Origin of the sequence: Pseudomonas sp. NFACC08-1 (assembly GCF_900106735.1) — a bacterium.
GTDB classification, from domain to species: Bacteria; Pseudomonadota; Gammaproteobacteria; order Pseudomonadales; family Pseudomonadaceae; genus Aquipseudomonas; species Aquipseudomonas fluorescens_Q.
In genome coordinates this window covers 55,302-111,176 of sequence record NZ_FNNL01000017.1, presented here as the reverse complement: position 1 = coordinate 111,176, position 55,875 = coordinate 55,302, and the positions used below count along the sequence as shown (strand labels likewise).

Sequence of the window (55,875 nt, the reverse complement as noted above, 5' to 3'; positions counted from 1 at the left end):
GACCTTCGACCAGCTTCACGCCGCTGCCCAGATTATCCAGCAAGCCGACCGTCACCCGCGCCGGATCGATCTGCAGGCTCGCACCGTCCGGCACTTCACGCAAAGCGCCGGCGGCTTCGCTGTAATCGCGTAGGGTCACGCCGTCCTGTTCAAGAACGGCACGCAGCGCTGCGTCAACCTTGTCCAGGGCCACGAACAGCGTCGCCTGTTGCTGGCCGATCAAGGCAAAGGAGACGAATACCGGGTTGAACGACACATCCGCGCCGCGCAGGTTGAACAACCAGGCGATGTCATCCAGCGTGGCGATGAAATGCCAGTCGGCACCACGCTCCTTGAGGGATTCGCGCAGCTTGGTGAGTTTCTCGACCCGGCTGACGGTCGCCTGGGGCGGTAAATGGGCATAGACCGGCTGATCCGGCAAGCTTGGGCGATCGCTCCAGGCCTCCTTGAGCAGATCGATGTCGGTACGCAACCGCGCGCCACGCTCCGCAAGTTTGCCCCCCAGGGTTCGGGCCGATGCCACGGCCATGACCGCACCGTCGACGGCGACCACCCCATCCTCAGGCGTTTGTTCCGCCAGCCAGTCCAAGGGGCCGGGTTGGCCGGGAATGAGCTTGACCAGTTCGATACCACTGCCCTCCAGTTCCTTGGTGGCCTGCTCCCAATAACGGCTATCGGCCCAGACGCCAGCGAAACTGCCCGTCACGATCAAGGTACCCACCGAGCCATGGAAGCCCGACAACCATTGCCGCCCCTGCCAATAGCCCGGCAGATATTCGGACAGATGCGGGTCGGCCGATGGCACCAGAAGCGCATGAATGCCCTCTCGGCTCATCAGTTGGCGGATTTTGGCCAGGCGCTGGGGAACCAGTCCACGGGACAAAGGCTCGGTGCTCATTGTTTCTCCTGCTCATTGATATTGTTGTTCGATGCCGAAAACGGCTTATGGGGTCGTGGCCCAGAACGCCGGCGCAGTCGCGCACGCCGCCTGGATCAGCCGCACCGCCTCGTCGATATCCTGTTCAGTGGTAAAGCGGCCCAGGCTCAGGCGAATGGTTCGCCCGGCCGCGCGCGCATCGTGCCCCAGGGCCAGCAGCACGTGGGACGGGCTGTTCTGCGCCGAATTGCAGGCCGAGGTGGCGGAAAATGCAATCGATGCGCTCAACGCCGCCGGGTTGAACTCACCTTCGTTGAAGGTCAGGCTCAGCGTGTGGGGAATCCGGCGGCTCGCACTGCCGTTTATACGCACACCGGGCAAGGCCCGCAGCGGCTCGAGCAAACGATTGCGCAACCGGGCGATTTTAGCGAGTTCTTCCTCGAATGCCTCGGCCGCGAGTTCGAATGCGGCGCCCATGGCTGCGATCTGGTGGGTCGCCAGGGTCCCGGAGCGCAAACCACCTTCATGCCCACCGCCGTGAATCTGTGCCGACAGCCGTGGCCGGGCACGCTCGCCGACGTAGAGCGCACCGATGCCCTTGGGGCCGTAGATCTTGTGCGCGGAAAAAGACATCAGGTCCACCGGCCAACGAGACAGGTCGATCTGCACCTTCCCGGCGCCCTGGGCTGCGTCCACATGAAACAGCGCACCGTGCGCGCGAACGATCTCGCCGATGGCGATGACGTCGTTGACGGTGCCCAACTCGTTGTTCACCAGCATCAGCGACACCAGGAACGTGTCTTCGCGTAACGCCTCGCGAACCGCTTGCGGGCTGATCAGGCCCTCGGCGTCCGGCGCCAGCCAGGTCACCGCGACGCCGCTCTCTTCAAGCTGGCGCGCCGTATCGAGAATCGCCTTGTGTTCGATCAGACTGGTGATGACATGGCCGGCGGAACCACCGCGCGCCTGGGCCACCCCCTTGAGGGCCAGATTATTGGACTCGGTAGCGCCGGACGTCCAGACGATCTGTTCGGGCTGAGCCCCGACCAGTTGCGCCACCTGCTGGCGGGCACGCTCTACGGAGCGCCGAGCCTCCTGGCCGAAGGCATGGGAACTGGAAGCCGGGTTGCCAAAGTTGCCGTCAAAGCCCAGACACTCGACCATGACCCGGATGACCCGCTCATCCACCGGCGTGGTGGCGGCGTAGTCGAAATACAAAGGACGTTTATTCATAGGAAACTCGCAGAGCCTGCTCCGGGATCAGGCGCCCTCGTTGGGTTCGAGACTAGCAATACCTGATCAAAGACCTTAAAGAAGTCGGACTTCGTTTAAAAGTGCGTAGGAACGCTCCTGAACAGCGAGCTTAGCAGGCATCGCGGCGAAGCTCAGCCCTCAACTGATGCTTTCGAGCAACAATGGATACAGCGAAGCGACCAACAGCAGCGCCATGCCCCAGTTGAACAGGCGCAACCAGCGACGATCACGCAACAGGTTGCGCAACAGGCTGCCGCACACCACCCACAGACTCACGCTTGGCAGGTTGATCAGGGCAAACACCGCCGCGATCACCAACACGTTAAAGAAATAACCCTGAAGTGGCGTGTACGTACTGATGGCACCGATGGCCATGATCCAGGCCTTGGGATTGACCCATTGGAACGCCGCCGCGCCCCAGTAGCTGATCGGCGTATTGTCTCCCGGCTGGCTTTCCGAAACCGGACCGGAGTGGGCGATTTTCCACGCCAGGTACAACAGATACGCCGCGCCGATGTAGCGCAGCGCGGTATAAAGCAGTGGATAAGTCTGGAACACCGCGCCCAGGCCAAGGCCCACCGCCAGCACCAGGGAAAAGAAGCCGCAGGTAATACCCAGCATGTGAGGAATGGTGCGGTTGAAACCGAAATTGACACCCGAGGCCAACAACATGGTGTTGTTAGGGCCAGGCGTGATCGAGGTCACCAGGGCAAACAGGGCGAAGCCCAGCAGCAGGTCAGGCGAAAGGGTCATTTCAAGGCAGTCCATCAGGGCGATCAGTCAAGTCACGACCCTACCCCACGCCTTGGCGCAAACCCACGGACAGTTGGGCAAAACTTTAAGCGGTACAGTCCCTCAACTTGACCGGCCTGGCTGTTGCACGACCCGCTCGGCACTCATCTGGCCCTGATCGTCGAAACCCACGTTTTTCTGCGACGAACCGAGTAACTCGGCTTTTTTCGCGTGGTATTCATCGAACGAGAGGCCGCGGCGATTCAGGGCCTCAAGCGCCAGTTCGCGGGTCTCGTCGGCGGTGTAGGGGCGCAGCTCCGGGGAAGAACTGGCGCAACCGCCCAGGAGGGTGGCGGTCAACAGCAGCAAAACAGCAAGGGTACGGTTCATGGCAAGTGTCCGGTGTTCTGGAGTTGGGCGATGAACAAAGGCTACCCGCCAGCCCTGCGCGGCAGAAATCAACCCTCTCGATAGTGGCTATTGCCTTTGCGGATCAGCCGCTGCACTCAGTCGACCAACTGGCAATGCAACGCGTTGTCCAGACTGCGCTCGATGTTGTGCAGCACTTGGAACGAGCCAAACGTCACGGCTTTGGCTCGATGAGCCTGGATCAGCCACCAGAAATCCCGCTCGCCCGTTTCGAAGCTTTGAAGCGCCGCCTCGCCTGCCTCGCGGGTTTGCCACTGCAAATAGTTGAGCACCCGCCGACCATCCTCGCTGGCCTGGATACTGGCACTCAGGAACCCCGAGTGGTCCCGAGCCAGGCGCTCGGTTTGTTCCGACAAGGCGGTTACCAGCGCCTGCTGCCATTGCGGTTCGATATCGAATTCCATCAACTGGGTGAAACTGCGGTTGTTCCTTGGTGATTGCATGAAAGGTCCCCTCTGCACGTAAGGCGGATCTTGCGACCCGAACGCGTGCAGGGTAAAACCTAAAGTTAACTTTAGGTCAAGCAGCGAATCGAAGCGATGACGCAGATCGATATCCACAAGGAACTCACCGTCGGCCAGGTGGCCGCCCGCAGCGGCGTGGCGGTCACGGCCCTGCACTTCTATGAATCCAAGGGGCTGATCAAAAGCACGCGCAACCAGGGCAACCAACGTCGCTACTCACGGGCAGTATTGCGCCGCGTGGCGCTGATCAAGGTTGCCCAGCGCCTGGGCATTCCTTTGGCGGAAATCGGCGAGGCGTTGAAAAGCCTGCCGGACAACCGTGCGCCAACGGCCGCCGACTGGCAGACCTTGTCGGCGCAGTGGAGCCGGGACCTGGACGAGCGCATCAACCAATTGGTGGCGCTGCGTGATCGACTCAACGGCTGCATCGGCTGCGGATGCCTGTCGATGGAGGCTTGCCCGCTGCGCAATCAGGGCGACGTGCTGGGCAAACACGGGCCAGGGGCTCACCTGCTGGAGCAGCCGTGAAGCGTTCGTCGGGACATGAGCCCGTCCACGGCGGCTGACCTATAGTGGATGGGCGCAAAACCGACGAAGACTCTCTTCGCCCCCCCCCCATAACAACAAGGAGAACCGTCATGGGTGTCAAAGCCATTCCCGAAGGTTTCCATAACATCACGCCCTACCTGGGCATTCAAAAAGCTGCCGAAGCCATCGACTTCTACAAAAAAGCCTTCAATGCCACCGAGGTCATGCGCTTGGCCATGCCCGACGGAGGCATCGGGCATGCCGAACTGCGGATCAACGGGTTTGCGATCATGCTCGGCACGCCTTGCGACCAAGGCCCACTGAGCAACCCGGACAAATCGCCATCGGTCGGCCTGCATTTATATGTCGAGGACGTGGACAGCGCATTTGCTCAGGCCATTGCGGCTGGTGGCACAGTGATTTCAGAGGTCAAGGACCAGTTTTACGGCGATCGTACCGGCACCTTGAAAGATCCCTATGGGCATCTGTGGTTCCTGGCGACGCACAAGGAAGATCTGAGCCAGGAACAGATCGAGCAACGGGCCAGGGAGATGTTCCAACAACAAGGCTGACGTGTTCTAAGGCCAACCGACTGTGGCGAGGAAGCCTGCTCCTTCGCCACACGTCGTGAACATTTGAACGCGAAACATTTTCTTTCATCTTCTCCTTCAGGATTTCACTCGCTCGTTCGTCTTAATTAGATGCAGCAGGCCGCGTCGGCAAAAGCCACGGCCGGCCTTTCAGGGTTCAGGGGTATTGCGAAGCCCGTAATACCGAGCCTTTCATCGAATCAAGACGTTCAATCATGTCGAAGAAGTCCCGCTCCAAACTCTGGTTCCTGGTTCATAGCTGGCTGGCCCTGCCCATCTGGTTTTTCGTGCTCATCGTTTGCGTGACCGGCACCCTCGCGGTGGTCAGCCAGGAGATCGTCTGGTTGGTCAACCCCGACATGCGCGCCAGCAAGCCCTCGGACGATGCCCCGCTGCTCAGCTATGACCAGGTGATCGCTGCGATCAAGCACGCCCAGCCGCAGACCCAGGTGCAAAGCATCGCGCGTCCGGACGAGTCACATTTTGCACTGGAGGCCAAGGTAACCTATCCCGACGGGCGCCCCGACACGGTCTACGTCAATCCGTACAGCGGCGTCATCCAGGGCTCGGCACCGGCGTTCAATTTCAGGGGCTTCACCCGCGCGCTGCACGGATGGTGGTTGGTGCCGTTCACCAACGGCTACAGCTGGGGCTGGTACCTGGTGTCGCTCCTGGGGCTACCGTTGCTGGCGTCCCTGGTGACCGGGCTGGTGGTCTACAAGCGCTTCTGGAAAGGCTTTTTCCGTCCAACCTTGCGTATCCGCCACGGTGCCCGCATTTTCTGGGGCGACTTCCACCGGCTCAGCGGTATCTGGTCGATCTGGTTCATCGCGGTCATCTCCGTCACCGGCACCTGGTTCCTGATCGAAGCCTTGCTGTCCGACAACCAGATTTCCATCTCCAGCGCCCCGGTCATCCCGGTCGTCGCCCGGGAAAGCGTGCCGCTGTCCGTCGATGGCGTTGCGCCGCCGCAACTGAATCTGGACCGGGCCATCGAGATCGCCCGGCAGCGCATCCCGGGCTTGGAAGCGAGCTTTGTCAGCCTGCCCGGCAACGCCTACAGCCATCTGGAAGTCGGCGGCCGTGGTTGGTACCCGCTGATGTACCAGACCGCCACCATCAATCCCTACAACGGTGACGTGGCGGCCTCGCGGTTGCTGTCGGACCGCACGACGCTGGAGTTCGTCACCGAGTCCATGCGCCCACTGCACACCGGGGATTTTGGCGGCCTCTGGATCAAACTCATCTGGTTCTTCTTCGGCTTGATCCTGAGCATGATGGTCCTCAGCGGGTTGCTGATCTGGACCAAACGCACCGCCCTGGCCACTGCCAATGCGTTCAAGCGCAGCCAAAAACCTGCACGTGAAGCCCGGGCTGCCCGGGCATTGCAGCCGTCCATGCAGCGTGAATCGCCGGAGGGCAACCTGTGAACCCGTCCAATACAGCCTCGCCACCGTCACGCCTGAGCCTGTTCTGGCACAAATGGCGCTTTCACCTCAACGTGCTGTTGCTGCTGATTCCCCTGGGCTTCATGCCCAAGTATTTCTCGGAGGCGTCGTTGTTTCGCGGCGATGCCGGGCTCGGCGAGCGGGAAGTCGGTGAAGTCCAGGTCGGTCCCTGGAGCCTGCGCCTGGCCGAATTTCGCAACGAAGCCCCCCGCGTCCAAGGGCCTGCCGGGCCGATGAAACACTTCAACGCCGCCCTGTGCCAAAGCTGCATCGGTCAGGTCAAGGCCACCTACCTGCGTATCGGCAAGCCCCGCAGCCTGCGGGCCGCCGGGGTGATTTTCTTTGGCTCGCCCTATCGCATGGGCGCCTTGTTGCCGGTTCCACCAAAGACCCAGCCCGATGCCGAACTGTGGATAACCCTCGAAGGTTGGGACGGTTCGATGCATCAGGCCTCCATTCCCCTGAGCCAGGCCTCCCCGGCCACCGTTGCCTGGCTGAAGAACCAAGGAGCCAAACCATGACACTCCGCGCTTTATCCAAGGGCCTGGCGCTGCTGTTCTGCGCAGGTGCAAGCACCAGTGCCCTGGCCCACAACCCGATGTGCGAATGCAAGGCCATCGACGCCGAGCAGATCCAATGCACCGGAGGTTTTTCCGACGGCAGCGGTGCACCCGGAGTGACCCTGGACGTGATCGGTTATGACGAAACCATCCTCGTCCCGGGCAAGCTCGGCGCCGACTCGAAGCTGACCTTCAAGAAACCGAACGCCGAATTCTACGTGCTCTTCGACGCCGGCCCCGGCCACGTGGTGGAAATCGACCAAGCCGACATCGAGGCCCCATGAGCAACGCCACGACTCAAGTCATCCGCCCCGCGGGTGCGGGCCATGAAACCCTGTATGTGTTGCTGCTCTGCCTGGTCATCGTGGTGGTCGCCGGGTCTGTGGTGGCCTGGCATGGCAAAGCCGAGGACACGCCTCACCTGGCCTCGAACCAGCTCGACGCCCGCCGCGACCTCCGCGCCGCCGAGCAAGGCATCTACGCCGACCTGCGGGTGACCCTGGATGAAATTCGCTTGCTGCGCGAAGACCAACCCACCCTGCCCAGTCCGCCAACCCTGGCCGAAGAAGGCTTCGCGCCATTCGCCCAGGACGCCAGTTCCGTCAGCCGGGGCGGCCACGCCTGGCAACAACTGCAGAACCGGGCTTACTTCGGCGCCAGTGCCAATCCGTCGGTGGCCGGCTCGTTTCTGATGCGTATCGGCGAAGTGTCCGACGCCGCCCCGGACATCTGGCTCAACCGCGGAACCGGCCTAGCGACGCCCACCGCGCTGGACGATGCGACGCTGTCCGCCACCGGCTGGCAACAGATCGTCGCGCAATTCGATGCCGGCGTAACCCGCCAGCACCGGCACTGACCCCACGCCTTCATTCGAGAGAAGACCGTTTGCCCATGCCTATTGCATCCCAACGCCGCCCCTTGCTGCGCCTGCTGCTGATCGGCCTGCTGGCCTGCCTGTTCACCTCGCCGGTGAGCGCCGAAACAGCCAAGCGTCTGCGCATCGGCATCACCCTGCACCCTTATTACAGCTATGTGAGCAACATCGTCGGCGACAAGGCCGAGGTCGTGCCGCTGATCCCGGCCGGTTTCAACCCCCATGCCTATGAACCACGGGCCGAGGACATCAAGCGCATCAGCGGCCTCGACGTGATCGTGCTCAACGGCGTGGGTCACGATGACTTCGCCGACCGCATGATCGCCGCCAGCGAAACCCCGAACGTGAAAGTAATCGAGGCCAATGAAAACGTGCCCCTGCTGGCTGCCACCGGCACGGCGGCTCGTGGCGCGGGGAAGGTCGTGAATCCACATACTTTCCTGTCCATCAGCGCCTCCATCGCTCAGGTCAATAACATCGCCCGAGAGCTGGGCAAGCTCGACCCGGACAATGCCAAGGCCTACACCCAGAACGCCCGCGCCTACGGCAAGCGCCTGCGGCAGATGCGCGCCGCCGCCCTGGCGAAGCTGACCCAGGCCCCCAACGCCGAGTTGCGGGTCGCCACGGTGCATGCAGCCTACGACTACCTGTTGCGCGAATTCGGCCTGGAAGTGACCGCCGTGGTCGAGCCGGCCCATGGCATCGAACCAAGCCCCAGCCAATTGAAGAAAACCATCGACCAACTGCGCGAGCTGGACGTGAAGGTAATCTTCTCGGAGATGGATTTCCCGTCCACCTACGTCGACACCATCCAGCGTGAATCGGGCGTGAAGCTGTACCCGCTCTCACATATTTCCTACGGCGACTACAGCCCCGAGAAGTACGAAAAGGAAATGGCCGGCAACCTCGACACCGTGGTCCGGGCCATCCAGGAGTCTGGCGCATGACCGTCCAGGAAACCCTCACTCTGCGACACGTCGGCCCCTTGATCGAGTTCGCCGATGTCAGCCTGAACCTGGGCCGCACCACCATTCTCGACCGCGTGGCGTTTCAGGTGGAGCCCGGCAGCATCCATGCCTTGGTGGGCCCCAATGGCGGCGGCAAGAGTTCGCTGATCAAGACCTTGCTCGGGCAGATGCCACACCAGGGACGCTTGAGCCTGCAATGGCCAGGCGAGCCCGGGGTGATCGGCTACGTGCCCCAGGCGCTGGAGTTCGACCGGGGCCTGCCCATGACGGTGGACGACTTCATGGCGGCGATGTGTCAGCGGCGACCGGCTTTTCTCGGCTTGAGCAAGCATTACGCTGGCGCCATCGGCCAGGCCCTGGAGCGGGTCGGCATGCAGGACAAGCGCAAGCGGCGCATGGGCGCGCTGTCCGGTGGTGAGCGCCAGCGAGTGTTGCTGGCCCAGGGGCTGATTCCCCCGCCGCAACTGCTGGTGCTGGATGAACCGATGTCGGCCCTGGATGAGGCCGGTATCCAGGTATTCGAGCAATTGCTGCAGGACTGGCGCCAAGCCGGAATCACCGTGCTGTGGATCGAACATGACCTGGAAGCCGTCGGGCGCCTGGCCGACCGTGTCACCGGCCTGAACCGCCGGGTGCTGTTCGATGGTCCGCCCCGCCAGACCCTGACTCCAGAACGCCTGCTGACGCTGTTTTCCACCCATCCGCGCACGAACGGGAGCGCTGCCTGATGAGTTATGAAGCCTTTCGTCTGATGGTTCAGGGCTGGGCCTCGTCCGGTTACCTGCCCGAGGCGCTGGCCTACGGGTTCGTGGTCAATGCGTTGTTGGCCGGGTTGTTGATCGGCCCGGTGCTGGGCGGTCTCGGCACGCTGGTGGTGGTCAAGCGCTTCGCGTTTTTTTCCGAGGCGGTGGGCCATGCGGCGCTGACCGGCGTGGCCATCGGCATCCTGCTCGGCGAACCCTACACCGGCCCTTACGGCAGCCTGTTCGGCTACTGCCTGTTGTTCGGCATCCTGCTCAATTACCTGCGCAACCGCACCGGCTTGGCGCCGGACACGCTGATCGGCGTATTCCTGTCAGTGTCCCTGGCCTTGGGCGCCAGCCTGCTGTTGATCCTGGCGGGCAAGATCAATGTGCACATCCTGGAAAACGTACTGTTCGGCTCGGTGCTGACGGTCAATGGCAATGACCTGCTGGTGCTGGCGGTGGTCGGCTCGCTGGTGATGGCCCTGGCCTTGCCGCTGTACAACCGCATCATGCTCGCCAGCTTCAACCCGCAACTGGCGGCAGTGCGCGGGGTGGCGGTCAAGACACTGGACTACCTGTTCGTGATCCTGGTGACGCTGATCACCGTGGCGGCAGTGAAAGTCATCGGCGCCATTCTGGTGGGCGCGTTGCTGGTGATTCCGGCTGCGGCGGCTCGCCTGCTCAGCCAATCATTGAAAGGCTTTTTCTGGTGTTCAGTGCTGATCGCCACCGCCAGCACCTTGTGCGGGATCCTCGCGCCGATTGTGTTCGACCTGCCGATCCCATCCGGTGCCGCGATCATCCTGGTGGCTGGCATCGCCTTCGCCCTGAGCGCCATCGCCCGCGGTGTCGTCCCCAGCCTCAAAGGGAATCTTGGATAAATGGTTTTTTCATTGCGACAACTGAGCCTGGCCGTCGCGTTATGCGGCGTGGCCATCACCTCGTCATTCGCCGGCGAAAAGGTTCGTCTGCTGGCATCGCTGCCAGTCACCTATGGATTGGGGGAAGCCTTGCTCAAGGGCACCGAGGTCAGCCTGGAGCGGGCCGCGCCCGCCAATCTGCCCGGCACCCGGCAGAGCGCCTACTTCAGCGGCCGTGGCGCGCCGGCCTTGAGCAAACTGGCCAGCGCTGCTGACGGGGTCATCGGCCTGCGCTCGCTGTGGCCGGACGATCCGCTGTACCCCATGGCCCGACGCAGCAATATTCGCATCGTCGAAGTCGATGCCGCGCGCCCGGTGGACGGTGCCCTGCCCGGTATCGCCGTGCAACCGGGCATGGCCGACGGCCTGGCGAGCCAACCGTGGATGGCCAGTCATAACCTGGGGCGCATGGCCGACGTGATCGCCGCCGATCTGGTGCGCCTGGCCCCGGCGGACAAACCGAAGATCGACGCCAACCTGGCGGCCCTGAAGCAGCGCCTGCTCAAACTCAGCGCCGATAGCGAAAAACGCCTCGCCAGCGCCGACAACCTGAGCGTGGTCAGCCTGAGCGAGCATTTCGGCTACCTGATCAGCGGGCTCAACCTGGACGCCATCAGCACCGATACCCGGCCCGACGCCGACTGGACAGCCGAAGCCCTCAAGCAATTGACCGCGACCTTGAAAGACAACGACGTGGCGCTGGTGCTGCACCATCGCCAGCCTTCGGAGGCGCTGAAAGCCGCCATCACCGAGGGTGGCAGCCAGTTGTTGGTGCTCAGCACCGATGGGACCGATCCGGTGACGGAGCTGGAAAGCAATGTGGGGCTGGTCGTTACCGCGCTGACGGAAGGCTGACGGCCATCCCCTGTGGGAGCGAGCCTGCTCGCGATGAGGCCAGCACATCCAACATCGATGTTGGCTGACACACCGCCATCGCGAGCAAGCTCGCTCCCACAGCTTTTTCGACTCAGTTCAAGACATCCCCCGGCACCCGCACAAACCCTTCCATCAACACCCGCGCGCTGCGGCTCATGATGGCTTTTTTTACGGTCCATTCGCCGTTGACCTGGCTGGCCTCGGCGCCGACGCGAAGAGTGCCGGACGGGTGGCCAAAACGCACCGCGTTGCGCTCGACGCCGCCGGCCGCGAGGTTGACCAAGGTGCCGGAAATCGCCGCGGCCGTGCCGATGGCCACCGCTGCGGTGCCCATCATGGCGTGGTGCAGCTTGCCCATGGACAGTGCCCGCACCAGCAGATCGACATCCCCGGCCGCGACGGCTTTTCCGCTGGATGAAACGTAGTCCGCCGGCGGCGCGACGAACGCCACTTTCGGTGTGTGCTGGCGCTGGGCGGCTTCGTCCAGGTGCTTGATCAAGCCCATGCGCAGAGCGCCATGAGAGCGAATGGTTTCGAACATGGCCAATGCCTTGGGATCGCCGTTGATGGCGCCCTGCAACTCGGTGCCGATGTAGCCGACGTCCCGGGCATTGATGAAAATCGTCGGGATCCCCGCGTTGATCAGCGTCGCCTTGAAGGTGCCAACACCGGGCACTTCCAAGTCATCCACCAGATTGCCGGTGGGAAACATCGAGCCACCACCGCCCTCTTCCTCGGCCGCCGGGTCCATGAATTCCAGTTGCACTTCGGCCGCCGGAAAGGTCACGCCGTCGAGTTCGAAGTCCCCGGTTTCCTGCACCGCGCCGTCCGTGATCGGCACATGGGCGATGATGGTCTTGCCGATGTTGGCCTGCCAGATCCGCACCACGGCCACGCCGTTCTGTGGGATGCGACCAGCGTCCACCAAACCACTGCTGATAGCGAATGAACCGACCGCCGCCGACAGGTTGCCGCAATTGCCGCTCCAGTCCACGAACGGCTTGTCGATGGACACCTGGCCGAACAGGTAATCGACGTCGTGGTCGGCTCGGGTGCTCTTGGACAGGATCACAGTCTTGCTGGTACTGGACGTCGCGCCGCCCATGCCATCGATCTGTTTCTCGTACGGGTCGGGGCTGCCGATTACCCGCAGCAACAGCGCATCCCGGGCGGTGCCTGGGACACGGGCCGCTTCGGGCAGGTCTTGCAGACTGAAGAACACGCCTTTGCTGGTGCCGCCACGCATATAGGTAGCGGGAATTCTGAGTTGCGGTGCGTGAGCCATGATGCTCCTCAAGCGGACAATCCGGGTGTCCGCAGCTGTGATTTAGACGGCAACCGCCGATTCAAGGAAGTCCTGGGCAAAGCGTTGCAGCACGCCCCCGGCTTCATAGATCGACACTTCTTCAGCGGTATCGAGGCGGCAGGTCACCGGCACTTCGACGCGCTCGCCGTTCTTGCGCGTGATGACCAACGTCAGCGTCGCACGCGGGGTGCGCTCGCCGATCACGTCATAGACCTCGCTGCCGTCGATGCCCAGGGTCTTGCGATCGGTACCGGGCTTGAACTCCAGCGGCAACACGCCCATGCCCACCAGGTTGGTGCGGTGGATGCGCTCGAAACCCTCGGCGGCGATCGCCTCGACACCGGCCAGGCGCACGCCCTTGGCCGCCCAGTCCCGGGACGAGCCCTGGCCGTAGTCGGCGCCGGCAATGATGATCAGCGGCTGCTTGCGCTCCATGTAGGTCTCGATGGCTTCCCACATGCGCATCACCTTGCCTTCCGGCTCGACCCGGGCCAGGGAGCCCTGCTTGACCTTGCCGTTTTCCTGGACCATTTCGTTGAACAGTTTCGGGTTGGCGAAGGTGGCGCGTTGCGCGGTCAGGTGGTCACCGCGGTGGGTCGCGTAGGAGTTGAAGTCCTCCTCGGGCAGGCCCATTTTCGCCAGGTACTCACCAGCGGCGCTGTCCAGCATGATGGCGTTGGAGGGCGACAGGTGATCGGTGGTGATGTTGTCCGGCAACACCGCCAGCGGGCGCATGCCCTTGAGCGGCCGCGCACCGGCCAGTGCGCCTTCCCAATATGGCGGACGACGGATGTAGGTGCTTTGTGGGCGCCAATCGTACAGCGGCGTCACTTTCGGCCCGGTGTCTTCCTGGATGGCGAACATCGGGATGTACACCTGGCGGAACTGCTCCGGTTTCACCGAGGCCTTGACCACCGCGTCGACTTCTTCGTCGCTCGGCCAGATGTCCTTGAGGCGGATTTCCCGTCCGTCCACCACGCCCAATACATCCTTCTCGATGTCGAAGCGGATGGTCCCGGCGATGGCATAAGCGACCACAAGCGGTGGCGAGGCGAGGAATGCCTGCTTGGCGTACGGATGGATACGTCCGTCGAAGTTGCGGTTGCCCGACAACACGGCGGTGGCGTACAGGTCGCGGTCGATGATTTCCTGTTGGATCACCGGGTCCAGCGCGCCGGACATGCCGTTGCAGGTGGTGCAGGCGAACGCCACCACGCCGAAGCCCAGCTTCTCGAGTTCGGACGTCAGGCCGGCCTCATCCAGGTACAGCGCCACGGTTTTCGAGCCCGGCGCCAGGGACGACTTGACCCACGGTTTGCGGGCCAGGCCCAGGCGGTTGGCGTTGCGTGCCAGCAGGCCGGCGGCGATCACGTTGCGCGGGTTGCTGGTGTTGGTGCAACTGGTGATGGCGGCGATGATCACCGCGCCGTCGGGCATTTGCCCCGGCACATCGTCCCACTGCCCGGAAATGCCTTTGGCGGCCAGGTCCGACACCGCGACGCGGGCGTGGGGGTTGCTCGGGCCGGCCATGTTGCGCACCACCGACGACAGGTCGAAGGTCAGGCCACGCTCGTATTGCGCGCCCTTGAGCTTGTCGGCCCACAGGCCTGCCTGCTTGGCGTAGGTCTCGACCAGTCGCACCTGGTCGTCTTCACGGCCAGTGAGCTTCAGGTAATCGATGGTTTGTTGGTCGATGTAGAACATCGCCGCCGTCGCACCGTATTCCGGGGCCATGTTGGAAATGGTCGCGCGGTCGCCCAAGGTCAGGGCACTGGCGCCTTCGCCGAAAAACTCCAGCCAGGCACCGACGACTTTTTGCTTGCGCAGGAATTCGGTCAGCGCCAGCACCATGTCGGTGGCGGTGATACCCGGTTGCAGCTTGCCAGTCAGCTCGACGCCGATGATTTCCGGCAGGCGCATCCACGAGGCGCGCCCCAGCATGACGCTTTCGGCTTCCAGGCCACCGACGCCGATGGCGATCACGCCCAGGGCATCGACGTGGGGGGTGTGGCTGTCGGTGCCGACGCAGGTATCGGGGAATGCCACGCCATCACGTTGCTGGATCACCGGGGACATTTTTTCCAGGTTGATCTGGTGCATGATCCCGTTGCCCGGCGGAATCACGTCGACGTTCTTGAAGGCCTTCTTGGTCCAGTTGATGAAGTGGAAGCGGTCTTCGTTGCGCCGGTCTTCGATGGCGCGGTTCTTGGCGAAGGCTTGCGGGTCGGAACCACCGCTTTCCACCGCCAGGGAGTGGTCGACGATCAGTTGGGTCGGTACCACCGGGTTGACTTGCGCCGGGTCACCGCCCTGCAAGGCGATGGCGTCGCGCAGGCCGGCCAGGTCCACCAGAGCGGTCTGGCCGAGGATGTCATGGCACACCACGCGCGCCGGGAACCACGGGAAGTCCAGGTCGCGCTTGCGCTCGATCAGTTGCAGCAGCGACTCGCGCAGCGTGGCCGGGTCGCAGCGACGCACCAGGTTCTCCGCCAGCACGCGGGAGGTATACGGCAGGCCGTCGTAGGCGCCGGGGCGGATGGCATCCACCGCCTCGCGAACGTCGAAATAATCCAGCGAAGTGCCGGGCAGCGGTTTGCGAAATTCTGTGTTCATCGTCAGGACTCGGTCACGGTGGTTTCAGAAAGGCGCTTGCCACGACCATGATCGCTCCCACGCTCTGCGTGGAAACGCATCCAGTGACGCTCTGCGTCACAGGGACGCGGAGCGTCCCGGGCGACATTCCCACGCAGAGCGTGGGAACGATCATGGTAATAGCGCGGACCCTCCAGCTCAGCGTTGTTCGATTGGCACGAACTTGCGCTGTTCGACGCCGGTGTATTCGGCGCTCGGTCGGATGATGCGGTTGTTGGCGCGTTGTTCGAACACGTGGGCGGCCCAGCCGGTCAGGCGCGAGCAGACGAAGATCGGCGTGAACAGCTTGGTCGGGATGCCCATGAAGTGGTACGCCGAGGCATGGTAGAAATCGGCGTTGGGGAACAGCTTCTTCTGCTCCCACATGGTCTTGTCGATGGCTTCGGAGACCGGGAACAGCACCGTGTCGCCCACTTCATCGGCGAGTTTTTTCGACCAGCCCTTGATGACCTCGTTGCGCGGGTCGTTGTCCTTATAGATCGCATGGCCGAAGCCCATGATCTTGTCCTTGCGCGCGAGCATGCCGAGGGTGCCTTCGATGGCCTCCTGCGGTGAGCTGAAGCGCTCGATCATTTCCATCGCCGCTTCGTTGGCACCGCCATGCAACGGGCCGCGCAACGAGCCGATGGCCGCGGTGATGCAGGAAAACAGGTCCGACAGCGTGGAGGCGCAAACCCGGGCGGTGAAGGTCGAGGCGTTGAATTCGTGCTCGGCGTAGAGGATCAGCGACACGTTCATCACCTTGACGTGCAACTCGCTCGGCTTCTTGCCATGCAGCAGGTGCAGGAAATGGCCGCCGATGGACACTTCGTCGGTCACGCATTCGATGCGCTGGCCTTCGTGGCTGAAGCGATACCAGTAGCACATGATCGCCGGGAACGCGGCCAGCAGGCGATCGGTCTTGTCATGCTGCTCGGAAAAATCCTGCTCGGGTTCCAGGTTGCCCAGGAACGAGCAGCCGGTGCGCATGACGTCCATCGGGTGGGCGTCGGCGGGAATGCGCTCCAACACCTCTTTCAGGGCTTGGGGCAAATCCCGCAACTGGCGCAGTTTACCGGTGTAGGCGTCCAGCTGTGCCTGGGTCGGCAGCTCGCCGTACAGCAGCAGGTAGGCCACTTCTTCAAATTGCGCATCTGCCGCCAGGTCGCGAACGTCGTAGCCGCGATAGGTCAGGCCGGCACCCGATTGGCCCACGGTGGACAATGCGGTTTGCCCGGCCACCTGGCCACGGAGCCCGGCGCCACTGAGTACTTTTGCTTCGGCCATTTGCTGTCTCCATTTTCTTGAATTTGTAGGGGAGTCGCGCCTTACTTCTTCGCCGCGAACAACGCATCGAGCTTCTGCTCGAAGGTGTGGTAGTCGATGCGATCGTAAAGCTCCATGCGCGTTTGCATGGTGTCGATGACATTCTGTTGCGTGCCGTCGCGGCGGATCGCGGTGTAGACGTTCTCGGCCGCCTTGTTCATGGCCCGGAAGGCCGACAAGGGGTAGAGCACCAGGGACACGTCGGCACCGGCCAACTGCTCGGTGGTGTACAGCGGGGTCGCGCCGAATTCGGTGATGTTGGCCAGGATCGGCGCCTTCACGCGGCTGGCGAACAGCTTGTACATCTCAAGCTCGGTGATGGCTTCGGGGAAAATCATGTCGGCACCGGCCTCGATGCACGCGGCGGCGCGGTCCAGGGCCGACTCCAAGCCTTCCACCGCCAAGGCATCGGTACGGGCCATGATCACGAAACTGTCGTCGGTGCGGGCATCGACGGCGGCCTTGATGCGGTCGACCATCTCTTGCTGGGAGACGATCTCTTTGTTCGGGCGATGGCCGCAACGCTTGGCGCCGACCTGGTCTTCGATATGAATCGCCGCGGCGCCGAACTTGATCATCGACTTGACCGTGCGCGCCACGTTGAATGCCGAGGAACCGAAGCCGGTGTCCACGTCCACCAGCAGCGGCAGGTCGCACACGTCGGTGATACGCCGTACGTCGGTCAGCACGTCATCCAGGCCAGTGATCCCTAAGTCCGGCACGCCGAGGGAGCCGGCCGCCACGCCGCCGCCGGAGAGGTAGACCGCCTTGAAACCGGCGCGCTTGGCCAGCAGCGCGTGGTTGGCGTTGATGGTGCCCACCACTTGCAGCGGATGCTCATTGGCGACCGCATCGCGAAAACGCTGGCCTGGAGTGCTGTTGCTCATGACTCACCTCGTTCAGTGGCGCTGTCCTGGAAATGACGCGCGATGTTGCGTTTGGAAGCGCCGATGTGCCGGCGCATCAGTAATTCAGCCAGTTCGCCGTCGCGATCGGCGATGGCGTCCAGAATCCGATGGTGCTCGGCAAAGGCCTGGCGCGGACGGTTGGGCGTGGTGGAAAACTGGATGCGGTACATGCGCACCAGTTGGTACAGCTCGCCGCAAAGCATTTGCGTCAGGGTGCGGTTGCCGCTGCCCTGGATGATCCGGTAATGGAAGTCGAAATCGCCTTCCTGCTGGTAATAACCGACACCGGCCTGGAACGCCGCATCGCGCTCGTGGGTTTCCAGCACCCGGCGCAGTTCGTCGATTTCTTCCAGGGTCATGCGTTCGGCCGCCAGGCGGCAGGCCATACCTTCGAGGGATTCACGGATTTCGTAGAGTTCCAGCAGCTCGGCATGGCTCAGCGACACCACCCGGGCACCGACGTGAGGCACCCGCACCAGCAGGCGCTGGCCTTCCAGGCGATGAATCGCCTCGCGCAGCGGCCCGCGGCTGATGCCGTAGGTGCGCGCCAGCTCGGGCTCGGAGATCTTGCTGCCGGGGGCGATCTCGCCTTTGACGATGGCGGCCTGGATACGTCGGAAGACGTTCTCGGAAAGCGTCTCCGAATCGTCTTGGGCCACCACCGGGGTTTCGAGCTGATCGAGCATATTGTCGACACCTTGCAAATCAATATGGCAAAAACTAACCAATAGCAGCGTTAACGTCAAAGCAAAAATCAATATTGTCGACAATCGTCTAATAAGCTCACCCGCCATAACCGCTCGTTTGAATGCGTCGTAGCGTCCGGCCAGCGGTGGCGTCAGAAAACCACCGTGCTAGAATGCCGCGCGATTTGCCGCTCTCCTTTTATAGGGAAGGCTGCCCCGGGAGCTTGTGCAGTAATGCCAGGGCCTGAACCGATAAACGGAACGCTGCGCACCAGGATCTATGACACTCAAGCCCTTCACCGCTGCTCTTTATTTCATGTGCCTGCCGGGGCTTGCCGTGGCGGGTGAAAAAACCGTGTACGGCCTCAACGAATACGCCGCCCTGCAGGGCATCGACCTGGAAGTCGCCGCCAAGCTCGACACCGGCGCCAAGACCGCCTCTCTCAGCGCCCGGGACATCAAGCGCTTCAAACGCAATGGCGAATCCTGGGTGCGGTTTTACCTGGCCATCGACGCGGCCCACTCGCACCCCATCGAACGTCCGCTGGCCCGGGTCAGCAAGATCAAGCGCCGCGCCGGTGACTACGACCCGGACGAAGGCAAGAAATACACGGCCCGGCCGGTCATCGAACTGGACATCTGCATGGGCTCGGCCCTGCGCAGCATCGAAGTGAACCTGACCGACCGCAGCGCCTTCCAATACCCGTTGCTGATCGGTTCCGAGGCGCTCAAGCGCTTCGATGCGCTGGTCGACCCCAGTCTTAAATACGCTGCCGGCAAACCCGCCTGCGCCAATGCCGCTCAAACCGCAGAGTAATTCCAATGCGCTCCCTTACCCTCCATCTGAAAATGCTGATCGCCATCCTGGTGGTGCTGGGCCTGTCGGTGACGGCCTATCAGATTTTCGTGCTCGGCATCCCGGTCACCGAAGACGCCACCGACGACTTGTGGAACATCGACGCCAAGGTCGAGTTCGTGCCCAACGCCAAGGATCCGGTGAAGATCCAGATGTTCGTGCCGCCCCTGAGCCGCGACTACGTCAGCCTCAACGAAAGCTTCATCTCCAACAATTACGGGGTGGCGGTGAACCGGGTCGACGGTAACCGCAAGGTGACGTGGTCGGCCCGTCGGGCCAAGGGCAACCAGACCCTGTACTACCGCCTGGTGCTGACCAAGCGCTACAGTGCCGAAAAAACCAAGGTCAAGGGCCCGACCTTCCGCGACAGCATCGCCGTCGAAGGCCCGGAGAAACTGGCCGCCGAAGCCCTGCTCGCGCCGATCCGCCAGCATTCGGCCGACGTCGAGACGTTCATCAGCGAAGCGATCAAGCGGGTCAACAACCTCAACGACGACAACGTCAAGCTGTTGCTGGCCGGCGACCCGTCCTCGGCCAACAAGGCGCGCATCGTCGAACTGGTGCTGTCCATCGCCCACGTGCCGGTGGAAAAGGTCCACACCATCCGCTTGGTGGCCGAGCAGCCGCAGACACCTGAACTGTGGCTGCGCAGCTTCAACGGCACCGACTGGCTGTATTTCAACCCGGACACCGGCGAACAGGGCTTGCCCACCGACCGCCTGCTGTGGTGGACCGGCGATGAAAACCTGATCACCGTCGATGGCGGCAAGAAAGCCACCGTCACCTTCAGCATGAACAACAGCGAAATGAACGCCATTCGCCTGGCCAAGCTGACGGACGAGAACACCGACGCCAACTTCCTCGAATACTCGCTCTACGGCCTGCCGCTGCAGACCCAGCAAACCTTCATGATCATGGTGATGATCCCGATCGGCGTTCTGGTGATCCTGATCCTGCGCAACCTGATCGGCCTGCAGACCCTAGGGACCTTCACCCCGGTGCTGATCGCCCTGGCCTTCCGTGAAACCCAGTTGGGCTTCGGCATCATCCTGTTCACGGTGATCACCACGCTGGGCCTGTCGCTGCGTTCGTACCTGGAGCACCTCAAGCTGCAGATGCTGCCAAGGCTCTCGGTGGTGCTGACGTTCGTGGTGGTGCTGATCGCCGCCATCAGCCTGTTCAGCCACAAGCTGGGCCTGGAGCGCGGCCTGTCGGTGGCGCTGTTCCCGATGGTGATCCTGACCATGACCATCGAGCGCCTGTCCATCACCTGGGAAGAGCGCGGCGCCGGCCACGCGATGAAAGTCGCCATCGGCACCTTGTTCGCCGCGTCCCTGGCGCACCTGATCATGAGCGTGCCGGAACTGGTGTACTTCGTGTTCACCTTCCCAGCGATCCTGCTGATCCTGGTGGGCTTCATGCTGGCCATGGGTCGTTATCGCGGCTACCGCCTGACCGAGCTGGTGCGGTTCAAGGCCTTCCTCAAGGCAGACTCCTGATGTTCGGCTTCTGGAAGACCTGGAAGGCCCTGGAAGCCCGGGGCATCATGGGCATCAACCGGCGTAACGCCGATTACGTGCTCAAGTACAACAAGCGCAGCCTGTACCCCATCGTCGATGACAAGATCATCACCAAGGAACGGGCCATTGCCGCTGGCATTCATGTGCCGGAGCTGTACGGGGTGATCTCCACCGAAAAGGAAATCGACAAGCTCGACGAGATCATCGGCGGGCGCACCGACTTCGTGATCAAGCCGGCCCAGGGCGCTGGCGGCGACGGCATCATCGTCATCGCCGACCGCTTCGAAGGCCGTTACCGCACGGTGTCCGGCAAGATCATCAGCCATGAGGAAATCGAGCACCATGTCTCCAGCATCCTCACCGGCCTGTATTCCTTGGGCGGGCACCGTGACCGGGCGTTGATCGAGTACCGCGTGACGCCGGACCAGATCTTCAAGAGCATCAGCTACGAAGGCGTGCCGGACATCCGCATCATCGTGCTGATGGGCTATCCGGTGATGGCCATGCTCCGGCTGCCAACCCGGCAGTCCGGCGGCAAGGCCAACCTGCACCAGGGCGCCATCGGTGTGGGCGTCGACCTCGCCACGGGCCTGACCCTGCGCGGCACCTGGCTGAACAACATCATCACCAAACACCCCGACACCACCAACGCGGTGGACGGCGTGCAACTGCCCTACTGGGACGGTTTCATGAAACTGGCCGCCGGTTGCTATGAACTCTGCGGGCTGGGCTACATCGGCGTCGACATGGTGCTGGACCAGGAAAAAGGCCCGTTGATCCTGGAACTGAACGCCCGGCCAGGCCTGAACATCCAGATCGCCAACGACTGCGGCCTGACCTTGCGCACCCACGCAGTGGAAGCCCACCTGGAAGAACTCAAGGCCCGCGGCGTTACCGAAACCGTGGAAGAGCGCGTAGCGTTTGCCCAGGCGTTGTTTGGGCATATTCCGCCGGTTGAAGGCTGAGGGCTGAAACTGAGGTTTGAAGTTTGCCCCTGTGGCGAGGGAGCTTGCTCCCGCTGGGGTGCGAAGCGCCCCCAAACCCGGCACCACGGTGCATCAGGCTGACCGCGTTCAACTGCCTGGGGGTTGCTGCGCAACCCAGCGGGAGCAAGCTCCCTCGCCACAAGGTGTTCACACCCGAATATTTTCGACAGCCATTGACGTGCTCATCTCCGACATCCCCCTAGGAGCAAATCCTACAGGGGATTACAATCGCTCCCCCGCCTGAACGGCTGATCCGCCCCGCCCATGCCAACCTGCTCCGTATACCCGCTGCCCTACCACGCCAACCCCGCCGAGTACTTCGCGGCGATCCGTCATGCCCCCGGTAGCGTGCTGCTCGACAGTGGCCGGCCGAGTGCGGAACGCGGGCGTTACGACTTGCTCAGTGCCTGGCCGCTGGAACAACTGGCCGTGTTGCCCGACGAGAGCGGTAGCGATTTCCTGCAACGCCTGCGCATTCAGCTGACGCAGCTAGGTGACGCGGAACTACCGACCACAGTGCAATTGCCCTTTGCCGGCGGCGTGATCGGCTACTTGAGCTATGACTTTGGCCGACACCTCGAAACCTTGCCCTCCCACGCCAAGGACGACCTGCAACTGCCCGACGCGCGTTTTGGCGTGTACGACTGGGCGCTGGTCAGCGATCACCAGGCCGGCACCAGCCAATTGGTCTTCCACCCTCATTGTGGCGAAGACGAACGCCAGCGCCTGATCGCGCTGTTCAGCCAGCCGACTGCGGCATCGGTTGGCGTCTTCAGCCTCGAAGGACCGATGACCCCCGACCTCAGCGCCGAAGCCTATCGACAGGCGTTCGAACGCATCCAGGCGTATATCCAGGCAGGTGACTGCTACCAGGTCAATTTTGCCCAGCGCTTTCGCGCGCCTTGCCAGGGCGATGCCTGGGCTGCTTACCAAGCGCTGCGGGCGGCGTGCCCAACACCATTTTCCGGCTTCCAGAGCCTGCCCGATGGCGGCGCCGTGCTGAGCCTGTCCCCCGAACGCTTCGTCAAGGTCAGCGAAGGCCAGGTGGAAACCCGGCCGATCAAGGGCACCCGGCCCCGCGGCACAACCCCCAGCGAAGACGCGGCCCACGCCGCCGAGCTGCTGGCCAGCCCCAAGGACCGGGCGGAAAACCTGATGATTGTCGACCTGCTGCGCAACGACCTCGGCCGCACCTGCCGCATCGGCTCGGTGCGGGTGCCGGAGCTGTTCAGCCTGGAAAGCTACCCGAATGTGCATCACCTGGTCAGCAGCGTGACCGGCGAACTGGCTGTGGATAAGGACGCCTTGGACTTGATCGCCGGCAGCTTCCCCGGCGGCTCGATCACCGGCGCGCCAAAAATCCGTGCCATGCAAATCATCGACGAACTCGAACCGACCCGACGCGGCCTGTATTGCGGCTCGTTGCTGTACCTGGACGTGCGCGGGGAAATGGACAGCTCCATCGCCATCCGCAGTTTGCTGGTCAAGGATGGACAGGTGTGCTGCTGGGGCGGCGGCGGGATTGTCGCGGACTCGGACTGGGAGGCCGAGTATCAGGAGTCGATTACCAAGGTTCGGGTGTTGCTCAAAACTTTGCAGGATCTGTAGTCCTGTCACCGGATGCATTCCCACGCGAGCGTGGGAACGATCAACTTACAGGCTGAGATTGCGGTTCGAGGCCTTGAGGAATTCCTGCTTCAACTTGGCAAACGTGTGCACCGCCGGGAATTGCGGGAATTCACGGATCACGTTCTCAGGCGCATGGAACAGAATCCCTGCATCGGCTTCGCCCAGCATCGTGGTGTCGTTGTAGGAATCCCCCGCCGCAATCACCCGGTAGTACAGGCTCTTGAAAGCCAGGACCGACTGGCGCTTGGGATCTTTCTGACGCAACTGGTAGCCGGTCACCCGCCCGCTGTCATCGGTAATCAAGCGATGGCAGAGCAATGTCGGGAAGCCCAACTGGCGCATCAACGGCTGGGAAAACTCATAGAACGTGTCGGACAGAATCACCACTTGGAAGCGCTCGCGCAGCCAGTCGACGAACTCGATGGCGCCGTCCAGCGGCTGGAGGGTGGCAATGACTTCCTGGATGTCGGAAAGCTTGAGGCCGTGTTCATCGAGGATGCGCAACCGTTGCTTCATCAGCACGTCGTAGTCGGGAATGTCCCGAGTGGTTGCCCTGAGGGAGTCAATCCCGGTTTTTTCAGCGAAGGCGATCCAGATCTCCGGGACCAGCACACCTTCCAGGTCGAGACAGGCAATTTCCACAAGACACTCCCATTTTTTCTGATGTTTATCGATTGAGCGAACAAAAGGCCTGCCGACTCTAGCCATTCGTCGAAGCCTGCGCAACGCACAGGAGCGCGCCAGCCCCGACAGCTTTTGTTACCATCAGCCCCATATAGAGCGCCCAGCGCCACCGACCTGTAGGAAACCGCCCTGATGAGCCCATCGTTCGACGTCGTGGAACTCGCCACGACCTATGCCAACAAGTCCCCCCAGGACATCCTCAAGCTGGCCTTCGCCGAGTTCGGCGACGACCTGTGGATATCGTTCAGTGGCGCCGAAGACGTGGTGCTGGTGGACATGGCCTGGAAACTGAACAAGAACGTCAAGGTGTTCAGCCTCGACACCGGTCGCCTGCACCCGGAAACTTATCGTTTCATCGATCAGGTGCGCGAGCACTACAAGATCGACATCGAGCTGGTTTCGCCGGACTACACGAAACTTGAACCCTTCGTGAAGGAAAAAGGCCTGTTCAGCTTCTACAAGGACGGTCACGGCGAGTGCTGCGGCATCCGCAAGATCGAGCCCCTGCGACGCAAACTGACCGATGTCCGCGCCTGGGCCACTGGCCAGCGCCGTGACCAGAGCCCCGGCACCCGCAGCCAGGTGGCGGTGTTGGAAATCGACACGGCGTTTTCCACCCCGGAGCGCACCCTGTACAAGTTCAACCCCCTGTCGCAGATGACCAGCGAAGAAGTCTGGGGCTACATCCGCATGCTCGAGCTGCCTTACAACAGCCTGCATGAACGCGGCTTCATCAGCATCGGCTGCGAACCCTGCACCCGCCCGGTGCTGCCAAACCAGCACGAGCGCGAAGGCCGTTGGTGGTGGGAAGAAGCTACGCAGAAAGAATGCGGGCTGCACGCCGGGAACATCATCGCCAAATCCAAGACCGTCTAAGCGTCCGCCGTCCTCTGCACACAAAAATGCCACTACATGTGGCATTTTTGTGTGCACCGATTTACGTTCCCGCCCCCAAAAGTTACACACACCTTCCCGCCTCGCCAGCCGTTCCAACTCCCACTGACGTTCGCCAAAAAATAAATACCTGTTTAAACGGTCAATTTTAAATATCGGTATTTCAGTTAGTTATTCAAAGATCATAACGAAACGAAATTAGCGCTTCTTCGAACAGATCCGTAAGCGGCATGGATCTGGCTTGATTTGACATGTATTTTGTATACAGCTTGCATAGAACATACACACACTTTAGATCCGCAAGCCTGGCCGCATCAACGTGCCGCAACTGTACAGCGAGGAGCAAACGGGGCGTATTTCTACAGCAACGGGGTCAACCTTCGCGCGATGGCGGCGTTCATTCCGGCGGCGCTGATCGCGATTATCCTGGCGTGGGTGCCTGGTTTTGACAGCGTTTCGCCATTTTCCTGGCTGATTGGCGCTTCGATTGCAGGGCTGCTGTACCTGATCATTGCCAAGCGCCAACCGTATTACGAGGACGTCAGCGGTGAATCCATCGCTGTGGATAACGTTCATCATTGATCCCTCAAACGGCCCGGCCGGTACGGGTCGCTTACTTTCATGCATCAAGGAGGACAGTTCATGCGAATTCTCGTGGTCAACGTCAACACCACCGAATCCATCACCCAGGCCATCGCCCGCCAAGCCCAGGCCGTGGCCGCGCCGGGCACCGAAATCGTCGGGCTCACGCCGCATTTCGGTGCCGATTCCATCGAGGGCAATTTTGAAAGTTACCTGGCGGCCATTGCGGTGATGGACCGGGTGATGTCCTACGACGAGCCGTTCGACGCGGTGATCCAGGCCGGCTACGGCGAGCATGGCCGCGAAGGTCTGCAAGAACTGCTGAACGTGCCCGTGGTGGACATCACCGATGCCGGCGCCAGTACCGCCATGTTCCTCGGCCACGCTTATTCGGTGGTCACCACCCTGGACCGCACCGTGCCGCTGATCGAAGACCGGCTCAAGCTGTCCGGCCTGTTCGACCGCTGCGCCTCGGTACGGGCCAGTGGTTTGGCGGTGCTGGAGCTTGAGCAGGACCCGCAACGGGCGATTGATGCCATCGTGCAACAGGCGGAACTGGCAGTGAGCCAGGACAAGGCCGAAGTGATCTGCCTGGGCTGCGGCGGCATGGCCGGGCTCGACGAGCAGATCCGCCAGCGCACCGGCGTGCCGGTGGTCGATGGCGTGACGGCGGCGGTGACCATTGCTGAATCGCTGGTGCGGCTGGGGTTGTCGACGTCGAAAGTGCGCACCTACGCGACGCCTCGGCCCAAGACCATCATTGGCTGGCCGGGGCGGTTTGGGCGGTGAGTTCACAGGCTTGGACCGAAGTGTCCCGAGTCGGTCTGGTGCCCCGCTCAAACCGCACTAAACCGCCGCGCCAACCCCTGCTCGGCAAACTGCTCGATGATGAAATCCACGAACGCCCGGGTCTTGCCTGGCAACAGCTTGTGTTCGGCGTAGTAGATGGAGATGTTGCCGTCGTCGACGTACCAGTCCGGCAGCACCCGTTGCAGAGCCCCGCTTTCCAGGAAGGGAACGGCGATCGGCATGCTCACCAGGCCGATGCCCAGCCCTTGGGTGGCGGCCGCGCAATCGGCTTCCGAATCGCTCATGGTCATGCGCGTCTTGAGCGTCAGCGGGCTGTGTTCCCGATTACGGCTGGTCAGTTGCCAGGAACGCACGCGCCCGGTTTGTGGTGAACGAATCAGGATGCCTTGATGCTGTGACAAATCTTCCGGTTCTGTCACCGCGGCATGGGTTTGCAGGTAGTCGGTTGACGCAACCAGCACCCGATGAGCCACCGTCAACTTGCGCGCCACCACGCCCTGGGGCAGCTCGAAACCACCGCCGATGGCGGCATCGAACCCCTGGCCGATCAGGTCTACCTGGCGGTTATCGAAATGCCAGTCCGGGTTGATCGCCGGATAACGTCGCAGAAATTCCCCCAGCAGCGGCACGACATACAATCGACCGAACGCCGTGCCCATGCTCACCTTCAGCGTTCCCGTCGGTTGCCCACCGGCGCTGGCCAGGTTGGCGACGGCGTTCTGGATGGTGTTGAAGCTGCTGCCGACTTCCCTCAGAAACAACTGGCCGGCTTCGGTCAGCCTCAGGCTGCGGGTGCTGCGCTGAAACAGGCGTACACCCATTCGCGCTTCCAGTTTGGCGACGCTTTTACCCACCGCGGCCGGGGTTACGCTCAGACGTCGCGCCGCCTCGGCAAAGCTGCCGACTTCGGCGCTGCGCACGAAGCATTCGATACTGTTGAAGGTCTCCATGAGCCTCACTCTAAACTTTTAGTTTAGACAGACTATAGCAATGACGGTCTACACAGCCCACGGCACCTTCTTGATACTCGCTCCATCACCGCGGCACCTCGCCCCGGCACTTTTTGGAGAACATCATGAATACCCAAGCACTGAACGGTAAAGTCGCCTTGATCCAGGGCGGTTCTCGCGGCATCGGCGCCGCCATCGTCAAACGCCTTGCCGCGGAAGGCGCCGCCGTGGCCTTCACCTACGTCAGCTCTGACGCAAAATCAGAAGAACTGCAGAACGCCATCACCGCAGCGGGCGGCAAGGCCTTGGCAATCAAGGCGGACAGCGCCGACGCCGACGCCGTTCGTAACGCCGTCGCCGCCACCGTCGAAGCTTTTGGACGGCTGGATATCCTGGTCAATAACGCGGGTGTGCTGGCCATGGGGCCGCTGGATGAATTCAAACTCGAAGATTTCGACCAGACCCTGGCCGTCAACGTGCGCAGTGTGTTCGTCGCCACCCAGGCGGCAGCGCGGCACATGGGCGAAGGTGGCCGTGTCATCAATATCGGCAGCACCAACGCCGACCGCATGCCCTTCGCTGGCGGCGGGCCTTACGCCATGAGCAAAGCCGCGCTGGTGGGCCTGACCAAAGGCCTGGCCCGTGACCTCGGCCCACGCGGCATCACCGTCAACAACGTGCAGCCCGGCCCGGTGGACACTGACATGAACCCGGCCGACAGCGACTTCGCCTCCAGCCTGCTGTCGCTGATGGCTGTCGGGCGCTATGGCAACGTCGATGAAATCGCCAGCTTCGTCGCTTACCTGGCAGGGCCGGAAGCCGGTTACATCACCGGTGCCAGCCTGACCATCGACGGTGGTTTCGGCGCCTGATCCGAGCCGATCATTGTGGCGAGGGAGCTTGCTCCCGTTGGGCTGCGCAGCAGCCCTTCGCTGTCAGGCCCACTCTAACTCCGGCAGACCGCAAAGGCTGGGCTGGAACATTTTCAAGGAGCGGATGATCCCATCGGCGTGGGCGTATTTTTCATCCGCCATGGCCGAATCCGGAATGGCAATGGCGGTCATGCCGGCGGCTTTCGCGGCGGTTACGCCGAACGGCGAATCCTCGAACACCAGGCAATCGCGCGGATCGACACCCAGGCGCCGGGCAGCAGTGAGGAAGATATCCGGCGCGGGTTTCGCCGCGCCGACCTCGGGGTCGTCCGCCGTCACGATGAAGTCGAACAGTGCGAACCAGTCCCGGTGCAAGGTGGTTTTCAGTGCGAACGTAGGGCTCGACGAACTGGTGCCCACCGCAATCGGAACGTTGTGGGCTTTCAAATGCCGCACCAGCTCCTCCGCACCGGGCATCCCCAGGGCGTGAGGAAAGCGCTCGCGCATCAAGGGCTCGCGGATGACCAGGAACTCTTCGGGGGTGATCGGCAACTCCAGCGCCTGGACGACGTAATTGGCCAAGTCCGTGGCCCCACGCCCGATGATGTTCTGCTTGACGCTCCAATCGAACGTGCGCCCGTAGCGCTCGGCGATGATGGACGTGACCTCGGTGTAGATCCCCTCGGTGTCCAGCAACAGCCCATCCATGTCGAAAATCACAGCTTTGATCGGGCCAAACTCTTTCAGCGGTGTATTCATCGCATCTGATCCGTTATCAACACAACATTCCAGGGATGGCTCAGGTGCGGCCAGGGCAGCGTGTTCGCCTTAAAGGATTCAGCAGGATAACGAAGGGGGCTTGGAACCGGCAATGGGAAATCCATGGATGGGGTCGTGGCGAGGGAGCTTGCTCCCGCTCGGGTGCGCGGCAACCGTAGGATCGTGGGGGCTGCTTCGCAACCCAGCGGGAGCAAGCTCCCTCGCCACAGAAAGCGGATGGGTGTGAAGGGATGGTTATTGTCCCGAGCTGCTGCCGCCCGAGCTGCCACCGCTGTCGCTGGTACCGGTTCCTCCGTTGGTCCCACCGCCGGCGTCGGCACCGCCCATCGTGCTGCCTCCACTCATCGAACCGCTACCCGTACCGGGGCTGGTGCTGCTGCCGTTGGTATCGCCGCCGTTCCCGCCGCTCACGGAGCCCGGGGGCAAGGCGTTACCGTTGGCACCGGAATTGGAGCCGGCCTCCATTTCTGAGGAAGGTGGCATCCCGCCCTTGTCCACGGGGGGCGTGCCGCCCGAAGATTCTGCCAAGGCAGCCAGTGAACTGAGCGAAAGAATCCCGGCGAGTGTCAGCGCTGTCATGTTGGACTTCATCATGGTGAGTCTCCTTTTCAAGATCCTTACCTGATGTGTGGCACGCGTGGCAGGACGATGGTGCCACTGAATCGACAGACGGGCCCGCGATCAGCTCGGCTTGCCGGAGGCATCGTCACCGGCGATGTCCGGGTCATCCGGGGTCGCTTCGACATCCTCATCGTCGCTGGGTACCTGCTCGACGCCCGCATCGTCATCGGGCGGACGCTGGTCGCGACTCAGGGAGTTGGTGGGCGAAGGCAGCGGGTATTCCGGGGTTTCATCCTCCTCGATCAAGGGAACCTGAGCGTCATCCATCAGGGACCCGGGGTCTTCATTGCCCGGGTCATTGACGACAGGCGTGCCCGAGGAGTCTTGTTCTTCCTGGCCTTGCGTTTGCGGCGTCATGGTACACCTCGCAATTGTTGATGGATGTATGTGTTCGAAGCGGGGGGATGGCAATCGTTCCGGAGATTTTGATTTGCCGTTTTTTTGGGGGGGCAGGTTGGAGTGTATATCCGTTTTTGTGGTAACGGCCGCTTATGGTTCCGCCGTTACGGCGGCTCGCTGGAAAGTGTCAACCATGTCCCCGCACACCCGTCAACCATGTGTCCGGTCCGTACACTTTCAACCAAAAGAAGCCCAAAAAAAAGGCGCTTCCCATTTCTGAAAGAAGCGCCGTTTTTTCCAGATGAACAGCGTCACGGCACAAGGCCACGTCTCTTCATCCAAGCATCCGCTTAACGATGCTTTTTCTTGTGCTTGTACTTCTTGCCACTGGAATGACGGTCGTTGTCATTGGACAGGTTGCTACCCAACGCGCCGCCCGCCGCGCCGCCGATGCCTGCGCCGATGGTGGAGCCGGTGGAGCCGCCCAGGCGGTTACCGACAACCGAACCACCGGCCGACCCCAAGCCACCGCCAATGGCCGCTTCGGTGCGGCTGCCCTTGCGAGCGCCCACCGCACTGCCGGCTGCGCCGCCAACGCCCGCGCCAATCGCGGCGCCGGTGCTGCCGCCCATCTGCTGGCCGACCACGTTGCCCAATACACCGCCCAGACCACCGCCGACCGCGGCGGTACCGTCGCCGGCAGCCATCGCGCCCTGGGCAACCACCAACCCCAGTACCAAGGTGGACAAAGTCAAACGCATGATAGAAACCTCAAAAATGCCGCATCGGGGAGAAATGGCCGGTGCGCGCGGGCGCGAGTTTACGCCAGACAGCGTCAGCCATGACGGTTGGACAACGAAACGGCGGTTTATTTTATGACAGGCAAAAAAAAGCCCGCTGGGGAAACGGGCAGGTACTGCTTTCTAACGGATGAGCTGAGAGTACGTACTTGCTTGTGAAAGAAACGTGAAAGAAATCGCCCGTTGAGAAAAGATGAAAAATATCTGCGTAGTGACCCCAGAAGCGGAACGCGGAGCGTCCCTGGCGACGTTCCCACCCAGGAGGGTAAAACTGTCAAAAAAAAGGGCTGCTATGCAGCCCGGCGGGAGCAAGCTCCCCTACCATGATCCGCCGTCACTTTCTGACCGGGACCCTGGGCAAGAACTTGGCCTTCTCCCCTCGCTGCACTTTGGCCACCTTTGTCCTGATGGACTTGATCGGCTCGTCACCGAAGTCTGCATGATAGGCCGACTGGCCACACTGCAACCCTTCATTGATCGGATACGCGGCAGTGTTCTCCTCGCTGTACGGTGCTCCCATTGCCTTTCCCCTTTCATCGAGGCCCATACCGGCAACAACCGATTGCCTGAAAATATCGACCTTCACGACAATGAGACTAGTCGGTCATCAACAGACTGTTGATTCAACAAAGCCCTTGGCCGACGAATGGAACTCACTGTTTCAACAAGGAAACACTCATTCAGCCCCCAGTATCGTCCTGTTTAAAACCCGGGAAACCTGATCGGCCGAATAGGGTTTGGACAAGAATTCAAAGCCCTCATGGCCGCTGTGGGCCAACTCTTCGCTGTAACCAGAAGTCAGCACCACCGGCAAATCCGGGCGCCGCTGGCGCAGTTCCCTGGCCAGGGCGATGCCGCTGATCCCCGGCATCATTACGTCAGAAAATATCGCGTCGAATGCCATCGCATCCGGGCCAACCATTTCCAGCGCTTCTTCGGCGTTGGTCGCCCAGGCGGTTTCGTAGCCCAGGTCCTGAAGGATCTGGTTGGCAAAACGCCCCACCTCCAGGTTGTCTTCCACGATCAACACCCGACGCTTGCCCTTTTCCGGCAGCAGATGTGTGTGTTCTTCCCGGACAGGCTCATGGCTTTTTTCGGGCGCTACTTCCGGCAGGTACAAAGTGAACACCGTGCCCTCACCCACCACGGTCGAAACATCGACATTGCCACCGGACTGCTTGGCAAAGCCAAACACCTGGGACAAGCCCAGCCCCGTGCCCTTGCCCACCTCCTTGGTCGTGAAGAAGGGTTCGAAGATGTGCTCGAGCACTGGCGAGTCAATACCGGTACCCGTGTCCGCCAGGGCAATGGCAGCAAAGGATTGCCCGGCCCCGGCATGACCACGGATCGGCGGCATGCCACCGCCGCAACTAAGCCGAAGCCACAACGTGCCCTGGCCATTCATGGCATCCCGGGCATTGAGGGCTATGTTGATCAGCGCGGTCTCGAACTGGCTCAGATCCGCCCGGATGTAACAGGGCCGATCGCACAACTCGACGTGGACCTGGATCCGCGCCCCGGTGACGGTTTGCAGCATGTCCCCCAGGCTCTGTACTTGCTTGCCCACATCGATGACTTGCGGCTTCAACGGCTGGCGCCTGGCAAACGCGAGCAACTGGCTGGTCAACTTGGAGGCGCGCTCCACGGTTTCGGACACCGCCGTCATGTAGCGTTGCCGACGCTCCTCGGACAGGCTGGGTTTGCGCAGGAAGTCGACCGAAGAGCGAATGATGGTCAGCAGGTTGTTGAAGTCATGGGCCACGCCGCCGGTAAGCTGGCCGATGGCTTCAAGTTTTTGCGATTGACGCAGCGCCGCTTCGGTCTGTTTCAAGCGCGTGGTGCGCTCCTCGACGCGTTCTTCCAGCGTCGCATTCAATTCGGCCAGGGCCGCCAGGCCTTCGCGCACGGCAGCGTCGGCACGGGCGCGCTCGATGTGGGCCCAGGATCGCTCGGTGACTTCCATCAGCAGCGCCAGGTCGTTGGATGACCAGACCCGCGGCATTTTATCGTGGATCGCCATCAACGCGGTCAATCGCCCGCCCTTGATCAACGGCACGCAGATGGTGGCCGCGATGCCAATGGCCTGGAACGTCGCCGCTTCCTCCGGCGCCAGTTCCTTGAGGTTATCGTTGATCACCAGCGGCTTGCCGGCCCGCAGGTTAGTGACCGCCAGTCGGCCAAAATCAGCCAGTCGATAATGCCCAAGGATATGGGGCGAACCCACCCTGGCCCAATCACCACGAATGGTGAAGCCGTCTTCGTCCTCATCCATGTCTGCGTAAGCACAATTGGACAGGTTCAGGTGCGCCGCCAGGATCCGTGTGGTGGCTGCCATGATGCTCTGCGGGTCGGTGGCATTCGCGACGGCATTGCCAATGGCATCGAGCACCGCCAGCCGCTGGGTCATGAACACCGTGGAAGTGGTCTCGGTAACCGTATCCAGCATGCCCACGACCTTGCCGAACTGGTCACGGATGGGGCTGTAGCAGAACGTGAAATAAGCCTGCTCTGGACCGCCGCCGCGCTCGATGACCAGGGGGAAGTTCTCTATAAAGGTCGCTTGCCCATCGAAGGCCGCGCGCACGATCGGCCCGATATCGCTCCAGACCTCCCGCCACACCTCATCGAACCGCCGCCCCAGCGCCTCGGGCTTGCTGCCGAGGATCGGCAGGAACGCGTCGTTGTACAACGTGATCAGGTCCGGCCCCCACACGATGGCCTGGGGAAAATGCGAGGCAAGGCTCAGGGCCACGGTGGTCTTCAGCACATCAGGCCACTGCGAAGGCGGCCCGAGTGGCGTGTCCCCCCAAGGATGGCGCCGAACCCGTTCAGCCATTTCTCCAGAGCTCTGAAGCCAATCTGTCATTGCGTTCGATCCTTCTGAGACGCCAATACCAACGAGGGGGGAAACGCTTATGACCCCAAGCAGGGCCGTATTATCCCGCGCCGGATGGGAATGCGCGATTGGATTGTGGGACGTGTCGGGGGGCAAATGGGGGATGAAGGGCGGAAATTGAAGGTTAGGCTACAGAAATGTCTTACACATCGGAGGGAATGAGCTTGATGTAGGTAACGAGACTACAGGGTTGTAAGACGTACAGCTCAGATGCTTACGACGATGGCAACGTCCTACATATGATTGGGAATCTCCTTCGCTATCAATCCCTTGCGTATTTTTTGCGGCGGCGACTATAGTCTTCGAGTCGCCCAAATGGTGGCCGGGTTTGGCGACCCGCAGTGGGCAAAACTATCCAGTGGAGCTTACTTATGAATCAATACACGGGCCTTACCAGCAACGCCGACGACCAGCCTCTCTACGTCGATACCACCGCCCCGCTACACATCCTGCTCGACTCAGCCGCCTACCGAATCCGTGCCGCCACACAATTCCTGGAGAACCTGGCGATGCGTGATGAATTGACCATCGATCCCGCAACCCTTCAGGACCTCGCACAACTGTGCTGCATCCCACTGCGTGATGGGTGCGACGTGATGGATGTGATTGCCCGAAGATTGGATGCGGCACCGGCAGGTTCCCCCCTATAAGCCTGCCCGCCGACAACCTGTGGCGAGGGAGCTTGCTCCCGCTGGGCCGCGCAGCGGCCCCAAAGACTTTGGCGCGGCGAACCAGGCAAATCACACCAGCCGGTTTCAGGACTGCTGCGCAGTCCAGCGGGAGCAAGCTCCCTCGCCACGGGGTTGTGTACGGCGTGATTGATGGTGCGCTATTCGGATTGGTCGGCGTCGGGCGGACCTCTTCATTGGCAACACGGACTTTTCAATGCTGAACCTCATTACACCGCCAACACCAAAGCTGTGAACACACAACTGTGGCGAGGGAGCAAGCTCCCTCGCCACGGGTACATCGTCGAACTGAACTACTCGACAATCCCGTTATAAACAACAGTCACAGCGCCCTCCTTCTTGACCATGAGCTTGTTCCCTTGCGCCATGGCCTCGACCAACTCAGAACACCCGTCCACTTCACGCTTGCCATCAACGCGCTCGGCCTGGGTGTCGAAACTGAATACATAGGTCGACGCCGGGCAAGCATTGCCACCCTCCCCCGTGGAAACCACCAGCACATACTTGTTCGGACCAAACGTATAAGCCTTTTCAATCGTCACATAACCGGTGTACTCGGCCTGCTCGACGATGGATTCCATGACGTTCATCACACCCGCTCGCGATTGGTAATTCAGCGCAGTTGCCATCGCCTCAGTCTGCGTCGTGAAAGGTCCGGCACGCTCGGTATTGACGGGCAGCGCTTGATAGGCAACACCCGGAGGCGCGGGTGGTGCGGCTTGAGTCTTGGCGGTGTTTTTTGCAACAGGGCTTCGCTGGAGCTGAGGGCTGTCGCATTGGCCGTTTTTGCAGATGAAATCGCCCTGACAATCGATATCTTCCGAACACTGGTTCGTTTCTTCAAAGGTGCTCTGGTCGGCCTTGGCGTAGCCGATGACGGCCAGTGTCAGGAGGGTGCAGGCGAACAAACGCTTCATCAGTGAAGTCCTTTTCTTGGATGGTGGCTGGATGATAACTGCAAACCTACCGGGATTGTCTCTGGTCGCCGTCCTTTACCAATGTCGGGTGGTCCCACTTTGGTTTACAGACTAGCCTTCCAAATGCCCGCCCAAGGACGAACCATGGCTGACCACAAACAACTCCACCAAGACGGCTACGCCCTGCTCCGTCAAGCAATCCCGAACGAGTGGCTGGCCGACCTTCGTGCCGTGTTCGATGCCGGCGTGCGACCGTCGGACCAATGGCCAGTGCCACGCGGCATGGACTGGCGCTGTTCGATGCTGGACGATGATTCAAAGATTCAGGCCGTATGTCGTCTACCCCAGCTACTGGCCGTGGCGGGTGAATTGATCGGCGAACGGTTCTTCCTCTCCCAAGTGGAAGGCCGCGAGCCCCTGGCGGGTAACGGCCACCAACAATTGCACCGCGACTTGTCAGCCCAACGGCCAGGCGACATCGCCATCGCCCTGGCTTTCTTCGACGATTACGGCCCCGAAAACGGCGCGACACGGATCGTCCCAGGCAGCCACCGCCCCGAGCCGGATGCCCCGCCCTTCGACTTCAATGACGAGTCAGGCGCCATACAGCTTTCAGGCTCTGCCGGTGACATCCTGGTGTTCGATGTCGATCTGGTGCATGCGGGCAGCCTGAACGTGATCGGTGCACGCCGTCGTTCCATTCTGATCAGCTATTTCTCGGAGTCGCTCTACGCGTCACACTTGGAAACCGTGGCGCTGCGCAATATTCGTATGGACACCAGCGACCGATTCGCACCGTCGGAGTTTGCTTTCGGGGACTAGTTTCTCGGGTTGATGAAAATCATGCGCAGCGGTTCGAATCTGAGCTTTAATGCCCGTGCTCATCGCCCCCCATTCGTCTAATCAAGGAAGAAACGACATTGAAAACAGCTTTCGGCGCCCTGTTGTTGGCCTGCCTGACAACAACCGCATTGGCTGGCGAGAACCCCATCGGTTTCCAATCTTCCACCCTGCCGGATCCGCACAATGGCCGCGCACTGGAGATGGTCGTCTGGTACCCCGGCGCAACGACCGAAACCGCGCAACTGATCGCCGATAACGCGGTATTTGTCGGCGCGTCTGCCGTGCGTAACGCGCCGCCAACGGCCGGCGAACATCCATTGGTGGTGCTCTCTCACGGATACAGGGGTAACTGGAGCAACCAGATCTGGCTGGCCAGTGCGTTGGCCCAGAAGGGTTACATCGTCGCCGCCGTCAACCACCCCGGCAGCACCACCCATGACCGCAGCCCCCAAGCGGCGGCGCAGTTATGGCTGCGGCCCGTTGATCTGCGTCGAGCCATCGATGCGGTCACGACCCAGCCTGAAAAATTTGGCCGGGTGGCCAATGGTCGAATTGCAGCCGTGGGCCATTCACTCGGCGGCTGGACGGCCCTGGAGATCGGCGGCGCTCGCTTCGACCCAGAGCGCTTCGCCCAAGACTGTAAAACCCACCCGCAGCTAGCCAGCTGCACCGTTTACGAACAGATGAACCCCGCCAGCACCGCTGAATCAAAGGCCGAACTGGCCGCCGCTTGGCGCGATAAACGCGTCACTGCGGTGGTGACATTGGACCTCGGCCTTTCACGGGGCCTGACCGATAAAAGCTTGGCCGCGCTGCCTGTCCCCGCTCTGGTGATCGCTGCCGGAGTACCGTCGCAAGAACTTCCCGCTGAGTTGGAATCTGCCAACCTGGCCAAGCGCCTGCCCCCAGCGTCTAGCCGTTACATCGAAATCAGCGATGCGAGCCATTTCAGCTTCATGTCGATGTGTAAACCCGGGGCGGAGGAAATGCTTGAGGAGGAAGTGCCGGGGGATGAGATCATTTGTCGGGATGGTGATGGCGGTCGTGCTCGGGAGGTGATTCAGCAGCAGGTCGCATCGCTGATAGCGGAGTTTCTGGCGCAATCACCTGCAGACAAAAAAGGCAGTTTGTAACCGATCACCTGCGCAGTGTTCGAAGGTGGCGGGTTATCTCCAGAGATCATTTCCCAGTTCAGGTCGATGTTGGCAGCGGAACATGGGTGACTGCTTCGTCCTGCAAACACAGCTGACCGTGAAAAATAATGCTGTCTTCTTTTCCTCTGGATAGGTCTCTTTTCCAATAGCTTGCGACTTAACTATCCTTTACGCCTCCACCCCAAACGGAATTCGCCAAGATGTATCTGCGTTCAAGCGTGTTGTGCCTGTGCCTTTTCAGCAGCCTGAGCCAGGCCGCTGTCAACTGTTCTGCCCTGGCGGAAAAGATCTCCGGAACGGTGCCTGAGTTTCATCCGTCAGTGCAAGGCAAGGTCATTGGCACCGGGCGCCTGCATTTCCACGAAGCGCCAGATGAAGCCTGTGCCAATAAGAAGATTTTCGTCATACCCGGCGACTCCCTCACCGTTTATTCCAGCCTTGAAGACGAATCATGGCTGGAAGTGAACTTCATCGCCAAGAGCGGCGACGACTATACCGGTTGGGTAAAGGCTGATCGGGTCGAGATTGGCGCACCTTACGGAGCGCCATCGGAAGATGTCGAAGATGAACCGGCGGGTGATGCCCAATAAATACCTTTTTCATATTTGAAGCGCAGGAGAAACGATGACGGGTTCGCCAGAAGAGAACGGTCAAATCACGGCCAGCACACACGGCGACCTAGACGCGGCTGATGTCACGGGTTTCGACACCTGGGCTCGCGTCTGGGCGGAGCTTGGCGTCGTGCGCGTGTCGCGCGAGGCATACGAAGAACTCATTCGACACTACTGCGAGCCGCACCGCGCCTACCATAACCTCCAGCATCTGAAGGAATGCCTTCAAGTGCGCCGATTCGTCAACGCGGCCTGCCGGGCTTCCGCCGAAATCGACCTCGCTCTGTGGTTCCATGACGCGATCTACGACCCCCTTCGCAGCGACAACGAACTGCGCAGTGCGCAATGGTTGGACGACGTGGCACGTGATAGTGGCCTGGGCGATGAAACGCGACACAGGCTTTACAACCTGATCATGGTGACGCGACACGACGGCGCCCCGGCATCGGCAGACGAAGCAGTGTTGGTGGACACGGACCTGGCGATCCTTGGAGCGTCGTTCGAACGGTTCGAGGAATACGACCAACAAATTCGCCACGAATACCAGTTTGTGCCTCTGCCGGTGTACCGCCAAAAACGGCGCCAGGTCCTTGAAGGCTTCCTGGCGCGCGAGCGCATCTATACGACCGCAGCGTACTTCGACGCATTCGAGCAGCAGGCACGCGCAAATCTTGTACGCGCCATAGACCGTCTCGACTGAAGGCTGGATTCAAGCGGCGAAGTCCCCTGACTGCACTCGCTTCATGGCTTCGAGAAGTTGGCCCTCAAAGTACTCGCTCCCATCTCGTTCCTGCTCTTTTATGCGGCGCTTTGCTTCTATAAGCATCTGCGTGACAGCGATGCCCTGATTCAAAAAAGTGACAACCATCAGGTCGGTCAAATTTGCTAAAGGGGTATCCCAGACCGCCCTGCAACGCTGCATCAGACCTGTAAGTGAATCCCCACACCACGGACCCAAAAAATTTGAGATTGTAAGATTCGAATTCATGGACCGACCCTCTGATAGAAATCGAAGGGTGGTTCATTTCGCATGACCAGAAGATAGCTAAAAAACGAGATTGGATGACTACTTTTGGCCGATGCGATCCTTCGCGATAGGCAGCATACGGCCAAAAGCGGGCATTGGACAATGGGTCGAGAGGCCAGTAATGTATTTGAATCTCTTGAAAGTCAGACTACCTCAACTTTTACCAGCGTTTGACTGAGTGATTAACGGTTTCACTAGGAGCGAGCGCGTGCTTACAGACATATTTGCTCATCGTTATTTAGATCATCCCATTTGGGTAGCGTATACAGAAGCTGAGCAGCGGTTGCTCAATCAAGTATTTGGAATCGTCAAGGATGCTTTGCCTTATTACAATTCCGAGGGCAGCGAGATTGAAGCTAATAAAGCCAAATGGAAATCTCTTCATGATCAGATAGCTCGCGAGTTGGGCATGGATGAGCTTTCAAAGAGGCATTACTCTTTCACACAGAGAAATGGACTAAGCCAAGAGTGGCCAGTACAAGGAAACTGGGGCTGGGATTACGTATGTGCGCAGTTTGTTAAGGCACAATATCCAACCGGCCATCCAGATGCCGATCGTTTCGTGAAAGAGCGGCTCAGCTTCATTGAACTCGCGATGAGAATGCGAGGTGCGGAAATAGAACAGTTGAATATTCGTCTGCCACAGGCACTGGCCGAAGCAGCGTTACGTGACAAGATGCCATCTCGTGGCATGCGTATTCCGGGTAATGCTGTCGATGGGGTAAAGGCTTGGAACCAAACACAAAATGCAATTTACGATGCTCAAGTCTCAGAGTTGAACGAACGATTTCGACGAGCTCGAGCACCTTTGACATACCACAACGGTTTCATCCAAGTTTCAGTGGACGATGTCATTGAGCAGAATATTGCTAAGCCGTTCTGGGATTTGGTTGCCGCTCCGTTATGGAAAAACGTCGACATTGATATCAAAGAGGCTATTGATCGTCGAGACTCAAACGACAAAGACCCTGCATTATTCGCTGCGAAAGCACTCGAAAGCGCAATAAAGATAGTGTCCGATACAAAGGGCTGGACGCGTGGAACCGAATCAGGCGCGTCGAACTATATTGATAATCTCGTCAGCAAAGCCAACGGGAACTATCTGGCGGTGTGGGAAGGCGACATGCTTCGAGACTACTTCCGCAAAGTCAGAAATAGTCTTGGCCACGGTCCGGGATCTGAACCAATGCCCGTACTCTCTATTCCCCAAACCGACTGGGCCATAGAAACAGCAATGTCCTGGGTACGAACTCTCATTCGAAGAATGTGAGGGAACGGAATCAGAGGTAAACTCCCACGGACTTTAAGCCATCCGAAATCACCATCGTTTTTTTCGACAAGATACGATAAAAATTGTTTGGAGAGAGTGAGCATGGGAAAATTTAGCGTAGGCGTGGCAAGAGATAAAACAATCAGACGCTATATGTCTTTTGAGAACTTTGAAAGATTAGTAAAGTCTCAAACTATGCATTTCTCTCGATTTGACAGTTTTGACGACCACTTGGAAGGCGGAATAAACAAAGGCAACTTTCCTTCCATCAGCAACTCCCTTGAGGTCTTAGACTTAATTAATTGTAGTTGGCCTAGCACTCAACCCCGAACCGAACACGAGTTGCTCAATCTTCAGAAACTGCAAAATGCAATTCAAAACCAAACTTTCCCATCTCTGTTCGGCGCTCTTAAAAAAATTGATGGCGATGCTTATCTACAACGCATTAGCTCATGGCTCTACGCCAGCTGCTGGACAGATCTACCTCATGAATGTGATGCAATGTGGCAATTATACGGAAGCTCAGGTAGTAACTGTCGCCATGATGTTGGATGTACGGAATGTGCAAAAACACTGGGTGAGTCAGTATGCATTGAGACGACCATCGGATCGCTGGAGGATAGCCTAGAGCTTAAAGACGGCTATAATCTTTCAGTTCAAAAAATCGAATACCTTGATCATCGAAAATCCGTATTCGAAGATAGTGATATGATCTGCCGCCCATTTTTCTCGAAGGCCATGCACTTCAGCTACGAGAATGAAATACGCTTTATGCTATGGCCTGATCGAAACGATATAAATTTCTCCTACAAGTTCAATCAAAGCACTATAAATAACATACCAAGCGTACAACTTAACATAACGGACTTAGAGTCTTTTATCGGCAAGATAATACTATCACCGCTTCCATTCAAGAATAAAAAAGCAATACGCGCGCAACATATGGAACAACATCAATCAGCTCTCGGACTGGAAGAAGCATTATCTAATAAAGTGCTAAAAAATAAAATGCAGAATCTATTATGCGAAAAAAACATCAACATAAATATTGTTGAGTCCGACTTAAATCAAATGTGCGTAACTGACTGCTACACGCTTGGAACCTGAATTTCTATGTTTTTCGACAACGAGTAGCCGCTTTGGGTTGATTGCCGCGTATCCCGAAGGGTCGCAGACCCAAAGCAGTCATCTAGGCGAACCTGCAACTCTCTTTTTGACGCTATGCAGCGACGGCGGTATAAGGGACATTGCAAGCTCTGAATTCGCGACTTAAAGGTGCGGAATAGATGGATGTTAATGAGGCGATTATGTATTACAAGTATCGATCATGCTCACCTAGAACCTGGGATATACTTCGAAATCATGAGCTTTATTTCTCACCCCCTCAAAATTTGAATGATCCACTAGATGTGTCAATAGATGTCAAATCAGAATATGAGCGCGCTAAAAGCCATGTATATAAGACAGACACCCACCCTGAAGGCCGGAGGTCGTTTCTTATAACAATGCTTGACAGTATAAAAAAGGGTGTGACCAAAGAGGGTGAGGAAATATCTTTAAATAAGGCCCTCTATCTCTTTATGCAGAGCAGAGGGATTCTTTCTCTTTCTAAAACGGCACACGACGCACTGCTTTGGTCTCATTATGCCGATGGTCACCGCGGAATATGCCTCGGCTTCAATGCAGAGATTCTGCAAATCGATGGTGCCACCGATTCAGGAGACGTTCAGTATTTGCCAACTCCTCCTTACATGGAAAAATTCTTAGAGTTGATCGAAGAGTTTGGTGAGTTTTGCCGGCCTTGGGACGGTGTGCACTTCTCCGATGAGCAAGGTAAGAACTTTTACAACAAACAAGTAGATGCGATGTTGCAAATAGGGCTTTATACAAAGTCCGAAGACTGGAAATATGAAAAAGAGTTTCGACTTACATCGAGCCCGGGAAATCATTCCTTTTCAACCTCTGCTCTACGGGAGGTTATTCTTGGAACGAAAACGTCTAAAGCTGACGAGGAAAAAATAAAGGATTTACTTTCAGCACGTGACTACTCTCACGTGATATTAAAGAGGGCTTTCAACATCCCTGGCACCTTCAGTTTTGGCTCCCAATTGCTGGCATAACTGAAGACAACATCCGCATCGTCGAAACTCGTACTTGCAGGGCACCTTGTACCAGAGTCCTGGGTGCGGCAATGAGTGGCAACTTTTGGCCGACTCCCGCCCATCGTGACCGGCAGAGGTCGGCCAAGGTGGTCCCGCGAGCTATGCCAGCATGTGAAGCATGTCCATGAACATCGGACCTGAGAGATCACGTATCTCTCCGTCGTCAGCAACCAAGCAACCTACAGCGCCAGCGAATGACTCTTGGTCATGCGCTGGGATGTCCAAGCTGCAAATGATCCTGTAGCGGAACAGCCAGCCGCAGGTGACGCGACCGCACAGTTCTACCGTTTGATGATAGCCATCAACGGACAGGGGCCGGGCACCGTGGGCCTGCGCAAGGTTATATGCTGTACTGCCGGTAGATTCGCGTTGGGAAGATTCGTTGTTCATACGCACTGGAAATGGCTGGAATAGCAGTCGATTATCTACTCGTTTGGTTTGAATGTCTGGGCATCTGCTCTAGGTCAATTACGGCCCTCGCGACAGGCAGATATCGGCCGATTCTGTTGAAAAAGTCGGTCTGCCCAAACTGCATAGCCATTGACCGGTGAAAACGCCTTTTTTGCACGCTGCTACGTGAAATCCGAGTCAGAAAGCCTCTGCCAAAAGTAAAGATTTCAATCTCGGACGCGTACTTTTCTGACGCGCAAACCATGGCCGACTTTTTCAACACAATCGGCCAATAGCGGACAGTCGTGACCGTCAACTTTTGTCCGGAAGCGGGCGTTTTCGAGCGATTGCCTTCCCCTGATTGCAGCGTCATAACGGGTAGTGATTCCAGTGATTCGCCTTGGTTAGCCAGAAGGGATCCACAACAGCGCCCCAGCGATTTAGCTGCCCGGCCTATGTTCAGCCTACGTTTCGCCACGCCACATAGTTTCTGAGGTTCGATGGTTTACCTAATTGAAGGCTTGCCAGACCAACTTATTTTCGCCAGTAATTTCTGAGCAATCGCGTCAGTGAGGACGCACCATGTCCGCTAAGACTTTTGTATGGCATTATGATGGCAGAGCCGGCAGCCACGGCAGCTTTTCGGGTAGGAAACACTGCAGCGTCTACAACGGGGGTCAGGACGCTGCTCGCTGCCGCCTTATCTTGAAAGGCCATTATTAAGCGCATTTAACTCGGACGTTAAAAAGATGCCATCAGCTCCACAAATTGAAGCTCGAGATTTCTACAAAAATATGCCCAGCTTAAATCACGAGACTGGCGACATATGGCACAACCTTCCGGGATTCGGTCTTCCGAACAAGGTAAAGGTTACCGGGATCGTAATTTCCCCAGCATGCGACCTAAGCCAAAAAAAAACTGAAACAGCTACCGTCATCCCGATCATCCCAGTTAGCGAATATCTTTATAGTAAAGCGTTTTATGGCGAGATTTGGAATGAGGTATTTAATCGCTTAAAACCTTATGGTTCAGAAGAACATCCACCTGCTGACCGATTTTCGCACCCGCCAATCCATCTGCTCGAAAAAGCTCTTAAATCTATTGAGGGTGATAAAAAACAAATCGCTTTTCACGCCCGTCTAACCGAATATAAAAAGTACATCGAATATACGCAAGCACCTCTTGACGAAAGAAGTAGTGAGCGACCAAGCGTCGAACTTATACTTTCGGAAAAGAGATATGGCGAGATTCTAAAGAAGATATTCTGTAACTCTTTTAAATCAGATATACATTTCTTTCCCGCCTACGGTAACCTCAGTGACTTCGCAGCCATCCCGTCTCACTCTGTAGCTTTGTTTCGATACGTATATTCAATCCCTCTTGAAATCCTGGACGCTGCACAGTGTTCGCGAGATGAGTGGTGGAGCGAAGATTGTAAGCGCATGAGCGTAACCGCACCTATGATTGAGCACTTTGATGCATGTCCTTTAAAAGTTTCCACGCTGAAAGATGACTTTCTGAGCGATATGATCTCCAGGTATCTTGGCATGTTCATGCGATTGGGGTCGCGAGACTTTACTGCTACCTCGCTTGATAACTTTGTTAAAGAAATAAAGGAGCTTTAATTATGTACCTGGCTTTAACTCAAGGCATGGCGGAATGGTTACTTCCTAAAATCGGGGTAATTGAAAAAATTCACAACGCTTTATTAGAAATAGCTCGAAACCCTAAAGCCCTCGCGGGTGCAATTTTTCTGGAAGGCCCCTTTCGATTAGCGGCGAATTCGGAGGGAACACTTCTCTCCCTATGGCACTCAGACTATCTTAGTGGAACTGGTGAAGAGTCACTTGCGCTAATAAAGCTATCCGGTGATACGTCTATTTTTTCAGAGCTTGAAATTAGTAAAGAGTCGTTTGAGCGCTCCATATATCTTGCAAATCAGCGACTACAAGGGCTCCTCGTTGAAGGTGCATTCATGCACCGAAAGCATGATGAGAATATACACACTATTTTAGCCGGTCGCGGAACAGATGCCCGACAGTATAGCCTTGGATATTACGATATTATCAGCGGGGGGGATGAATCCTCTACTCGCACTTTGATTTCGGCCGGTCCGAGCGACAGTTTCCGCGCCGTAGTAAAATGCATCAATATTGAAATGAGGTCTTTAGAAGCACTTAGACAACAAGCCAATGCCCTAATAAACAACAGCAAGCTCGAAAAATCTAACGCATATGATACTCTTGATCTACTGGCTGCGAGCGTCAAAGGTTATTTTGAAGAAACCATAAAGCAAGATGACTTTTTTCATGCGCAAGTGAACACAAGTGAATCCTCCATTACGAGCGATGAGGTCTATAAAACTTTAAATTTTACCTTCAAGGACTGGGTCAAGATAGATAGCCCGTTAACCGAGGCCCAACGAAAAATACTAACCCCCGACGCACTTGACAAAAATCCAATTCGAATACTGGGTCCGGGCGGATCCGGAAAAACACTACTAATGCAGCTGCTTGCGTTATTCAAAGTTATCAACTCCAAAGTTCAGGGAAACGCATGTAAGATACTTTATATCGTCCACAGCGATGCGATGCGAGCCAAAGTCATCCAAAAGTTTGATGTGCTATCAAGTGAAAATCCTGAGCTTTATAAAGAGCACATAACCGTTACCACTCTTTCAGAATACTGCAGGATTAAACTTGGGTTAGAGTTGGAATCTATTTTAGATCCTGATGCCACAGATGCTAAGCTGTACCAACTCCAGCAAATACTTGAGGCGTTAGCCTATGAAAAATCCTCATATGAGAAACAGATCGCTTCCAGCAGCCTGTTAACCACAGTCTACCAGAACAAAAACTTAACTGATGTATTTGCCAAACTTGTCCTTGCGGAGATCTCAATTGCCATTAAGGGTCATGGATATGAGCAAGATCGTCGTCGCTACGTAGAGTCCGAACGCAGTCTTAGTCGATTTCACGGAATTCTCACACGCGACGAGAGAGATTTCGTATTCAGCTTATTCGAATGGTACCATCGTGAAGTTTTTGAGAAATATGGGGCGCTTGATCCTGATGATATTGCGCTCTCACTATTTGGTTCTATCAAAACCCCAGTCTGGAGGCTGCGTCGAAAAAGCGAAGGCTTCGATTATATCTTTGTAGATGAAGCACAATTATTCAACGAAAATGAAAGACGTCTATTCTCCCTTCTTTCTAATGAAAAGATGTCCCACGTCCCTATAGCCCTAGCTTTAGATGAGGCTCAGTCTTTTTATGGACAATCAAACGCAGGGCTCGCAACACTTGGCATTAAAGACATTTCAAATCAGAGCCTTGATTCAATAAGACGCTCTACAGTAGAAATTGCCAAATTAGCATTTTTTGTCATCCAGAGAAGCACCAATCTTTTCAGCAGTGATTTTCCTGACTTCACGTCAATTGAAAGCTTTCACACGCCCGCCAAGGATAAGAAATTTGGAAGACCTGCTCTCGAAAAAGAGACTCCCGACTCCCGAGACTTCGGACGATTTATTTTCCGCCGCGTACGTGAAATGCGCGCCGACAACATTCGACAAATCGCAATCATCAGTCACACTGAAAGTTACTGGAGCGCGATTGAAGATGAACTATCCAAGTCCGACTTACCATTTCAAGTGCTTCGTGAGAGAGGAGAGAAGATCAAGACGGATCAGCCAGTAGTAGTGCTCTGTCGACCTGCCCAGGTTGGCGGACAGGAATTTGACGCTGTCATTATCGTTGGATTGGAAAAAGGAGCTCTTACAGTTAAGGAGAATCCAGCCCTTGAATCTGCAATCGAGCAACAGATGATCCGAGAGACTTACCTGTCAATCACTAGGGCAAGGTATAAGGTGATATTCGCAATCTCAAAATCTGCAACAGAAAATGAGATCCTTAGCGACGCAGTGACAGCTGGATTAATTACAAAAAAATAAGACCGCTGAAGCAACACTCAGCTCTTTGTGCATGAGAGCTGGGTGGTTGTTAAAAGATGAAGGATTCATCTAGGTAGTATCCGAGCTACTAAAAGTGTTCGAATAATCTCGGGACCTCGTCTTCCATGGGGCGAATCTGCCGTTAGCGAGTGGCTGGTTTTGGCCGAAAGTGGACAGTTCAACGTATAAGGTGAACCTTTGGAGAGTTTCCAGCCAATGGGTCAATGGCTTTGACCAAACGAGCAATATGTAAGCATGGATCTAGAGACATGTCTTTTATTTTAAATTTAAATTCGTTTTCTATGTGTGGCATGGCTTGCTTTTGCTTTGAGATTATTGCTCCTAGCCGTACTGAGGAATGATGCGCTTTTAGTGTGGCCGCGAACGGTTGAGGTGTTTCTTGATACCTCATCGCAGTCGTGCACATAACATCCGATAGTAGCGCTTCCGGCAATGCGGGTAGGCCGGCATTTTTCCATTCAGTGTGTAATGCACCTTGAATGTCGTGGCCATCCGCCCCGCTCATTTTGATGTCGAATGCACGCAGGATCTCTTTCATGGTTTTTTCCACAAATGAAAGACTTTCCCACCGAGCAAGGGCATAAGTAGCCTTGCTGTGAAGAATATAGTTGGCCGCAGCGCTTATGTGAATAATGCTCGCAGGATTGAAAACACTAATATTGTAAAGAGCGTTATAATAATCAGTATATTCTTGCTCCAGAAGCGAATGTCTTTTCGAAGAAATTGAAGAAGCACTACTTTCTGTGATATCAATCACTGCTTGGGTCAACGGTATTTTATCTACGCGTAGCAAGGGCATTCTCAGTAAATACGCGCTGCCGTCAATCTCACAAGCTATGGAAGGAAAGCAATAGGAAATATGACTTCTATCTCCATAATACTCGTCAATCCAATTACTAACGTTTTTACCGGCATTATCTGGGCGCGAACCAAAAATTACTCTATAGCCATCTTTTTGGATGGTATCTATAGCGGTGAATACCGCCATTCTGGGGTCCGCTAGTCCGGCTATCCGATGTTTTACATAAAGCATGTATAAATGGAATTTTTCGGTGCCCTGGTCTAGGTCATCCTGTGTGATCTCGATTTTTTTCATTCTCTGGGAGTCCATTTATGTTACTGAGGCCGTACAACCACAAGGTGGCGATCTGGGCTAGGACAGCAGCAACAATATATGCCGCATTAGAGGTGGATGGATGAGTCGCTTCTGGCCAGCAGCAGCGCTTGCTGAGAGTCTGCTTCTGGCCGAAAGCTGGCAGTCACCAATACCAGCTATTGGCCGGAGATTAGCGTAATCCCAGTCCCCGGGCCTGTAGGCAAAGGACTGGGAAGTCCTTGCTCAGGCTTCTTGGTAAAAAGATATCGTCTCTTTTAGCGAGGCTGAAAACTCATAGATCTCGTCGAGTGAGTTGATAGGGTGGCGCGTTTCGACTTTGTCTTTGTCAAAAATCCCAAGATATTTTTGGCTACGATTGAAGTGGAGTCTCGCGATAGGTTTGCGGTTGTTGTCGTCTAGAAGTATACCGAAGTAACTCTGGGTGTCTCTGCTGGCTATGCGCTTTGCATCTATGACGGTCCGGACAATCGCTTTGATTATATGAAAGCCTTCCAGCTCCTCCATCGTAGTCAGAATACGATCTTCAGGCTCTTCTTGGGATTCAGCCTGATTTTCAGCGACGACCGATTCAGCGGGCGTGGGAAATGTGGCTTTGCTCATCGCCGACTTCAACCTGTCGTTGATTTGGTCACTGAGAAACTGAGCTGCGGCTTTCCTTGTGAGCAGAGTAAACTGATCTCGAACTTTCTGGGTTATGACCCCTTCGTAGACTCGCGATGCGAAGAAGCGAACGAAATCGTCATCAGGTTGGGTGAACTGCGTAGCCATTTCCTTTTTTATGTTTCCCACGTACTTCAGTTCGCCTGCGGCATTGATGATCGAATCAACGTCGAAAGCGGACTTCGTAAGCTTTTGAAGTTCAGGGATTACGTGCTCATCAATATTAAGCAGGTCGATCTCCAGGAACGGCTTTTCATCCATTTTGTTTGGTGCATCAAGATCGGTGTAGAACCGATAAAACCTGCCATTTGTAAGAATGGAAATTCGTGCAGTGGTAACATGAAAGTATCGGAAAAGTTGGCTCGCATGGTTGATATTGAGCGGCTCGCCGACTTTTTTTGTTTCGATCAATATCTGGATTTTGCCATCTTTCAAAATCGCGTAATCAATCTTTTCTCCTTTTTTCGTGCCCACATCGCAGACGTATTCTGGAACGACTTCGGAAGGGTCGAATACATCATAGCCCAGCACGGTATGAATGAACGGCATGACGAAAGCAGTTTTCGTTGCTTCCTCCGTTTGTATAGTCGACGCTAGTTGATTGACCTTCGCTGACATTGCGTTCAAGCGTTCTACAAAATCCATTTCACTGCTCCGTTACACGTTCACCCGATCGGGGTCGTAGAGGCGCAACGCTACTATGGCTAAATCCACTCCTGCTACTGGCATTCCATCCATGCTGGATGCTTGGACAGGGAAATGACATTCGGGCAGGTGCCATCGCGCTCAGAAACGCCTCTGATCTCAACGCATTCGAACGACTCCTCTTGGCCGAAAGCAATCAGCCACGACCACCTGCTTTCGATCCAAAAAGGGCCTACTGTATACCCCCATAAAAGCGAAACTCACCCACCACTCAACCTTCAAATCAACCGATCCACAACCCTCGCATTCCACTGCTCCCGGTATCTTTCCCGCCAGCCCGGACTCCCCTTATCCAACCACTCCAACGTCGCCTCAATACTCTCAGGGCTGATCATGAAGTGATTAATATGCTCCTCGATCCGCTCTTGCGATAAATGCAACGAATCCAGATAGCCATTGAAAGAATCCGCCAGCACCACGTACTCATCGCCCTGCTGGCGGCGCCCAGTCCAGGCAGGTAAGCCCGCCACCATCGCCGCCACGTCCTGGCGCCCTTCCCGCAGGTCCAGCAGCAAGATACTCGCGCCGCCGTCGCGACCGATCGGCAGCAATCCCGCTGCTGGGAAGCCGGGCTGCGCACGCAGTTGCTCCAGTTCGAAGGGGTTGGATTCATACTCTTTGTCCGGGTCCAGCCCGTACAGTGAAAAACTCAGTAGCTCCTCGTCGCCATTGGCCAGGGTCGCCAGCACATCGTATTCCACGTAGGCGCCGTTGCAGGTCTTGAGGAATTGGCGATAGTCGTCCGGCAAGCGGGCACCCAGGCGGGCTTCCAGTTGCGCGATGGCGCGGTCGGTGGCGCCTTCACGGGTGTCTTCGAGGATGAGTCCGCGGTAGTCAGTCATTGTTGTCTCGAAAAGGTATTGGGGCCCTAGAGGTCTTGAAACACACCGCGTCGCACAATCAGTCCGACGCATCGATAACAAGCGGCAAGTGCTGCGCTTACTCGCTGGCCAGATGTCTCTCGATCAGCCTCGCTGCCTCATCTGCGTGAGTAAAGCCCAGGTTGTGATCGGCGCCAGGGAAAACGTGCAGTTCAGCGCGGGGCAACAGTTGGGCAAGGTACTGGCCGACGCGAACGGGGCTGATCGGATCAGCGTCGCCCCAGAGCAGCAGGACCGGCATGCGCAACTCGACCAAGCGGGATGTGAGGTCGGTGCGGTCGTCGAGAAACCAACTCGGCAGTGTCGAGTTGGCCGCCGCAAAATCCGGGCGCCAGTCGTATGCGCCCAGCGCCGACATGTCCACCCCGCCCGAGGTGACGGTCAGCACCAGGTGGGTGATCAGCTCAGGGCGTTCAAGTGCTGCGAGCACCGCGACGATACCGCCCATGGATTGCGCCACAAGCGCCGTGGGTTGGTCGATCTCGGCCAGCACACGCGCCACCAGGTCACTCATGCCGGTCACGCCAGGCATGGGCGGTGTGTCTCCAAAGCCGGGCCAGCCGATATGAACTGGCTGCGCCGGGTGGGCCAAGCGCTCAGCGACCGGATGCCAGAATTGGGTGTTGCCTGAGGCGCCGGGCAAGAAGATGAGTTTGGCGGGGGATGCGGTCACGGGTTCGTCCTTGAAAATGGGATTGAAAGAGTCAGCAGGAGGCCAAAGGGATACCAGCAGGTTCAATGACCGGCTCCAGCCTCACACCACACTCGCCCGATGCAGGCTGCTCATATGCCCAACGCCCGCCGCCTTCAAACGACTCACCAGATCCTCCCGCGCCGCTCGCCCTCCCGAACGCACGTATTCCAGCTCCGCTGCCGTAATCAATACCACCGGCACCAATCTGACCGGAGACAAGGGCATGTCATCCAGTTGGGTAGGAAAATCCGGTTCCGGGGCGCCAAGTAGAACGCCGGTGGAGTCGTCATCGGTCACGAAGAGCTTGGGCAGTTGATCGCTCATGTGATGGGATTGGCTCAGCCCGGGAAGCTCAAGGGATAGCGCCCCGTGCTGGTCGAGTTGATGGGTGATGCCGCCCGCGTCGGCCACCGTTTTGGCAACGTGCTCCAACAGCTCGAATGCCCAACTGCGCTTGAAAGGATCGACCTCCCCCAAGGGGCCATAGGCGTGCTCGGGGATATCTGCGGTTTCAACGAACAATTCCATCTCGAAGCCGTTGCCCATTCCTTCCGTATCATCGAATGGATCGGACAGGCCTTCAGTGGCGAGGATGATCGTGTCGCCACGGCGCACCACGCGGTAGGCCTGACGGGTCGAAGGCCAGTACGGGCCGCCGGAGAAGGTCGGGCTGATCAAGTAGGCAAGGACATCACGCTCGACCGTGCCGACAGCGCTCCAATGACGATCCAGGCACGCTGCGCCAGCTTCCCGGACGGCCAGATTGGCGGCCTCAGCCTCGGTCAGGTCGCCAAGCTCATGGGATTGCGGTGCAGGCTGGTCGTCTTGGGTTTCAGGCGCTTTCGATGAACCGAAGAGCTTCTTGAAAAAATTCATGGGCGTTCCTTGCTGGTTTTTCGCTGAGCCTCATCTGAGTCAGCACTCGCTGATCCAAGGGCAGGCGTTGGGCGCATTGTGGCGTGTTGGCGCTGATATGAAAACGCGGGTAGGCACTTGCGGGCAGTTTCAACGAAAGGCGTGACAATCAGGCTATACACCGTCAGGTAACGCGCGTGGTCCTGTTCTCCGGTGCCGAAACGCAAGTGCTCGGGCTGCGAGCGGGTGACATAGAGCGTGCCGAACATCCAGTCCCACAGCGACAGGTTGACGCCGAAATTGCGATTGAAATGGCGCGGTGCATCGCTGTGGTGGATCTGGTGCTGGGCCGGACTGTTCAGCACATGTTCCAGCACCGGGCCAAAGGACAACCAGACATGGGTGTGACGCAAGTTGGCCGCCAGGCTATTGAAGATGAACACCAGGTACGTCACACCGAACAACGTGTAGCGGCTGATCTCACCACCACAGACATACCAGAAGCCGCCCGCGAAGAGGCCCATGCAGGCGGTGATGCCGAGCTTCTCGACGATCTTTTCCACAAAATGCACCCGACTGGCCGTAGCCGGCACCAGCACTGGCGCCGAGTGATGCACCTTGTGAAACGCCCAGAGCCAGCGCGAATGAAACGCCCGGTGCGCCCAGTAGTGGACGAAATCCTTCACCAGGAACACCCCCAGCCCATAGAGCAAGGCGAGCGAAAGGTTCTCCCCCAGACGCGGACGCGCGCCCCAGAGGTTGCTGAAAAAAGCCAGGTAATCCCCGGAGCGCAGGATGTACGGATCAACCAGATGAACAATGGGCAACACCAAGGCAATCTTGAGAATCGCCCGGACGAAGTAGTAGCGATAGTCCAGCAGTGCCGAACGGTGCAGATGCACCTGATTGCCGCCAATGAATTGCCAGAACGAACGGGCATCGGTCAGGCCGCGGTGTTTTCTGAAACGGAACAGGCCATAGGCGACACCGTAGGAGGCGCAGAGAAACAGGACCCCGAGGCGGCCGTTCAGGTTGAAAATGCCGAGGAACTGCTGGGTGACGGGTTCGATTACCCATGCGCCCAGGTGTTGATAGACAAGGGAAAACGCATCCACGAACGGCCGCTCTCTGTCGAAGGAACGGCATTGTAAATCAGTCGCGTTGGGATGGGCTTGGGTTTTCAGGCATTTTCTGGGAGACCGCTCAAAAGAACCCAGGGGCGGCCCGATCTAACACGACGCATATGGATGAGTGCGGTTCTACGATTATCTGGAGAAACTCGCTCTTCGACAGCAAAGGGCAAAAAGCCCAGCTTTGGATAAAGCAGCAAGCCCGCCGTATTTTCATTGAAACACGATACCTGCACCTCAGTGGCGTCATAGCGGTCGAATGCCAAGGCCGTCATCGTTTCCACAAGAAAACTGGCAACGCCTTTGCCTCGCGCCTCTTGGGCAACGATGACATTGCCGATACAGCAAACCCCATCTTTTTCGGCCCGATAGAAGTTAGCAAAACCAACGACACGGTTCCCAGCCTCGATGACCGTCGAATCGAATCGTTGGGCGATAGCCTCAGCCAACTGAGCCTCAGTCAGAGGGTATTGGGCTTTCGGGAACATATGGAACAGTTCCCGAGCGTCCTGTGCAAAGTTACAGAGGGTCTTGATGTCATCAGCCATCACTGGCCTGCTTTGCAATATCATTGGGCGTCCTTGAGATCTATGTACTGGGTGCCTTGGCTCACCTGATTTTGCTCAAACATCTGTCGGGGCGCCAGGACCGGACCGATTCCAAAAGGATGAATATGACATTGACGGTCGAACGTTTGGTCAGGATAGCAATGGCCAATCCAATCAACGCGCAAATCACCTCGCGCTTGCCTTCACTCGGGTTGAATCAATGCATGCTCACCGCTGGCTGCCTGTTCCAAGCCGTCTGGAATCATCAGTCACAACGGCCACCGGCCTGGGGCGTGAAGGATTACGACGTTTTTTACTTCGACCCTGATCTGTCTTGGGAAGCCGAGAACGAAGTCATCAACGCCGCCCAGCGTGTCTTCCAGGACCTCGACGTCAACATCGAGATCAAGAACCAGGCTCGCGTCCATCTTTGGTACGGTCGGCGGTTTGGCAAGCCTTATCCTCAACTTCAGTCGGCCAGGGATGGCATTGATCGTTACTTGGTTGCCGGTACGTGTATTGGACTGGATGTTGAGACCGGTGAGGTCTATGCGCCCTATGGCCTGGACGACGTCGAGCAAGGTGTTCTTCGTATCAATCCAAAGAACCCCCAGCCCGATTTGTTCGATGAGAAGGCGAAAAGTTATCAGGCTCGCTGGCCGTGGCTCAGGATTATGGAGAAATGATGCAAACCGCCATAATCCTGTGGCGAGGGAGCTTGCTCCCGCTGGGCGGCGAAGCCGCCCCAAAACGGTCTTCCAGACAAACGACATCAACCGGTCTACGACGGCTACGCCGCCGAGCGGGAGCAAGCTCCCTCGCCACGGAACGTGTTGCAAATCCCTGCTCCAGGATTGAAACACCTACCGACTCAACCTTGACTCATCGTCCCCGAAAAACTCACCTCCACCGGCCCGATAAGAAAGACCGCGCCCACGCCGTCCCATTGAACCGTCACGCTTCCACCATCACATTCAACCTCAACGCGCGGGTCCAACAAACCACGACGAATCCCATTGACAACCGCGCCACACGAGCAAGATCCCGAACCCAGCGCAATACCCGCCCCGCGTTCCCAGATGCGCAAGCGAATATGCGTGCGATCAATGATCTGGACGAAATGAACGTTGGTCTTGAGTGGGAATAGCGCGTTGGTTTCAATGGCTGGGCCGATGGTCGCGATATCAACGGTTGCCAGATCATCGACAAAATAGGTGCAGTGCGGATTTCCCATGCTGCAGGCGGCTGGACTGCCGGCAAGTGGCAACACAGTGGTATCCAGCTCTTGGGCCAAAGGAATGTCCGACCAGTGGAAAAGCGGCACACCCATGTCGACGGAAATGTCGCCGGTTGGGGTACGCTCGCACGTCAGCAGGCCTCGGTTAGTGCGCAGCGCTACCGAAGCAACATTTGCTTCGCGCATCAGCATAGCCGCCGCACCCCGCGTCGCACTGCCACAAACGTCCAGCGCGGAGCCATCCGCGTTCCAGAACATCACGCGGGCATCGGCATCGTCGCAATCGAGCAACACCGCGAGTTGGTTGAAGCCCACACCCCGGTTCCGATCCCCCATTCGCTGGGCCATGGCACTCGTCACCGGGTTGGCCGAATGTCGCGAATCGACGATAACGAAATCATCGCCATTGGCATGCATCTTTTGAAAGTTCAGCGGCATGCAAACGCCCTGCTGGAGATGGAAATGGAATTACCGTCAGGGTCTTTGGCGTTGGCGAAAGAGTAACCGTCCGCCCTGTGCGTAGCGCCAAACCTCAGGCCTTGGGCCAGGCATTTGGCCTTGAAACCCTCGACGTCCTGAAGATCAAAGACAAGCTTTACCGTGACTTGCCCTGTTTTAACGGCCTTACCTGCCGGGTGAACCATCAGGATCGCGCCACCGTTTGCAGGGCTCAATTCGGTGACGCGGTCATCGGTTTTTCGTTGACTGGTAAAACCGAAATGACGCTCATAAAAATCGCAGGTCGCTTGAACGTCCCGGACATACAACATGATTCGATTGAGTGACGGCTGCATGGGTTCTTCCTTGATCATTATTAGTGTTGTGCCTGCTCATATGCCTTAGTCATCACCTCCCAGGTCTTCGCGTCGGCAGGAATCAGATGTTCGATACGCAATGAGCTCATGGTGATGTCGAGCGGCATGCCGAAGGTTGTGAACGTTGACATGAACTTCAGCTCACCGTGGGGAGAGTCGACTCGCGTCAGCAACAGCGGAGGCAGCTCGTTAACCAGCGCCGCAGAGCTGTGTGGGGCCGGCAGGCTCTTCAGAATCTCAGCCAACGCGGGATTACTCAAGGCTTCCCGAGACGCCCGTTGCCAGGCCACTAATCTTATTTCCTCGGCGTTACTCAAATGATCGCCCAAGCCACCGGGTTGCAGCAGTGTCACCAAGAGGTTGAGCCCATCAGGCGCATCCCTGGCAAGACCCACCAGATCGAACAGAACACCCGCGCTGGTGTTGGCTGCAAGGATGTCCCATTGGGGACCCAGAACAATCGCCGGAGCGGGGTTATTGGCGTGAAGTACATGATTAATGGCATCACGTACCACTTCCATTGACGACGACGTGAGCGGCGTCGTTTCGTAGCGAGGGGCATAACCACTGGCGATGAAGATGTCGTTGCATCGCTCCAAAGGTACATCCAGGGCAGTCAACAAGTTATGCAGAGTGCCAGGGCTTGGCTTGGCGCGCCCCGTCTCGATGCAACTAAGGTGACGCTGAGATAACCCTGTTATCAGTGCACAGTCCAACTGACTCAGCCCGGCCTGTTGGCGCAAGTGACGCAGTTGCGCACCGGCCGAGGTTGGTGGCGTTGTTCGAGAAAAAGGTCGACTGGTCATCCGTTGACTCTGGCATTGCGGGTGAGTGGCGTCCATGACCTCAGAGGTC

Annotated in this window: 58 protein-coding genes and 2 pseudogenes (1 of these 60 cut by a window edge); 30 read left to right on the top strand and 30 right to left on the bottom strand. The window is 58.1% G+C overall.

Annotated features, from left to right (window positions below; genetic code table 11):
- The 5 genes from BLU76_RS26905 to BLU76_RS26885 form a co-directional block, all read right to left on the bottom strand.
- Positions 1–898 carry the 5' end (the start) of an aminopeptidase P family protein gene (locus BLU76_RS26905; RefSeq protein ID WP_092225172.1) on the bottom strand. It extends 911 nt beyond the left edge of the window, so 898 of the gene's 1,809 nt are visible here — the first part of the coding sequence; the start codon lies at positions 896–898; the stop codon falls past the left edge of the window.
- A 45-nt stretch (positions 899–943) separates the two neighbouring features.
- Entirely contained in the window at positions 944–2,110 is a 1,167-nt protein-coding gene (locus BLU76_RS26900) for a cysteine desulfurase family protein (RefSeq protein ID WP_092225170.1), read from the bottom strand.
- A gap of 159 nt (positions 2,111–2,269) precedes the next feature.
- A complete protein-coding gene (locus BLU76_RS26895; protein ID WP_092225168.1) occupies positions 2,270–2,884 on the bottom strand; it encodes a LysE family translocator in 615 nt (204 codons plus the stop codon).
- 102 nt (positions 2,885–2,986) lie between these two features.
- Positions 2,987–3,253, bottom strand: a complete 267-nt coding sequence (locus BLU76_RS26890) for a hypothetical protein (protein WP_092147440.1) — start codon at positions 3,251–3,253, stop codon at positions 2,987–2,989.
- Positions 3,254–3,369: 116 nt separating this feature from the next.
- Complete coding sequence (locus BLU76_RS26885) at positions 3,370–3,735, bottom strand: antibiotic biosynthesis monooxygenase (protein ID WP_092147437.1); 366 nt, start codon at positions 3,733–3,735, stop codon at positions 3,370–3,372.
- A gap of 96 nt (positions 3,736–3,831) precedes the next feature.
- Between BLU76_RS26885 and soxR the strand changes: the two genes are divergently transcribed.
- The 10 genes from soxR (at position 3,832) to BLU76_RS26835 (ending at position 11,245) form a co-directional block, all read left to right on the top strand.
- A complete protein-coding gene (gene soxR, locus BLU76_RS26880; RefSeq protein ID WP_063325015.1) occupies positions 3,832–4,284 on the top strand; it encodes a redox-sensitive transcriptional activator SoxR in 453 nt (150 codons plus the stop codon).
- A gap of 110 nt (positions 4,285–4,394) precedes the next feature.
- A complete protein-coding gene (locus BLU76_RS26875) occupies positions 4,395–4,856 on the top strand; it encodes a VOC family protein (RefSeq protein WP_063325014.1) in 462 nt (153 codons plus the stop codon).
- A gap of 233 nt (positions 4,857–5,089) precedes the next feature.
- On the top strand, positions 5,090–6,304 hold the full coding sequence (locus BLU76_RS26870) for a PepSY-associated TM helix domain-containing protein (RefSeq protein ID WP_092225166.1): 1,215 nt from the start codon (positions 5,090–5,092) through the stop codon (positions 6,302–6,304).
- Entirely contained in the window at positions 6,301–6,843 is a 543-nt protein-coding gene (locus BLU76_RS26865; RefSeq protein WP_092225164.1) for a thiamine pyrophosphate-binding protein, read from the top strand. The genes BLU76_RS26870 and BLU76_RS26865 overlap by 4 nt, the downstream gene beginning before the upstream one ends.
- Positions 6,840–7,166 carry a hypothetical protein gene (locus BLU76_RS26860; RefSeq protein ID WP_063325011.1) on the top strand — a complete coding sequence of 109 codons (327 nt, stop codon included), beginning with the start codon at positions 6,840–6,842 and terminating at the stop codon, positions 7,164–7,166. Before BLU76_RS26865 ends, BLU76_RS26860 begins: the two co-directional genes overlap by 4 nt.
- A complete protein-coding gene (locus BLU76_RS26855; protein ID WP_092225162.1) occupies positions 7,163–7,738 on the top strand; it encodes a DUF6162 family protein in 576 nt (191 codons plus the stop codon). Before BLU76_RS26860 ends, BLU76_RS26855 begins: the two co-directional genes overlap by 4 nt.
- 35 nt (positions 7,739–7,773) lie before the next feature.
- Positions 7,774–8,703: a metal ABC transporter substrate-binding protein gene (locus BLU76_RS26850; RefSeq protein ID WP_072348746.1), complete on the top strand. Its 930-nt coding sequence runs from the start codon at positions 7,774–7,776 to the stop codon at positions 8,701–8,703.
- Entirely contained in the window at positions 8,700–9,452 is a 753-nt protein-coding gene (locus BLU76_RS26845; protein WP_092225160.1) for a metal ABC transporter ATP-binding protein, read from the top strand. Before BLU76_RS26850 ends, BLU76_RS26845 begins: the two co-directional genes overlap by 4 nt.
- Complete coding sequence (locus BLU76_RS26840) at positions 9,452–10,351, top strand: metal ABC transporter permease (protein ID WP_003204050.1); 900 nt, start codon at positions 9,452–9,454, stop codon at positions 10,349–10,351. The genes BLU76_RS26845 and BLU76_RS26840 overlap by 1 nt, the downstream gene beginning before the upstream one ends.
- Positions 10,352–11,245 carry a metal ABC transporter solute-binding protein, Zn/Mn family gene (locus BLU76_RS26835; RefSeq protein ID WP_092225158.1) on the top strand — a complete coding sequence of 298 codons (894 nt, stop codon included), beginning with the start codon at positions 10,352–10,354 and terminating at the stop codon, positions 11,243–11,245.
- Between the two features lie 112 nt (positions 11,246–11,357).
- Here BLU76_RS26835 and prpF read toward each other — a convergent pair whose 3' ends face one another.
- From prpF to BLU76_RS26810, 5 genes are all read right to left on the bottom strand, one after another.
- Positions 11,358–12,551, bottom strand: coding sequence for a 2-methylaconitate cis-trans isomerase PrpF (prpF, locus tag BLU76_RS26830; protein ID WP_092225156.1), 1,194 nt, complete (start codon positions 12,549–12,551; stop codon positions 11,358–11,360).
- A gap of 42 nt (positions 12,552–12,593) precedes the next feature.
- The gene (gene acnD / locus BLU76_RS26825) at positions 12,594–15,185 is read right to left on the bottom strand and encodes a Fe/S-dependent 2-methylisocitrate dehydratase AcnD (protein ID WP_092225154.1); all 2,592 of its coding nucleotides are present in this window, start codon (positions 15,183–15,185) and stop codon (positions 12,594–12,596) included.
- A gap of 177 nt (positions 15,186–15,362) precedes the next feature.
- Positions 15,363–16,490 (bottom strand): bifunctional 2-methylcitrate synthase/citrate synthase, encoded by a 1,128-nt coding sequence (prpC, locus tag BLU76_RS26820; RefSeq protein ID WP_092225152.1) that lies wholly within the window; start codon positions 16,488–16,490, stop codon positions 15,363–15,365.
- 41 nt (positions 16,491–16,531) lie between these two features.
- The gene (prpB, locus tag BLU76_RS26815) at positions 16,532–17,416 is read right to left on the bottom strand and encodes a methylisocitrate lyase (protein ID WP_092225150.1); all 885 of its coding nucleotides are present in this window, start codon (positions 17,414–17,416) and stop codon (positions 16,532–16,534) included.
- Entirely contained in the window at positions 17,413–18,123 is a 711-nt protein-coding gene (locus BLU76_RS26810) for a GntR family transcriptional regulator (RefSeq protein WP_063325003.1), read from the bottom strand. Before BLU76_RS26810 ends, prpB begins: the two co-directional genes overlap by 4 nt.
- 280 nt (positions 18,124–18,403) lie before the next feature.
- Here BLU76_RS26810 and BLU76_RS26805 point away from each other — a divergent pair, with 280 nt between their 5' ends.
- The 4 genes from BLU76_RS26805 to pabB all read left to right on the top strand — a co-directional run bounded on the left by BLU76_RS26805 (position 18,404) and on the right by pabB (position 23,093).
- Entirely contained in the window at positions 18,404–18,940 is a 537-nt protein-coding gene (locus tag BLU76_RS26805; RefSeq protein ID WP_072348736.1) for a retropepsin-like aspartic peptidase RloA, read from the top strand.
- Positions 18,941–18,945: 5 nt separating this feature from the next.
- Positions 18,946–20,478 (top strand): osmotic stress tolerance membrane protein RloB, encoded by a 1,533-nt coding sequence (locus BLU76_RS26800; protein ID WP_003204068.1) that lies wholly within the window; start codon positions 18,946–18,948, stop codon positions 20,476–20,478.
- Positions 20,478–21,464, top strand: a complete 987-nt coding sequence (locus tag BLU76_RS26795; protein WP_013693958.1) for an alpha-L-glutamate ligase-like protein — start codon at positions 20,478–20,480, stop codon at positions 21,462–21,464. The genes BLU76_RS26800 and BLU76_RS26795 overlap by 1 nt, the downstream gene beginning before the upstream one ends.
- 285 nt (positions 21,465–21,749) lie before the next feature.
- Positions 21,750–23,093: an aminodeoxychorismate synthase component I gene (gene pabB, locus BLU76_RS26785; protein WP_092225148.1), complete on the top strand. Its 1,344-nt coding sequence runs from the start codon at positions 21,750–21,752 to the stop codon at positions 23,091–23,093.
- A 45-nt stretch (positions 23,094–23,138) separates the two neighbouring features.
- On the opposite strand, the gene thrH is transcribed toward pabB, so the two are convergent.
- Positions 23,139–23,756 (bottom strand): bifunctional phosphoserine phosphatase/homoserine phosphotransferase ThrH, encoded by a 618-nt coding sequence (gene thrH / locus BLU76_RS26780; RefSeq protein ID WP_092225146.1) that lies wholly within the window; start codon positions 23,754–23,756, stop codon positions 23,139–23,141.
- A gap of 174 nt (positions 23,757–23,930) precedes the next feature.
- Between thrH and BLU76_RS26775 the strand changes: the two genes are divergently transcribed.
- The 3 genes and pseudogenes from BLU76_RS26775 (at position 23,931) to BLU76_RS26765 (ending at position 26,063) form a co-directional block, all read left to right on the top strand.
- Positions 23,931–24,674, top strand: coding sequence for a phosphoadenylyl-sulfate reductase (locus BLU76_RS26775; RefSeq protein ID WP_063325000.1), 744 nt, complete (start codon positions 23,931–23,933; stop codon positions 24,672–24,674).
- A 319-nt stretch (positions 24,675–24,993) separates the two neighbouring features.
- A pseudogene (locus BLU76_RS26770) lies at positions 24,994–25,274 on the top strand (cytosine permease); the annotation flags it as partial.
- Positions 25,275–25,334: 60 nt separating this feature from the next.
- The gene (locus tag BLU76_RS26765) at positions 25,335–26,063 is read left to right on the top strand and encodes an aspartate/glutamate racemase family protein (RefSeq protein ID WP_092147393.1); all 729 of its coding nucleotides are present in this window, start codon (positions 25,335–25,337) and stop codon (positions 26,061–26,063) included.
- Between the two features lie 47 nt (positions 26,064–26,110).
- Here the strand turns inward: BLU76_RS26765 and BLU76_RS26760 are convergent, their stop codons facing one another.
- Positions 26,111–27,034, bottom strand: coding sequence for a LysR family transcriptional regulator (locus BLU76_RS26760; protein WP_092147390.1), 924 nt, complete (start codon positions 27,032–27,034; stop codon positions 26,111–26,113).
- Positions 27,035–27,159: 125 nt separating this feature from the next.
- Here BLU76_RS26760 and BLU76_RS26755 point away from each other — a divergent pair, with 125 nt between their 5' ends.
- Positions 27,160–27,906, top strand: coding sequence for a 3-oxoacyl-ACP reductase family protein (locus BLU76_RS26755; RefSeq protein WP_092225144.1), 747 nt, complete (start codon positions 27,160–27,162; stop codon positions 27,904–27,906).
- A gap of 63 nt (positions 27,907–27,969) precedes the next feature.
- Here BLU76_RS26755 and BLU76_RS26750 read toward each other — a convergent pair whose 3' ends face one another.
- The 6 genes from BLU76_RS26750 to BLU76_RS26725 form a co-directional block, all read right to left on the bottom strand.
- Positions 27,970–28,665 carry an HAD-IA family hydrolase gene (locus tag BLU76_RS26750; protein WP_092147384.1) on the bottom strand — a complete coding sequence of 232 codons (696 nt, stop codon included), beginning with the start codon at positions 28,663–28,665 and terminating at the stop codon, positions 27,970–27,972.
- Positions 28,666–28,920: 255 nt separating this feature from the next.
- The gene (locus tag BLU76_RS26745) at positions 28,921–29,280 is read right to left on the bottom strand and encodes a hypothetical protein (RefSeq protein WP_092225142.1); all 360 of its coding nucleotides are present in this window, start codon (positions 29,278–29,280) and stop codon (positions 28,921–28,923) included.
- An 87-nt stretch (positions 29,281–29,367) separates the two neighbouring features.
- Positions 29,368–29,574 (bottom strand): hypothetical protein, encoded by a 207-nt coding sequence (locus BLU76_RS26740; RefSeq protein WP_027911463.1) that lies wholly within the window; start codon positions 29,572–29,574, stop codon positions 29,368–29,370.
- Between the two features lie 422 nt (positions 29,575–29,996).
- The gene (locus BLU76_RS26735) at positions 29,997–30,407 is read right to left on the bottom strand and encodes a glycine zipper domain-containing protein (protein ID WP_092147378.1); all 411 of its coding nucleotides are present in this window, start codon (positions 30,405–30,407) and stop codon (positions 29,997–29,999) included.
- A gap of 373 nt (positions 30,408–30,780) precedes the next feature.
- Complete coding sequence (locus BLU76_RS26730) at positions 30,781–31,032, bottom strand: hypothetical protein (RefSeq protein ID WP_256572267.1); 252 nt, start codon at positions 31,030–31,032, stop codon at positions 30,781–30,783.
- A gap of 90 nt (positions 31,033–31,122) precedes the next feature.
- The gene (locus BLU76_RS26725; RefSeq protein WP_092225140.1) at positions 31,123–33,312 is read right to left on the bottom strand and encodes a response regulator; all 2,190 of its coding nucleotides are present in this window, start codon (positions 33,310–33,312) and stop codon (positions 31,123–31,125) included.
- A 401-nt stretch (positions 33,313–33,713) separates the two neighbouring features.
- Between BLU76_RS26725 and BLU76_RS26720 the strand changes: the two genes are divergently transcribed.
- A complete protein-coding gene (locus BLU76_RS26720; protein ID WP_092225138.1) occupies positions 33,714–33,992 on the top strand; it encodes a short-chain dehydrogenase in 279 nt (92 codons plus the stop codon).
- Between the two features lie 332 nt (positions 33,993–34,324).
- Here the strand turns inward: BLU76_RS26720 and BLU76_RS26715 are convergent, their stop codons facing one another.
- On the bottom strand, positions 34,325–34,948 hold the full coding sequence (locus tag BLU76_RS26715) for a hypothetical protein (RefSeq protein WP_092225136.1): 624 nt from the start codon (positions 34,946–34,948) through the stop codon (positions 34,325–34,327).
- 144 nt (positions 34,949–35,092) lie between these two features.
- Here BLU76_RS26715 and BLU76_RS26710 point away from each other — a divergent pair, with 144 nt between their 5' ends.
- The 5 genes and pseudogenes from BLU76_RS26710 to BLU76_RS26695 all read left to right on the top strand — a co-directional run bounded on the left by BLU76_RS26710 (position 35,093) and on the right by BLU76_RS26695 (position 38,256).
- Positions 35,093–35,770 (top strand): phytanoyl-CoA dioxygenase family protein, encoded by a 678-nt coding sequence (locus BLU76_RS26710; protein ID WP_092225134.1) that lies wholly within the window; start codon positions 35,093–35,095, stop codon positions 35,768–35,770.
- A gap of 98 nt (positions 35,771–35,868) precedes the next feature.
- Entirely contained in the window at positions 35,869–36,924 is a 1,056-nt protein-coding gene (locus tag BLU76_RS26705; protein ID WP_092225132.1) for an alpha/beta hydrolase family protein, read from the top strand.
- Between the two features lie 6 nt (positions 36,925–36,930).
- Positions 36,931–37,014, top strand: a pseudogene (locus tag BLU76_RS32025) (glutamine amidotransferase); the annotation flags it as partial.
- A gap of 131 nt (positions 37,015–37,145) precedes the next feature.
- Positions 37,146–37,535, top strand: a complete 390-nt coding sequence (locus tag BLU76_RS26700) for a hypothetical protein (RefSeq protein WP_092225130.1) — start codon at positions 37,146–37,148, stop codon at positions 37,533–37,535.
- Positions 37,536–37,569: 34 nt separating this feature from the next.
- On the top strand, positions 37,570–38,256 hold the full coding sequence (locus BLU76_RS26695) for an HD domain-containing protein (RefSeq protein ID WP_092225128.1): 687 nt from the start codon (positions 37,570–37,572) through the stop codon (positions 38,254–38,256).
- A 9-nt stretch (positions 38,257–38,265) separates the two neighbouring features.
- Here the strand turns inward: BLU76_RS26695 and BLU76_RS31250 are convergent, their stop codons facing one another.
- On the bottom strand, positions 38,266–38,544 hold the full coding sequence (locus tag BLU76_RS31250) for a hypothetical protein (protein WP_139211677.1): 279 nt from the start codon (positions 38,542–38,544) through the stop codon (positions 38,266–38,268).
- A 247-nt stretch (positions 38,545–38,791) separates the two neighbouring features.
- Between BLU76_RS31250 and BLU76_RS26690 the strand changes: the two genes are divergently transcribed.
- The 5 genes from BLU76_RS26690 to BLU76_RS26670 all read left to right on the top strand — a co-directional run bounded on the left by BLU76_RS26690 (position 38,792) and on the right by BLU76_RS26670 (position 46,357).
- Positions 38,792–39,853, top strand: a complete 1,062-nt coding sequence (locus tag BLU76_RS26690; protein ID WP_092225127.1) for an AbiJ-NTD4 domain-containing protein — start codon at positions 38,792–38,794, stop codon at positions 39,851–39,853.
- 102 nt (positions 39,854–39,955) lie between these two features.
- Positions 39,956–40,960: a hypothetical protein gene (locus BLU76_RS31245; protein WP_139211676.1), complete on the top strand. Its 1,005-nt coding sequence runs from the start codon at positions 39,956–39,958 to the stop codon at positions 40,958–40,960.
- A 179-nt stretch (positions 40,961–41,139) separates the two neighbouring features.
- Positions 41,140–41,973: a DUF2971 domain-containing protein gene (locus BLU76_RS26680; protein WP_092225123.1), complete on the top strand. Its 834-nt coding sequence runs from the start codon at positions 41,140–41,142 to the stop codon at positions 41,971–41,973.
- Between the two features lie 1,181 nt (positions 41,974–43,154).
- Positions 43,155–44,030 carry a hypothetical protein gene (locus BLU76_RS31240; RefSeq protein ID WP_139197707.1) on the top strand — a complete coding sequence of 292 codons (876 nt, stop codon included), beginning with the start codon at positions 43,155–43,157 and terminating at the stop codon, positions 44,028–44,030.
- 2 nt (positions 44,031–44,032) lie between these two features.
- Entirely contained in the window at positions 44,033–46,357 is a 2,325-nt protein-coding gene (locus BLU76_RS26670) for a UvrD-helicase domain-containing protein (RefSeq protein WP_092225119.1), read from the top strand.
- A 178-nt stretch (positions 46,358–46,535) separates the two neighbouring features.
- Here BLU76_RS26670 and BLU76_RS26665 read toward each other — a convergent pair whose 3' ends face one another.
- From BLU76_RS26665 to BLU76_RS26635, 7 genes are all read right to left on the bottom strand, one after another.
- Positions 46,536–47,474: a hypothetical protein gene (locus BLU76_RS26665; protein ID WP_092225117.1), complete on the bottom strand. Its 939-nt coding sequence runs from the start codon at positions 47,472–47,474 to the stop codon at positions 46,536–46,538.
- Between the two features lie 243 nt (positions 47,475–47,717).
- Positions 47,718–48,800, bottom strand: a complete 1,083-nt coding sequence (locus tag BLU76_RS26660; RefSeq protein ID WP_092225115.1) for a type I restriction endonuclease — start codon at positions 48,798–48,800, stop codon at positions 47,718–47,720.
- 278 nt (positions 48,801–49,078) lie between these two features.
- Positions 49,079–49,702, bottom strand: coding sequence for an SMI1/KNR4 family protein (locus BLU76_RS26655; protein ID WP_092225112.1), 624 nt, complete (start codon positions 49,700–49,702; stop codon positions 49,079–49,081).
- Between the two features lie 97 nt (positions 49,703–49,799).
- Entirely contained in the window at positions 49,800–50,414 is a 615-nt protein-coding gene (locus BLU76_RS26650; RefSeq protein WP_092225178.1) for an alpha/beta fold hydrolase, read from the bottom strand.
- An 81-nt stretch (positions 50,415–50,495) separates the two neighbouring features.
- Positions 50,496–51,311: a suppressor of fused domain protein gene (locus tag BLU76_RS26645; protein WP_092225110.1), complete on the bottom strand. Its 816-nt coding sequence runs from the start codon at positions 51,309–51,311 to the stop codon at positions 50,496–50,498.
- Positions 51,308–52,405 (bottom strand): sterol desaturase family protein, encoded by a 1,098-nt coding sequence (locus tag BLU76_RS26640; protein WP_092225108.1) that lies wholly within the window; start codon positions 52,403–52,405, stop codon positions 51,308–51,310. Before BLU76_RS26640 ends, BLU76_RS26645 begins: the two co-directional genes overlap by 4 nt.
- Positions 52,406–52,470: 65 nt before the next feature.
- Positions 52,471–52,992, bottom strand: coding sequence for a GNAT family N-acetyltransferase (locus BLU76_RS26635; RefSeq protein ID WP_092147342.1), 522 nt, complete (start codon positions 52,990–52,992; stop codon positions 52,471–52,473).
- A 101-nt stretch (positions 52,993–53,093) separates the two neighbouring features.
- Between BLU76_RS26635 and BLU76_RS26630 the strand changes: the two genes are divergently transcribed.
- A complete protein-coding gene (locus tag BLU76_RS26630; RefSeq protein ID WP_092225176.1) occupies positions 53,094–53,654 on the top strand; it encodes a nucleotidyltransferase family protein in 561 nt (186 codons plus the stop codon).
- A gap of 185 nt (positions 53,655–53,839) precedes the next feature.
- On the opposite strand, the gene dapF is transcribed toward BLU76_RS26630, so the two are convergent.
- The 3 genes from dapF to BLU76_RS26615 are packed head-to-tail and all read right to left on the bottom strand — an operon-like array spanning position 53,840 to position 55,826.
- Positions 53,840–54,643: a diaminopimelate epimerase gene (dapF, locus tag BLU76_RS26625; RefSeq protein WP_092225106.1), complete on the bottom strand. Its 804-nt coding sequence runs from the start codon at positions 54,641–54,643 to the stop codon at positions 53,840–53,842.
- Positions 54,634–54,999, bottom strand: a complete 366-nt coding sequence (locus BLU76_RS26620) for a VOC family protein (RefSeq protein WP_092147336.1) — start codon at positions 54,997–54,999, stop codon at positions 54,634–54,636. Before BLU76_RS26620 ends, dapF begins: the two co-directional genes overlap by 10 nt.
- 20 nt (positions 55,000–55,019) lie before the next feature.
- Positions 55,020–55,826 carry a helix-turn-helix domain-containing protein gene (locus BLU76_RS26615; protein ID WP_092147476.1) on the bottom strand — a complete coding sequence of 269 codons (807 nt, stop codon included), beginning with the start codon at positions 55,824–55,826 and terminating at the stop codon, positions 55,020–55,022.
- Positions 55,827–55,875: the final 49 nt, after the last annotated feature.

What these genes read in the sequence shown, in the direction of transcription:
- BLU76_RS26765 (WP_092147393.1), top strand. Translation starts at nt 25,335, where the DNA reads ATGCGAATTCTCGTGGTCAACGTCAACACCACCGAATCCATCACCCAG.
- BLU76_RS31245 (WP_139211676.1), top strand. Translation starts at nt 39,956, where the DNA reads ATGGGAAAATTTAGCGTAGGCGTGGCAAGAGATAAAACAATCAGACGC.
- BLU76_RS26630 (WP_092225176.1), top strand. Translation starts at nt 53,094, where the DNA reads ATGACATTGACGGTCGAACGTTTGGTCAGGATAGCAATGGCCAATCCA.
- BLU76_RS26875 (WP_063325014.1), top strand. Translation starts at nt 4,395, where the DNA reads ATGGGTGTCAAAGCCATTCCCGAAGGTTTCCATAACATCACGCCCTAC.
- BLU76_RS26805 (WP_072348736.1), top strand. Translation starts at nt 18,404, where the DNA reads ATGACACTCAAGCCCTTCACCGCTGCTCTTTATTTCATGTGCCTGCCG.
- BLU76_RS26635 (WP_092147342.1), bottom strand. Translation starts at nt 52,992, where the DNA reads ATGATATTGCAAAGCAGGCCAGTGATGGCTGATGACATCAAGACCCTC.
- BLU76_RS26750 (WP_092147384.1), bottom strand. Translation starts at nt 28,665, where the DNA reads ATGAATACACCGCTGAAAGAGTTTGGCCCGATCAAAGCTGTGATTTTC.
- dapF (WP_092225106.1), bottom strand. Translation starts at nt 54,643, where the DNA reads ATGCCGCTGAACTTTCAAAAGATGCATGCCAATGGCGATGATTTCGTT.
- BLU76_RS26810 (WP_063325003.1), bottom strand. Translation starts at nt 18,123, where the DNA reads ATGCTCGATCAGCTCGAAACCCCGGTGGTGGCCCAAGACGATTCGGAG.
- BLU76_RS26710 (WP_092225134.1), top strand. Translation starts at nt 35,093, where the DNA reads ATGGCTGACCACAAACAACTCCACCAAGACGGCTACGCCCTGCTCCGT.
- BLU76_RS26655 (WP_092225112.1), bottom strand. Translation starts at nt 49,702, where the DNA reads ATGACTGACTACCGCGGACTCATCCTCGAAGACACCCGTGAAGGCGCC.
- pabB (WP_092225148.1), top strand. Translation starts at nt 21,750, where the DNA reads ATGCCAACCTGCTCCGTATACCCGCTGCCCTACCACGCCAACCCCGCC.
- BLU76_RS26620 (WP_092147336.1), bottom strand. Translation starts at nt 54,999, where the DNA reads ATGCAGCCGTCACTCAATCGAATCATGTTGTATGTCCGGGACGTTCAA.
- BLU76_RS26845 (WP_092225160.1), top strand. Translation starts at nt 8,700, where the DNA reads ATGACCGTCCAGGAAACCCTCACTCTGCGACACGTCGGCCCCTTGATC.
- BLU76_RS26800 (WP_003204068.1), top strand. Translation starts at nt 18,946, where the DNA reads ATGCGCTCCCTTACCCTCCATCTGAAAATGCTGATCGCCATCCTGGTG.
- BLU76_RS26660 (WP_092225115.1), bottom strand. Translation starts at nt 48,800, where the DNA reads ATGGATTTTGTAGAACGCTTGAACGCAATGTCAGCGAAGGTCAATCAA.
- BLU76_RS26745 (WP_092225142.1), bottom strand. Translation starts at nt 29,280, where the DNA reads ATGATGAAGTCCAACATGACAGCGCTGACACTCGCCGGGATTCTTTCG.
- BLU76_RS26695 (WP_092225128.1), top strand. Translation starts at nt 37,570, where the DNA reads ATGACGGGTTCGCCAGAAGAGAACGGTCAAATCACGGCCAGCACACAC.
- BLU76_RS26775 (WP_063325000.1), top strand. Translation starts at nt 23,931, where the DNA reads ATGAGCCCATCGTTCGACGTCGTGGAACTCGCCACGACCTATGCCAAC.
- BLU76_RS26665 (WP_092225117.1), bottom strand. Translation starts at nt 47,474, where the DNA reads ATGAAAAAAATCGAGATCACACAGGATGACCTAGACCAGGGCACCGAA.
- BLU76_RS26670 (WP_092225119.1), top strand. Translation starts at nt 44,033, where the DNA reads ATGTACCTGGCTTTAACTCAAGGCATGGCGGAATGGTTACTTCCTAAA.
- BLU76_RS26885 (WP_092147437.1), bottom strand. Translation starts at nt 3,735, where the DNA reads ATGCAATCACCAAGGAACAACCGCAGTTTCACCCAGTTGATGGAATTC.
- BLU76_RS26715 (WP_092225136.1), bottom strand. Translation starts at nt 34,948, where the DNA reads ATGAAGCGTTTGTTCGCCTGCACCCTCCTGACACTGGCCGTCATCGGC.
- soxR (WP_063325015.1), top strand. Translation starts at nt 3,832, where the DNA reads ATGACGCAGATCGATATCCACAAGGAACTCACCGTCGGCCAGGTGGCC.
- BLU76_RS26720 (WP_092225138.1), top strand. Translation starts at nt 33,714, where the DNA reads ATGAATCAATACACGGGCCTTACCAGCAACGCCGACGACCAGCCTCTC.
- BLU76_RS26645 (WP_092225110.1), bottom strand. Translation starts at nt 51,311, where the DNA reads ATGAATTTTTTCAAGAAGCTCTTCGGTTCATCGAAAGCGCCTGAAACC.
- BLU76_RS26755 (WP_092225144.1), top strand. Translation starts at nt 27,160, where the DNA reads ATGAATACCCAAGCACTGAACGGTAAAGTCGCCTTGATCCAGGGCGGT.
- acnD (WP_092225154.1), bottom strand. Translation starts at nt 15,185, where the DNA reads ATGAACACAGAATTTCGCAAACCGCTGCCCGGCACTTCGCTGGATTAT.
- BLU76_RS26760 (WP_092147390.1), bottom strand. Translation starts at nt 27,034, where the DNA reads ATGGAGACCTTCAACAGTATCGAATGCTTCGTGCGCAGCGCCGAAGTC.
- BLU76_RS26900 (WP_092225170.1), bottom strand. Translation starts at nt 2,110, where the DNA reads ATGAATAAACGTCCTTTGTATTTCGACTACGCCGCCACCACGCCGGTG.
- prpB (WP_092225150.1), bottom strand. Translation starts at nt 17,416, where the DNA reads ATGAGCAACAGCACTCCAGGCCAGCGTTTTCGCGATGCGGTCGCCAAT.
- BLU76_RS26870 (WP_092225166.1), top strand. Translation starts at nt 5,090, where the DNA reads ATGTCGAAGAAGTCCCGCTCCAAACTCTGGTTCCTGGTTCATAGCTGG.
- BLU76_RS31250 (WP_139211677.1), bottom strand. Translation starts at nt 38,544, where the DNA reads ATGAATTCGAATCTTACAATCTCAAATTTTTTGGGTCCGTGGTGTGGG.
- BLU76_RS26850 (WP_072348746.1), top strand. Translation starts at nt 7,774, where the DNA reads ATGCCTATTGCATCCCAACGCCGCCCCTTGCTGCGCCTGCTGCTGATC.
- BLU76_RS31240 (WP_139197707.1), top strand. Translation starts at nt 43,155, where the DNA reads ATGCCATCAGCTCCACAAATTGAAGCTCGAGATTTCTACAAAAATATG.
- BLU76_RS26725 (WP_092225140.1), bottom strand. Translation starts at nt 33,312, where the DNA reads ATGACAGATTGGCTTCAGAGCTCTGGAGAAATGGCTGAACGGGTTCGG.
- BLU76_RS26835 (WP_092225158.1), top strand. Translation starts at nt 10,352, where the DNA reads ATGGTTTTTTCATTGCGACAACTGAGCCTGGCCGTCGCGTTATGCGGC.
- BLU76_RS26735 (WP_092147378.1), bottom strand. Translation starts at nt 30,407, where the DNA reads ATGCGTTTGACTTTGTCCACCTTGGTACTGGGGTTGGTGGTTGCCCAG.
- prpC (WP_092225152.1), bottom strand. Translation starts at nt 16,490, where the DNA reads ATGGCCGAAGCAAAAGTACTCAGTGGCGCCGGGCTCCGTGGCCAGGTG.
- BLU76_RS26895 (WP_092225168.1), bottom strand. Translation starts at nt 2,884, where the DNA reads ATGACCCTTTCGCCTGACCTGCTGCTGGGCTTCGCCCTGTTTGCCCTG.
- BLU76_RS26840 (WP_003204050.1), top strand. Translation starts at nt 9,452, where the DNA reads ATGAGTTATGAAGCCTTTCGTCTGATGGTTCAGGGCTGGGCCTCGTCC.
- BLU76_RS26860 (WP_063325011.1), top strand. Translation starts at nt 6,840, where the DNA reads ATGACACTCCGCGCTTTATCCAAGGGCCTGGCGCTGCTGTTCTGCGCA.
- BLU76_RS26680 (WP_092225123.1), top strand. Translation starts at nt 41,140, where the DNA reads ATGGATGTTAATGAGGCGATTATGTATTACAAGTATCGATCATGCTCA.
- BLU76_RS26615 (WP_092147476.1), bottom strand. Translation starts at nt 55,826, where the DNA reads ATGACCAGTCGACCTTTTTCTCGAACAACGCCACCAACCTCGGCCGGT.
- BLU76_RS26795 (WP_013693958.1), top strand. Translation starts at nt 20,478, where the DNA reads ATGTTCGGCTTCTGGAAGACCTGGAAGGCCCTGGAAGCCCGGGGCATC.
- BLU76_RS26890 (WP_092147440.1), bottom strand. Translation starts at nt 3,253, where the DNA reads ATGAACCGTACCCTTGCTGTTTTGCTGCTGTTGACCGCCACCCTCCTG.
- BLU76_RS26855 (WP_092225162.1), top strand. Translation starts at nt 7,163, where the DNA reads ATGAGCAACGCCACGACTCAAGTCATCCGCCCCGCGGGTGCGGGCCAT.
- prpF (WP_092225156.1), bottom strand. Translation starts at nt 12,551, where the DNA reads ATGGCTCACGCACCGCAACTCAGAATTCCCGCTACCTATATGCGTGGC.
- BLU76_RS26740 (WP_027911463.1), bottom strand. Translation starts at nt 29,574, where the DNA reads ATGGATGACGCTCAGGTTCCCTTGATCGAGGAGGATGAAACCCCGGAA.
- BLU76_RS26700 (WP_092225130.1), top strand. Translation starts at nt 37,146, where the DNA reads ATGTATCTGCGTTCAAGCGTGTTGTGCCTGTGCCTTTTCAGCAGCCTG.